This window comes from uncultured Shewanella sp. (assembly GCF_947495455.1).
Taxonomy (GTDB): Bacteria; Pseudomonadota; Gammaproteobacteria; order Enterobacterales; family Shewanellaceae; genus Shewanella.
Map to the genome: position 1 here is coordinate 1 of NZ_CANLZC010000020.1, position 57671 is coordinate 57671.

General features: G+C 40.2%; 56 protein-coding genes and 1 pseudogene (1 of these 57 running past the window's edge). 33 read left to right on the plus strand and 24 right to left on the minus strand.

The window, feature by feature from the left end:
- Positions 1 to 182: 182 nt before the first annotated feature.
- Entirely contained in the window at positions 183 to 2417 is a 2235-nt protein-coding gene (locus Q0791_RS07605) for a heavy metal translocating P-type ATPase (protein WP_299004384.1), read from the plus strand.
- Positions 2418 to 2737: 320 nt separating this feature from the next.
- Complete coding sequence (locus Q0791_RS07610; RefSeq protein WP_299004386.1) at positions 2738 to 4330, plus strand: ABC-F family ATPase; 1593 nt, start codon at positions 2738 to 2740, stop codon at positions 4328 to 4330.
- Positions 4331 to 4408: 78 nt separating this feature from the next.
- Here the strand turns inward: Q0791_RS07610 and Q0791_RS07615 are convergent, their stop codons facing one another.
- Positions 4409 to 5776, minus strand: a complete 1368-nt coding sequence (locus Q0791_RS07615) for a M17 family metallopeptidase (protein ID WP_299004517.1) — start codon at positions 5774 to 5776, stop codon at positions 4409 to 4411.
- A gap of 1441 nt (positions 5777 to 7217) precedes the next feature.
- On the opposite strand from Q0791_RS07615, the gene Q0791_RS07620 reads away from it, so the two are divergent.
- Positions 7218 to 7736 (plus strand): AAA family ATPase, encoded by a 519-nt coding sequence (locus tag Q0791_RS07620; protein ID WP_299004388.1) that lies wholly within the window; start codon positions 7218 to 7220, stop codon positions 7734 to 7736.
- Positions 7737 to 7920: 184 nt separating this feature from the next.
- On the opposite strand, the gene Q0791_RS07625 is transcribed toward Q0791_RS07620, so the two are convergent.
- Entirely contained in the window at positions 7921 to 8358 is a 438-nt protein-coding gene (locus tag Q0791_RS07625; RefSeq protein ID WP_299004390.1) for a helix-turn-helix domain-containing protein, read from the minus strand.
- 145 nt (positions 8359 to 8503) lie between these two features.
- Here Q0791_RS07625 and Q0791_RS07630 point away from each other — a divergent pair, with 145 nt between their 5' ends.
- The gene (locus Q0791_RS07630) at positions 8504 to 9094 is read left to right on the plus strand and encodes a bifunctional 2-polyprenyl-6-hydroxyphenol methylase/3-demethylubiquinol 3-O-methyltransferase UbiG (RefSeq protein WP_299004392.1); all 591 of its coding nucleotides are present in this window, start codon (positions 8504 to 8506) and stop codon (positions 9092 to 9094) included.
- An 83-nt stretch (positions 9095 to 9177) separates the two neighbouring features.
- Complete coding sequence (locus Q0791_RS07635) at positions 9178 to 9723, plus strand: nucleotidyltransferase family protein (protein ID WP_299004394.1); 546 nt, start codon at positions 9178 to 9180, stop codon at positions 9721 to 9723.
- 70 nt (positions 9724 to 9793) lie between these two features.
- Here the strand turns inward: Q0791_RS07635 and Q0791_RS07640 are convergent, their stop codons facing one another.
- On the minus strand, positions 9794 to 11506 hold the full coding sequence (locus tag Q0791_RS07640; RefSeq protein ID WP_299004396.1) for an FAD-binding protein: 1713 nt from the start codon (positions 11504 to 11506) through the stop codon (positions 9794 to 9796).
- Between the two features lie 170 nt (positions 11507 to 11676).
- Positions 11677 to 12294, minus strand: coding sequence for a TetR/AcrR family transcriptional regulator (locus Q0791_RS07645; RefSeq protein ID WP_299004398.1), 618 nt, complete (start codon positions 12292 to 12294; stop codon positions 11677 to 11679).
- A gap of 130 nt (positions 12295 to 12424) precedes the next feature.
- Between Q0791_RS07645 and Q0791_RS07650 the strand changes: the two genes are divergently transcribed.
- The 3 genes from Q0791_RS07650 (at position 12425) to Q0791_RS07660 (ending at position 15810) form a co-directional block, all read left to right on the plus strand.
- The gene (locus Q0791_RS07650) at positions 12425 to 13543 is read left to right on the plus strand and encodes an NADH-dependent flavin oxidoreductase (protein ID WP_299004400.1); all 1119 of its coding nucleotides are present in this window, start codon (positions 12425 to 12427) and stop codon (positions 13541 to 13543) included.
- 1067 nt (positions 13544 to 14610) lie between these two features.
- Positions 14611 to 15066 carry a hypothetical protein gene (locus Q0791_RS07655; RefSeq protein ID WP_299004402.1) on the plus strand — a complete coding sequence of 152 codons (456 nt, stop codon included), beginning with the start codon at positions 14611 to 14613 and terminating at the stop codon, positions 15064 to 15066.
- Between the two features lie 66 nt (positions 15067 to 15132).
- On the plus strand, positions 15133 to 15810 hold the full coding sequence (locus Q0791_RS07660) for a gamma-glutamylcyclotransferase (RefSeq protein ID WP_299004404.1): 678 nt from the start codon (positions 15133 to 15135) through the stop codon (positions 15808 to 15810).
- A 363-nt stretch (positions 15811 to 16173) separates the two neighbouring features.
- Here the strand turns inward: Q0791_RS07660 and Q0791_RS07665 are convergent, their stop codons facing one another.
- On the minus strand, positions 16174 to 16581 hold the full coding sequence (locus Q0791_RS07665; RefSeq protein WP_299004406.1) for an LETM1 domain-containing protein: 408 nt from the start codon (positions 16579 to 16581) through the stop codon (positions 16174 to 16176).
- 131 nt (positions 16582 to 16712) lie between these two features.
- Between Q0791_RS07665 and Q0791_RS07670 the strand changes: the two genes are divergently transcribed.
- The gene (locus Q0791_RS07670; RefSeq protein ID WP_299004408.1) at positions 16713 to 18209 is read left to right on the plus strand and encodes an aldehyde dehydrogenase family protein; all 1497 of its coding nucleotides are present in this window, start codon (positions 16713 to 16715) and stop codon (positions 18207 to 18209) included.
- A gap of 67 nt (positions 18210 to 18276) precedes the next feature.
- On the opposite strand, the gene Q0791_RS07675 is transcribed toward Q0791_RS07670, so the two are convergent.
- The 7 genes from Q0791_RS07675 to Q0791_RS07705 all read right to left on the minus strand — a co-directional run bounded on the left by Q0791_RS07675 (position 18277) and on the right by Q0791_RS07705 (position 24844).
- Positions 18277 to 18690: a cupin domain-containing protein gene (locus Q0791_RS07675; protein ID WP_299004410.1), complete on the minus strand. Its 414-nt coding sequence runs from the start codon at positions 18688 to 18690 to the stop codon at positions 18277 to 18279.
- A gap of 342 nt (positions 18691 to 19032) precedes the next feature.
- A complete protein-coding gene (locus Q0791_RS07680; protein ID WP_299004412.1) occupies positions 19033 to 20028 on the minus strand; it encodes a zinc-dependent alcohol dehydrogenase family protein in 996 nt (331 codons plus the stop codon).
- A gap of 70 nt (positions 20029 to 20098) precedes the next feature.
- Complete coding sequence (locus Q0791_RS07685) at positions 20099 to 20719, minus strand: alpha/beta hydrolase (protein ID WP_299004414.1); 621 nt, start codon at positions 20717 to 20719, stop codon at positions 20099 to 20101.
- Between the two features lie 402 nt (positions 20720 to 21121).
- Positions 21122 to 21595, minus strand: coding sequence for a hypothetical protein (locus tag Q0791_RS07690; protein WP_299004416.1), 474 nt, complete (start codon positions 21593 to 21595; stop codon positions 21122 to 21124).
- A gap of 76 nt (positions 21596 to 21671) precedes the next feature.
- A complete protein-coding gene (locus tag Q0791_RS07695; protein ID WP_299004418.1) occupies positions 21672 to 22094 on the minus strand; it encodes a hypothetical protein in 423 nt (140 codons plus the stop codon).
- 499 nt (positions 22095 to 22593) lie between these two features.
- Positions 22594 to 23352 carry a ribonuclease H family protein gene (locus Q0791_RS07700; protein WP_299004521.1) on the minus strand — a complete coding sequence of 253 codons (759 nt, stop codon included), beginning with the start codon at positions 23350 to 23352 and terminating at the stop codon, positions 22594 to 22596.
- Positions 23353 to 23464: 112 nt separating this feature from the next.
- A complete protein-coding gene (locus Q0791_RS07705) occupies positions 23465 to 24844 on the minus strand; it encodes a PLP-dependent aminotransferase family protein (protein WP_299004420.1) in 1380 nt (459 codons plus the stop codon).
- A 213-nt stretch (positions 24845 to 25057) separates the two neighbouring features.
- Between Q0791_RS07705 and Q0791_RS07710 the strand changes: the two genes are divergently transcribed.
- On the plus strand, positions 25058 to 25936 hold the full coding sequence (locus tag Q0791_RS07710; RefSeq protein WP_299004422.1) for an NAD(P)-dependent oxidoreductase: 879 nt from the start codon (positions 25058 to 25060) through the stop codon (positions 25934 to 25936).
- A gap of 72 nt (positions 25937 to 26008) precedes the next feature.
- On the opposite strand, the pseudogene Q0791_RS07715 reads toward Q0791_RS07710, so the two are convergent.
- Positions 26009 to 27457, minus strand: a pseudogene (locus Q0791_RS07715) (carbon starvation protein A).
- A 527-nt stretch (positions 27458 to 27984) separates the two neighbouring features.
- On the opposite strand from Q0791_RS07715, the gene Q0791_RS07720 reads away from it, so the two are divergent.
- The 4 genes from Q0791_RS07720 to kdsA all read left to right on the plus strand — a co-directional run bounded on the left by Q0791_RS07720 (position 27985) and on the right by kdsA (position 31517).
- Entirely contained in the window at positions 27985 to 28380 is a 396-nt protein-coding gene (locus tag Q0791_RS07720; protein ID WP_299004425.1) for a SirB2 family protein, read from the plus strand.
- The gene (locus Q0791_RS07725) at positions 28380 to 29168 is read left to right on the plus strand and encodes a tetratricopeptide repeat protein (RefSeq protein ID WP_299004427.1); all 789 of its coding nucleotides are present in this window, start codon (positions 28380 to 28382) and stop codon (positions 29166 to 29168) included. Before Q0791_RS07720 ends, Q0791_RS07725 begins: the two co-directional genes overlap by 1 nt.
- Before the next feature lie 163 nt (positions 29169 to 29331).
- Positions 29332 to 30588 carry a DUF819 family protein gene (locus Q0791_RS07730; protein ID WP_299004430.1) on the plus strand — a complete coding sequence of 419 codons (1257 nt, stop codon included), beginning with the start codon at positions 29332 to 29334 and terminating at the stop codon, positions 30586 to 30588.
- Positions 30589 to 30668: 80 nt separating this feature from the next.
- The gene (kdsA, locus tag Q0791_RS07735; protein ID WP_299004524.1) at positions 30669 to 31517 is read left to right on the plus strand and encodes a 3-deoxy-8-phosphooctulonate synthase; all 849 of its coding nucleotides are present in this window, start codon (positions 30669 to 30671) and stop codon (positions 31515 to 31517) included.
- A gap of 74 nt (positions 31518 to 31591) precedes the next feature.
- Here the strand turns inward: kdsA and Q0791_RS07740 are convergent, their stop codons facing one another.
- Entirely contained in the window at positions 31592 to 31693 is a 102-nt protein-coding gene (locus tag Q0791_RS07740) for a MetS family NSS transporter small subunit (RefSeq protein ID WP_299004433.1), read from the minus strand.
- Positions 31690 to 33204, minus strand: a complete 1515-nt coding sequence (locus tag Q0791_RS07745; RefSeq protein ID WP_299004436.1) for a sodium-dependent transporter — start codon at positions 33202 to 33204, stop codon at positions 31690 to 31692. The genes Q0791_RS07740 and Q0791_RS07745 overlap by 4 nt, the downstream gene beginning before the upstream one ends.
- Before the next feature lie 297 nt (positions 33205 to 33501).
- Here Q0791_RS07745 and Q0791_RS07750 point away from each other — a divergent pair, with 297 nt between their 5' ends.
- Positions 33502 to 34104: a DUF6515 family protein gene (locus Q0791_RS07750; protein ID WP_299004438.1), complete on the plus strand. Its 603-nt coding sequence runs from the start codon at positions 33502 to 33504 to the stop codon at positions 34102 to 34104.
- Positions 34105 to 34446: 342 nt separating this feature from the next.
- Here Q0791_RS07750 and Q0791_RS07755 read toward each other — a convergent pair whose 3' ends face one another.
- Together Q0791_RS07755 and Q0791_RS07760 are read right to left on the minus strand one after the other, a co-directional pair.
- Positions 34447 to 35373: a 2-dehydropantoate 2-reductase gene (locus Q0791_RS07755; protein WP_299004441.1), complete on the minus strand. Its 927-nt coding sequence runs from the start codon at positions 35371 to 35373 to the stop codon at positions 34447 to 34449.
- A 51-nt stretch (positions 35374 to 35424) separates the two neighbouring features.
- Entirely contained in the window at positions 35425 to 35805 is a 381-nt protein-coding gene (locus Q0791_RS07760) for a VanZ family protein (RefSeq protein WP_299004444.1), read from the minus strand.
- A 150-nt stretch (positions 35806 to 35955) separates the two neighbouring features.
- On the opposite strand from Q0791_RS07760, the gene Q0791_RS07765 reads away from it, so the two are divergent.
- Positions 35956 to 36441, plus strand: a complete 486-nt coding sequence (locus Q0791_RS07765) for a YajQ family cyclic di-GMP-binding protein (RefSeq protein WP_299004447.1) — start codon at positions 35956 to 35958, stop codon at positions 36439 to 36441.
- A gap of 52 nt (positions 36442 to 36493) precedes the next feature.
- Here the strand turns inward: Q0791_RS07765 and Q0791_RS07770 are convergent, their stop codons facing one another.
- The 4 genes from Q0791_RS07770 to Q0791_RS07785 form a co-directional block, all read right to left on the minus strand.
- Positions 36494 to 37864 carry an MFS transporter gene (locus Q0791_RS07770; protein ID WP_299004450.1) on the minus strand — a complete coding sequence of 457 codons (1371 nt, stop codon included), beginning with the start codon at positions 37862 to 37864 and terminating at the stop codon, positions 36494 to 36496.
- Positions 37865 to 37990: 126 nt separating this feature from the next.
- Entirely contained in the window at positions 37991 to 38311 is a 321-nt protein-coding gene (locus Q0791_RS07775) for a hypothetical protein (protein ID WP_299004453.1), read from the minus strand.
- Positions 38312 to 38459: 148 nt separating this feature from the next.
- Positions 38460 to 39047, minus strand: a complete 588-nt coding sequence (locus Q0791_RS07780; RefSeq protein ID WP_299004455.1) for a peptidylprolyl isomerase — start codon at positions 39045 to 39047, stop codon at positions 38460 to 38462.
- A gap of 10 nt (positions 39048 to 39057) precedes the next feature.
- Positions 39058 to 39663, minus strand: a complete 606-nt coding sequence (locus Q0791_RS07785; protein WP_299004457.1) for a YajG family lipoprotein — start codon at positions 39661 to 39663, stop codon at positions 39058 to 39060.
- A gap of 476 nt (positions 39664 to 40139) precedes the next feature.
- Here Q0791_RS07785 and Q0791_RS07790 point away from each other — a divergent pair, with 476 nt between their 5' ends.
- Complete coding sequence (locus Q0791_RS07790; RefSeq protein WP_299004459.1) at positions 40140 to 41606, plus strand: sodium:alanine symporter family protein; 1467 nt, start codon at positions 40140 to 40142, stop codon at positions 41604 to 41606.
- Here the strand turns inward: Q0791_RS07790 and Q0791_RS07795 are convergent.
- Positions 41601 to 42179, minus strand: coding sequence for a hypothetical protein (locus Q0791_RS07795; protein ID WP_299004462.1), 579 nt, complete (start codon positions 42177 to 42179; stop codon positions 41601 to 41603). The genes Q0791_RS07790 and Q0791_RS07795 overlap by 6 nt on opposite strands.
- Positions 42180 to 42474: 295 nt before the next feature.
- Between Q0791_RS07795 and Q0791_RS07800 the strand changes: the two genes are divergently transcribed.
- Complete coding sequence (locus Q0791_RS07800) at positions 42475 to 43338, plus strand: alpha/beta hydrolase (protein ID WP_299004464.1); 864 nt, start codon at positions 42475 to 42477, stop codon at positions 43336 to 43338.
- 174 nt (positions 43339 to 43512) lie between these two features.
- Positions 43513 to 43905 carry a hypothetical protein gene (locus tag Q0791_RS07805; RefSeq protein ID WP_299004467.1) on the plus strand — a complete coding sequence of 131 codons (393 nt, stop codon included), beginning with the start codon at positions 43513 to 43515 and terminating at the stop codon, positions 43903 to 43905.
- 59 nt (positions 43906 to 43964) lie between these two features.
- Here Q0791_RS07805 and Q0791_RS07810 read toward each other — a convergent pair whose 3' ends face one another.
- Entirely contained in the window at positions 43965 to 45143 is a 1179-nt protein-coding gene (locus Q0791_RS07810) for a methyltransferase (RefSeq protein ID WP_299004470.1), read from the minus strand.
- Positions 45144 to 45279: 136 nt separating this feature from the next.
- On the opposite strand from Q0791_RS07810, the gene Q0791_RS07815 reads away from it, so the two are divergent.
- The 14 genes from Q0791_RS07815 to Q0791_RS07880 all read left to right on the plus strand — a co-directional run bounded on the left by Q0791_RS07815 (position 45280) and on the right by Q0791_RS07880 (position 56487).
- The gene (locus Q0791_RS07815) at positions 45280 to 45879 is read left to right on the plus strand and encodes an alpha-ketoglutarate-dependent dioxygenase AlkB (RefSeq protein WP_299004526.1); all 600 of its coding nucleotides are present in this window, start codon (positions 45280 to 45282) and stop codon (positions 45877 to 45879) included.
- 88 nt (positions 45880 to 45967) lie between these two features.
- Positions 45968 to 46267, plus strand: a complete 300-nt coding sequence (locus Q0791_RS07820) for a BolA family transcriptional regulator (RefSeq protein ID WP_299004473.1) — start codon at positions 45968 to 45970, stop codon at positions 46265 to 46267.
- 108 nt (positions 46268 to 46375) lie between these two features.
- Entirely contained in the window at positions 46376 to 46885 is a 510-nt protein-coding gene (luxS, locus tag Q0791_RS07825; protein WP_299004476.1) for an S-ribosylhomocysteine lyase, read from the plus strand.
- Positions 46886 to 47470: 585 nt separating this feature from the next.
- Positions 47471 to 48805 carry a Na(+)-translocating NADH-quinone reductase subunit A gene (locus tag Q0791_RS07830; RefSeq protein WP_299004479.1) on the plus strand — a complete coding sequence of 445 codons (1335 nt, stop codon included), beginning with the start codon at positions 47471 to 47473 and terminating at the stop codon, positions 48803 to 48805.
- Positions 48805 to 50004, plus strand: a complete 1200-nt coding sequence (locus Q0791_RS07835) for an NADH:ubiquinone reductase (Na(+)-transporting) subunit B (RefSeq protein WP_299004482.1) — start codon at positions 48805 to 48807, stop codon at positions 50002 to 50004. Before Q0791_RS07830 ends, Q0791_RS07835 begins: the two co-directional genes overlap by 1 nt.
- Positions 49997 to 50794 (plus strand): Na(+)-translocating NADH-quinone reductase subunit C, encoded by a 798-nt coding sequence (locus Q0791_RS07840; protein ID WP_299004485.1) that lies wholly within the window; start codon positions 49997 to 49999, stop codon positions 50792 to 50794. Before Q0791_RS07835 ends, Q0791_RS07840 begins: the two co-directional genes overlap by 8 nt.
- Positions 50794 to 51426 (plus strand): NADH:ubiquinone reductase (Na(+)-transporting) subunit D, encoded by a 633-nt coding sequence (locus Q0791_RS07845; protein ID WP_299004488.1) that lies wholly within the window; start codon positions 50794 to 50796, stop codon positions 51424 to 51426. Before Q0791_RS07840 ends, Q0791_RS07845 begins: the two co-directional genes overlap by 1 nt.
- Positions 51427 to 51431: 5 nt before the next feature.
- Positions 51432 to 52040 carry an NADH:ubiquinone reductase (Na(+)-transporting) subunit E gene (nqrE, locus tag Q0791_RS07850; RefSeq protein ID WP_298770350.1) on the plus strand — a complete coding sequence of 203 codons (609 nt, stop codon included), beginning with the start codon at positions 51432 to 51434 and terminating at the stop codon, positions 52038 to 52040.
- A 46-nt stretch (positions 52041 to 52086) separates the two neighbouring features.
- Complete coding sequence (gene nqrF, locus Q0791_RS07855; protein ID WP_299004491.1) at positions 52087 to 53334, plus strand: NADH:ubiquinone reductase (Na(+)-transporting) subunit F; 1248 nt, start codon at positions 52087 to 52089, stop codon at positions 53332 to 53334.
- Between the two features lie 122 nt (positions 53335 to 53456).
- Complete coding sequence (locus Q0791_RS07860) at positions 53457 to 54479, plus strand: FAD:protein FMN transferase (RefSeq protein WP_299004528.1); 1023 nt, start codon at positions 53457 to 53459, stop codon at positions 54477 to 54479.
- A 9-nt stretch (positions 54480 to 54488) separates the two neighbouring features.
- Complete coding sequence (gene nqrM / locus Q0791_RS07865) at positions 54489 to 54713, plus strand: (Na+)-NQR maturation NqrM (protein ID WP_299004494.1); 225 nt, start codon at positions 54489 to 54491, stop codon at positions 54711 to 54713.
- Positions 54714 to 55081: 368 nt separating this feature from the next.
- The gene (gene bfr / locus Q0791_RS07870) at positions 55082 to 55549 is read left to right on the plus strand and encodes a bacterioferritin (protein ID WP_299004497.1); all 468 of its coding nucleotides are present in this window, start codon (positions 55082 to 55084) and stop codon (positions 55547 to 55549) included.
- Positions 55550 to 55566: 17 nt separating this feature from the next.
- Positions 55567 to 56034 (plus strand): bacterioferritin, encoded by a 468-nt coding sequence (bfr, locus tag Q0791_RS07875; protein ID WP_299004500.1) that lies wholly within the window; start codon positions 55567 to 55569, stop codon positions 56032 to 56034.
- Positions 56035 to 56310: 276 nt separating this feature from the next.
- Positions 56311 to 56487 (plus strand): hypothetical protein, encoded by a 177-nt coding sequence (locus Q0791_RS07880; protein ID WP_299004503.1) that lies wholly within the window; start codon positions 56311 to 56313, stop codon positions 56485 to 56487.
- Positions 56488 to 56537: 50 nt separating this feature from the next.
- Here Q0791_RS07880 and Q0791_RS07885 read toward each other — a convergent pair whose 3' ends face one another.
- On the minus strand, positions 56538 to 57671 hold the 3' portion of the coding sequence (locus tag Q0791_RS07885; RefSeq protein WP_299004505.1) for an MFS transporter. It continues 78 nt past the right edge of the window; 1134 of the gene's 1212 nt are visible here — the last part of the coding sequence; its start codon lies beyond the right edge, outside the window; its stop codon occupies positions 56538 to 56540.

Consider the following 57671-nt stretch of genomic DNA (forward strand, 5'->3'; position numbering starts at 1 on the left):
CAATGCCATGAAAGTTCCCAAATAAAATCAACTTCCTGGGAATCACCTGTGAGTAAAAAAACTGGGGATTCATCAGTCACGGGTATATAATAAAAAAGCGTTGACTCTCCCATTAGGGGAGGCAATACACTGATGATATCGTAAAACAGAGATTGAGTGTTATTCACCATTCAGGAGGCCACATGTCAGCCACTATATTGTCAGTACCAAATATGAGTTGTACTAGCTGCGTCGCTAAAATAGAAAATGCTTTTCAAGCACAAGCTGGGTTGAGTGTGAGAGTAAATTTAGCCGATAAGCAAGTGATCATTAATGATGAGATTGATATTGAAAAAGCCAAATCCATTATACAAAGTGTGGGCTATGCCAGTGAGTCAGTATTGGATCAGAAAAAAGCCGCTAAAGAGCAAGCGGCAATAGAAGAGAAGCATTATCGAAAACAATTGTGGCAAGCTCTTATCGGTCTAGGGGTTGGGATCCCGTTAATGTTATGGGGGCTATTGGGAGGTGAAATGCAAGTCAGTACCCCTCAAGATCAACTTATTTGGGGAGCCGTGGGCGGATTAACCCTGTTATTAATGATCACAACAGGTGCACATTTTTATCAAGGCATGTGGCGAGCGTTGAAAGCCAAAAGTGCCAATATGGACAGTTTAATTGCCTTAGGAACTGGGGCTGCGTGGATTTATTCTATGCTGGTGGTATTCATGCCTCAATGGTTTCCAATGAATACGCGTCATGTTTATTTTGAAGCCAGTGTCATGATTTTAGGTTTAATTAATTTAGGTCATGCCTTAGAACTAAGAGCAAGAGGGAAAACCAGTGAAGCGGTGCAAAGTTTATTAGGGCTACAAGCATCGACAGCAATCCGTTTGACGGATAAGGGCGATGAAGAAGTCGACATTGGTGAATTAGCACTGGGTGATCGCATTCGATTAAAGCCCGGTGGGCGGGTGGCATTAGATGGGGAAGTGATTGAAGGTCAATCATTACTGAATGAATCCATGCTGACAGGGGAGCCTGTGCCAGTCAATAAAACAGTGGGGGATACTCTTAGCGCAGGAACGGTGAATGGTAATGGCAGTTTGATTTATCGTGTGACCTCTGCTGTGGAAGAGACACGATTAGCAAAAATCATCGCCTTGGTACAAGAAGCGCAAACCTCAAAAATGCCCATAGGTCGATTAACCGATCAAATATCAGCTTACTTTGTGCCTGTTGTGATCCTAATCGCCCTATTGAGCGCCAGTATTTGGTATTTTGCAGGACCAGCACCGGCTTTATCTCATGCATTAGTGGTATTAACCAGTGTGTTGATCATTGCCTGCCCTTGTGCCTTAGGATTGGCGACGCCTATGTCAATTATGGTGTCAGTGGGCCGCGCGGCCAAAATGGGAGTGCTCATTCGAAATGGGGAGGCGATGCAAACGGCCAGTAAGGTGAGTTGTGTGGTGTTAGATAAAACAGGCACTATTACTCAAGGTAAACCGACAGTGACAGACTTGACTTTGCTAAACGGAGAAGATGAGTCAACTTTACTTTCACATATCGCCAGTCTTGAACAAGCCTCGGAGCATCCGCTTGCGAGTGCTATCATTGACAAAGCAAAAGTGGAAAAATTGGATTTAATTGAACCTGATGTGTTTACGAATTATCAGGGAATGGGCATTGTGGGTGGTTTTACCTGTGAGCATGAAGGGGCGGTGGAATATGCGATAGGTAATCTTGCCTTGATGGACAAACTCAATATCAAAGGGGTCGATACACAAGTGCCCTTAACAACAGCTTGGGCAGATGAGGCTAAAACACCTATTTATGTGGCGAAATCGGGGGAGTTAGTGGCCTTGCTTGCCATTAGCGATCCCTTGCATGCAGGGGTTAAAGAAGCGGTTGGTGCCTTAAAGGCCGATGGTATGCGTGTCGTGCTTCTTAGTGGCGATAACGAAAAAACCGTTAATGCGGTAGCAAAAGAGGTGGGGATAAATGAGGTGGTGGCACAAGTGTTACCAGAAGAAAAACAAGCCCATGTGAAGCGATTACAAGCCGCCGGAGAAGTGGTTGCCATGGTGGGGGATGGGATTAATGATGCGCCAGCACTTGTCAGTGCGAATGTCGGCATAGCAATAGGAAGTGGGACTGAAATCGCCATTGAGAGCGCGGATTTAACTTTGCTGTCTCATCAGCTCATGGCTTTAGCCAATACTTTTAAGTTAGCGAAAGCCGGTATGCGTAATATTAAACAAAACTTATTTGGTGCTTTTATTTATAATGCATTAGGGATCCCTTTAGCAGCAGGGCTGCTTTTTCCCTTAACGGGTATGTTATTAAGTCCTGTGATAGCTGGGGGGGCGATGGCATTGTCTTCATTGACTGTTGTCACTAATGCGAATCGCTTACGTCATAAAAAATTGGATTGATACTGAGACCAAAAGAGTGATGGTGAACTTGGGCGTATGAAAGCGTTAACAAAGCGACTATGCAGTGTGATTGTTATTAACATACCCAAGCATACTGGGTCGCTTTTCATTGATTATTTAGCCCTAATTACGCTATAGTACCGCGCTTAAAAATTCAGGCGCGGTGAAGGTTTTTTGTTGTTTACCTCGTTTACTCCTATTGCAACTCAAGCCGTATTTTGGTTAGCTTGAGTGTGGTTTTTGGTGTGTTATGTGTGCTTAAACCATTGCTGATGGGAATTTTTGTTTTATTCAATTTATTATAATTTTGGAATGTCACTTTGATCACTACAGCAAATATTACCATGCAGTTTGGCACTAAGCCGCTGTTTGAAAACATCTCAGTCAAGTTTGGCGGTGGAAACCGTTACGGTTTAATTGGCGCTAACGGTTGTGGTAAATCAACCTTCATGAAAATTTTAGCCGGCGATCTGGATCCGACTTCAGGCAATGTCTCTTTGGATGTCAATGAACGTTTGGGTAAATTGAGTCAGAATCAGTTCGGCTATGAAGAGTTTAATGTTGTTGATACTGTGATCATGGGCTACCCAGAGCTCTGGGCGGTAAAGCAAGAGCGTGATCGTATTTATTCTTTGCCTGAAATGACGGAAGAAGAAGGCATTAAAGTTGCCGATTTAGAGATGGAATTTGCTGAAATGGATGGTTACACCGCTGAATCTCGAGCGGGTGAACTGTTAATGGGTGTGGGTATTCCAGTTGAACAGCATTTTGGCTTAATGAGTGAAATTGCACCGGGCTTTAAGTTGCGAGTATTGTTAGCGCAAGCGCTATTTTCGGATCCAGATGTGTTATTGCTTGATGAGCCTACTAACAACTTGGACATAGATACCATACGTTGGTTACAAGAAATGTTGAATCAGCGTAATAGTACTATGATTATTATCTCCCATGATAGGTACTTCTTAAACTCGGTATGTACTCATATGGCCGACTTGGATTACGGTGAGCTGCGTGTATTCCCGGGTAATTATGATGAATACATGACAGCGGCTAGCCAAGCACGTGAACGTTTGATGGCCGACAATGCCAAGAAAAAGGCGCAAATATCTGAACTTCAAGGCTTCGTTGCACGTTTCTCTGCGAATGCGTCTAAAGCAAAGCAGGCGACTTCTCGTGCTAAGTTAATCGATAAGATTAAACTGGAAGAGGTCAAAGCCTCAAGTCGTGTCAATCCTTTTATTCGTTTTGAGCAAGAAAAGAAGTTATTCCGTAATGCTCTGGTTACAGAAGGCCTCACTAAAGGATTTGATGAAATTCTATTTAAAAACTTAGATCTTATGGTTGAAGTGGGTGAGCGAGTGGCGATTTTGGGCGATAACGGTGTGGGTAAAACAACCTTATTGCGTACATTAGTACACGATTTACCTCAAGATAGCGGGACTATTCAATGGTCAGAAAATTCAGCCATTGGCTATTATGCACAAGATCATGAAAGTGACTTTGAAAATGACATGACCTTGTTTGAATGGATGAGCCAATGGCGTAAACCAAATGATGACGATCAAACTGTTCGTGGTATTTTAGGCCGTATGTTATTTGGATCCGACGACATTAAAAAATCGGTGAAGGTATTATCCGGTGGTGAAAAAGGTCGCATGTTGTTTGGTAAACTGATTATGCAGAAGCCCAATATTTTGCTACTTGATGAGCCAACCAACCATATGGACATGGAATCCATTGAATCATTAAATAATGCCCTTGAAATGTATGAAGGTACGCTGTTATTTGTCAGTCACGATAGAGCATTTGTATCATCATTGGCGACGCGTATTCTTGAAGTGACCCCATCAGGTGTGAATGACTTTAAAGGTACTTACGATGAGTTTTTAAGAAGTAAAGGGGTGGAAGTTTAATCGTCCCTATTTAAAGTTAAAGCGTAAAGCACAAAAAAGCTCGAATTTATTCGAGCTTTTTTGTGCTTGTTAGGTCGATTATTGATATTTTCGTTGTAAATAATCAAACACAGCACGAATACCAAAGGCCTCACCGCCTACAGGCCGGCCGGGGAGTTTGCGATTATTCCAAGCCATGACATCGAAATGTGCCCAAGGGATGTCTTTATCGACAAAGGCTTGTAAATATAAAGCCGCGGTAATGGCGCCGCCAAATGGGCTAGTGGCGCAATTGGATAAATCGGCGACTTCACTTTTAAGTAAATCCTCATAGGCTTGATGAAGCGGCATACGCCATACAGGATCTTCTCGATCTAATCCCGATTGGGTGATCTCGTTGGCCAGTGTATCATCATTACTAAAAAAACCCGGTAACTCAGTGCCTAAAGCAACGCGCATTGCGCCTGTTAAGGTGGCAAAATCGATGATCATGTCAGGGTGATCATGGTTGGCCTCCGACAGTGCATCACACAGGACTAATCGCCCTTCAGCATCGGTGTTATCTATCTCAACGCTAATGCCGTGACGTGTGGTGATCACATCACCGGGTCTAAATGCATTTGCCGAGACAGCATTTTCAACGGCAGGAACGAGAACATGTAGACGAATTGGGAGTTCATGGGCCATGATGAGTTGCGCGAGTCCTATGACATGTGCAGCGCCGCCCATGTCTTTTTTCATTAAGCGCATGCCTGCACCGGGTTTTAAATCCAGCCCGCCAGAATCAAAACAGACGCCTTTACCCACAAGGGTGACTTTAGGCGCATTTTCATCGCCCCAAGTAAAATCAAGTAATCTCGGTGCATGGGCACTGGCACGGCCCACCATATGAATTGTGGGGTAGTTTTTTTCAAGCAGTTTATCACCAATAACTTGATTGAGTTGACCACCAAATTCATCTGCCATTTGGCTTAAGGTGTGTGCTAAATGCTGCGGCATCATGTCGCCAGCTGGCGTATTAATTAAGTCTCGAGTGAGAGAAGTGGCGCGAATAAAACGGTTAACTTTGAGGGCTATTTCCTCGCTTGGCACCACCAATTGTGGAAGGGGATTATGACTTTTCTTGTATCGCTCAAAACGATACCCGCCTAGGCCCCAACTGAAAGCGGCCTTTTCAATTTGGTCTTGATTTCCTTGAATGGCATATTGTCCCTGAGGCAATTGGTTGACTAGCTCACCGCATGCCCAAAAACTGTCTGCTTGTTCAGTCACGTATATGGCTAAGTGTATTTGACCTTCACTATTAGGGATCAGGCAGTGGCCTTGTTTGTCAATATGATGTTGTGAAACCCACGTTTGGGTGAGTACAGGCTGCTCTTTTATCCAGATAGCAAAGCTGTTGGGAGAGAAGAGCATTAATGGAATAGAAGCAGTACTTGTGGGCCCAATGACTAAAGGTTGAGTCATGTGAGCAACCGATTGCGTGGAGGAAGTGTTCATTTTAAGCTCTTAAATTAAAACCATGATAGGTATTAGAGTAACAGGCATAGGTGAGTTGGGAAAGAATTGGGTTACATTCATGTGAATCTATACCCGTGATACTTCAAGATGCCTGTTTTCAGAGTGCGTAAAAGTGCCTAATTCAAGGCGTATTATTGCCGAAATGCTTATTGCCTTTTAAGATGATACAACGTAGAAGTCGGTGCTTTTACACACTCCCAAAGGGCTGGTTTAAAAGACTTTTATACTGTGTTATTAAACACCGGCTTAGAATAACTAGGCTCGATGTTCAATGCCTTGTCTAAAAGGCTTTTAATTCCAGCTGAATCCTGCATCTTGAAGTATCACGGGTATAGTGTGAGCAGTGAATGGTTATTCACTATTGATATAATACCAACCTAAGTAAATAAGTGGTCATTCAGCGAGAATTAAAAATGCGGTAGGCAAGGTCGTTAATCGCTCTTGCATTAACAGGCTGTCCCACCATCCGCGGTGGTCGCAGCTATTTGAAGCTAATAGTGACTCTCGGCTTAGTTTTAAACGTCGATCTACTTCCTCCATCCATGCAGTCGTATATCGAAAATAGATAACGTAGCATAACGCGTTTTTAAACTTGCACAGGGTGAGCCACTCAGGCATTCCATTTTTGTGTTGCATTCATTTAAAAGGGAGCACCATTACTTCATAAATGCGTCTTGAATCATTGTTTCTTTTAATTTTTCATACATGATCCCATTAACTCATTATTAGCATAATTTTTATTAGTTGTTAAAAAATAAAATAGTAATAAAGTATGAGGTTTTTTGAATTTATATCATGCTGTATAGGTGATCTTTCATACTTGAGGTTGATGTTTAGATTCGATGAATACTTGATAATAGTTTCGATATTTTTGAGTTGTTTAAGTCGTTTAGCAGATGAATTAACCTACTTATAATACCGACATTATTTAAAAAATGACTTAGCCAATGTTAGGGAAGATGTTGGCTGTTTTTATTCATTTAGAAAAATAGGTATATCAAGCCGAGTAGAGGCAATCGCTTGGGCGTAAGCAAACTTATTACAGGAGGCAAGCCAATGAACCTGTGGTAAGGCTTAGGTCTGATTAGCAAGTTTTCACGTTAGGCACATGAAATGTCATACGACTCAAGTTTCATGTTTGATAGCTCTGTGAATGCTTACCGTATTGACACACAATGACTTTACGATCATTATAAAATGATGAAGACTTAGAATATAAGCAATATGATCACATTAGACTTGCGACTAGTACACTCATTAGTTGCCCATGAGCGAATTATCATCATTCCATAGGAATGGCGGTTCTTTGTGTGTGTAAAATATGTCAAACCCGCCCATAAGGCGGGTTTTTCTGTCTTATGGCGTTGATTCAACGAAAGGAGGCAGTATGAAAAGAATAATGATATTAGGTAAGCCTGGCAGTGGAAAGTCCACTTTAAGTCGACGCTTGGCGCGTGAAACCCAGATCCCATTACATGCATTGGATATTATTGAATATAAAAAAAGTGGTGAGAGGATTGATCAGGCTTCATACCTTGAAATACATGAAAATATCATTGCAGAAGAGTCTTGGATTATCGAAGGCTTGGGCTTGATGGAGTCATTTTTCCAACGTCTGGAGGTTGCTGATACTGTGATTTATATTGATGTACCTTATTTACTGAGTTATTGGTGGGTAACGAAACGTTTTTTAAAAGGATTGTTCATTCACCCCCAAGGCTGGCCACAAGGTTGCTCTGTGGTAAAAGGCACTTGGCGAAGCTACAAAGTACTCAGGCTTTGCCCACAATTTTGGAATCGTGAGTTCATGGAAAAGCTGCAGGGGTTATCCACATGTAAATCGGTTTATATTATTCGTTCAGCTCATGAGTTAAACCATTTTGTGGAAAAAGAGGTTGCTTGTTAGAGACATTCTCGATGACGCTCACTTGTCAAAATAACCTTGTTATTGAATGGATGAATAAGGTTATTTTTTCATTGAAACGGGCATCTTGAAGTATCACGGGTATAGACAGTGATTTCACCTTTTCATAATACTGCAAAGGTAATGATGAAATGTTCATGCGCAGGAAACTTGCCTTAGGGTAGCACTATGATTTATTTAATTTACTACTGGGATTCGACCAACGTTTACTGGCAATATTAAGAATACGAAGAAATTTAGGGCAGTCTAAATGATGTTTTGCAGGGCAAGCTGCGGCATGACGCAGTCCGTCTCGTATAGCCTTCATTTCATTGATTTTAATATCGAGTGCATTTGCTTTATCCAGTAATACTTGCCTATCAATATTGAGTTGATTTGTGGTGAGCGGAGTGTTGTTAGCATGGAGTAACATGCTTGCGATTTCATTCAGTGATAGGCCAGCTTTACGGCCTAAGGTGATAAGTGACAACCTTAGTATAATATCATCGCCATAGACTCGTCTTAAGCCATTGCGTCCAATGGAGGTGATCAAGCCTTTTTCTTCATAATAGCGTAATGTCGAAGTGGGTAATTTAGCTATTTTTGATACTTCTCCAATATCCATTTTCTGTTCCATGTTTGTCTGTATTTAAAAAAGCATGTCCATAGACTTGACCTAAAGTTGACTTTAAGTAGTAGCATTGATTGATGATGAAAACAAGTCAGGTGAAAGGGAGCAAATGCGACTCTTCATAAACCTTAAGGAGTCAATGATGTGGGACGAAAGATATGATAGAAAAGATTATGTTTATGGAACAAAGCCTAATACTTTTTTGAAAGCGCATTTAGGCAAGCTTTTTAAAGGTAAAGTGTTAAGCCTCGCAGAAGGTGAAGGACGAAATGCGGTTTATATGGCACAACAAGGTTATCAGGTGACCGCAGTTGATGGATCCATTGTCGGCATTGATAAAGCAAGGCGACTTGCGGCAAAACAAGGGGTTCACGTGGAGTTTATTCATGCCGATCTTGCTCATTTTGATATTGCATATGAGCAATGGGATGCCATAGTTTCTATCTTTTGTCCTCTCCCCGCTTTGATAAGGCGGGCCTTATATAAAAAAGTTGAAAGTGGTTTGAAACATCAAGGTGTGTTTATGTTAGAAGCCTATCGGCCTGAGCAATTACAATACGGTACAGGTGGAGGAAATGTGTCAGAGGTGATGCAGAGTGCTGAAACCTTAAGGGCTGAATTACCGAATTTGGCATTCACACATTTAAGTGAATTGGAGCGTGAAGTGAGAGAAGGCGTTTTTCATACGGGAAAAGGGGCGGTCGTGCAGGCGATAGCGATTAAGCTATAGCGAATACGAAAAGGCTATGCGAATACGAAAAGGTGCTAGAGTATCATTGATGGCATGCACTGAATAAAAAATAAAGGAATAGGATGTTAGTAGAGCGTATTATTAAATTGATAGAGCAAGATCGCCTGAGAAAGAAAGCACTTGAGTGTGTTGTGAGTCTTAATTTACCTCAGGGATACATAGCGGCTGGTTTTGTTCGTAATTTAGTTTGGGATGATCTACATCAAAACAAGCGGCCAACACCCTTAAATGATATCGATGTGATTTATTTTGACAGTGAAGCGCGTAATATTGATAAAGATAAAATGTATGAAATGAAACTGCGTCAAATAATGCCAGAAATTAACTGGCAAGTAAAAAACCAGGCGCTAATGCATATTCGAAATGGCGATAGGCCTTACTTAAATATTGTTGATGCCATGAGTTTTTGGCCTGAAAAAGAAACCGCCGTGGCGATTCGCCGTGTGAATAATGGCCGTTATGAATGCCTTTCAGCTTTTGGGTTTGATTCTCTTTTTCAGTTATTAGTGACCCATAACCCTAAACGTTCAAAAGCCATATTTGATGAAAGAGTCAGTGCTAAACAATGGCTGAACTTATGGCCTCAATTAACTATTCTAAGTGATTGATTTAGCTATAGGAGCAATGGCGTGTTTCAATGACGCCATTGCAAACGGGCTTTGACTTTATATGTTCAACTTAACATGCTTTGCTGACCGTCAATAAAGCAGGATCTTGTGGGTTATAGCGTCCACGACTGATGATATTATGAGGATCTAACACAGACTTGAGTTGGTTAACGACCTGCCAAAACGGGGTCTGGCCATTCAGTAACCACTTTTGCTGGTCGATATTTAATCGATAGGGGACAAAACCGAATTTAAGCCCTTCTTTGACTAATTCATTGAGACAGTTATGGGCGTCACTGACTGCTTTGGGGTTTGTTAAATCAAATACAATGGGTATGGTGCTGTCGATACAATCATATCGTAAATTAGTGAATGTAATAAAAGGTTCTATATTGTGTTTAGGACAAATATGTCTAATAAAGTCGACATATTTTCGCATAGCAATAGCATTCATAGGGACTAAGGGGGCATACCATAAGAGACCACAGCCATCTTTTGCCGGTGATAAATAAGGCTCAGCATTGGATGTCTGTGTGGCTATGGCATTTTTATTTCGCCAATAGGCGAGTCTGAGTGCCACTCGATTAGGCCTTCCGAGCATGATCTCTTTGCCTTTGTTAAAGGAGTCAATTTGCGCTTTAGCAAGGGATAAGCGATGGGATGTTTTGATCAAAAAGCGGGGTAACTTGTTGATGACACTATTGCCTATTTTGATGAGAAAACTATCTGAAAAAAGCATTTTACAATGTGTGTGTTTAAATAATTGAGTAATTTCTTTTTTTGCAACCTTAACAATAGCCTCGGTACCATATAAACTGCCAACGAGTGTCCATGCTGGTGTATCGAGGTGCTCAGTGGCGACCCTAATGTTTTCATTCGATAAGGTGATATGGGCGTCTGGCCCATTGGGGTTATCGGCAAACATGGAAATTACACGGCGTTTATCCATCAGGTTAATGGAGCCCACAATTCCTTCGTAATCCCTTAAAGTTTGATGGATGAGAGGAGTGAGTATTTCAAGTTGTTCGTCATTTTTGGCTTGAATGAAAAAAGAGATAAACCCTTTGCGGCGATAGGCCAGTCGCAATGTCATTTCTGTCACTATGCCAAAATTGGATTGGGTAAAGAGTCCATCCATATAAGGACCGACTCCCCATTTAAAGGTTTTATCAACCTTATCTTCGCCAGAGCGATCAAGTTCACTGACAGCGGATTGGTAAGGGCTGCCGTTTCCCCAAATCCCTTTTAATGCTGTGACCGCGCTAAAGTGTTCTTGATGTGGAGTGATACCATATCCTCTCTCAAGGGCATTACTCATGATGGCGCAATCAGGTCCGGCTCCTGTCACGGGAACCATGAATTCGTCGCCATCATTAATTAAAAACTCACTGAGCTGGGCTTGAGTCACTCCAGGTTCAATGGTCACTAATCCCAGTGACTTATTGAGTCTAATATGATTGAGTTTTGATAAGTCTAGAATGATAGCATGGGAAATAATCGCAGCAGGTTGGCTAGTGCTATAGCCCCAATTGCGGCCACTGCAAATGGGATATAAGACAAAACTTGGCTTGTTTTCACGTGAGAGATCATTGGCTAACTTGACGATATCATGAATGACATTTGTGTTGTTTGGCTGAATGACGGCAAATAACTGGCGTTTTTTATTGTATAATTGATCGAAACCCTCAGTCCCCCTGAGATAGGGGGCTAATGCTTCGTCACTTGATAATACGCTTGCTGCATTTCCTACTGTTTTAATAATGTTTTCTAATAGTGGATCCATACTATTATCCCAAGTTTTGTTCAACAAGATCTGTTCAAATAGCATTCTAAAATGAAAAGTATTCCAATGTCGTGATAAATTTTATCTTATTTTTAACATTCTTTATGTTCGATTAAGGCATAGTGTTTTCCTTCACGATATAGAGAAAAGATATATCGACATTCATTCAGTTAAATAGGTTTTTTAAGCAGTTGTACGGCGTATTCGGCATGTTGGAGCAATATGGATTTTGGCTGACCCACTCTGGCTTGAACGGCCATACCATCCATTAAGGTGCTATAAATTGTTGTTATTTCTTTTATATTTAAACTAGCATCCAACTGCTTATCAGCAATTCCTTTGGCTAAACGTGTTTCAAAACCTAATGTGTTTTGCGCTCTCATATTGGTGATTAGATGTTGGATAGTATCATCACTGGGCATAGCGGCAGAGACTTGTACTACAAGGCAACCTTTGGCTTGTGGGTGCTTGAGTAAATTATCCACTGCATTTTCAAAAAAATGGCGGATCCCAGTAAAAATGTCGGGCTCGTTATCTAATGCCTTCCAGGTGGGTTGCCAATATTGTTCTCGATAAAAGTTAAGTGCTTCAGTAAATAAGTTTGCTTTATTTCCAAAGGCTGAATACAAGCTTGGCGGATTAATTTTCAGTACTTTACAAAGCTCAGCAATAGACACTTGTTCATAACTTTTTTGCCAAAATAACTCGAGTGCTAATTGTAGGGCTTTTTCTCTATTGAAGACGCGAGGTCGGCCGCGGCCTTGTGTGGAAGGGGGAGTATTAACCATAAATTAAAAATCAGTTGACAATATTTGTAGTGATCACTATATTATAATTTAAATTATGTGGCAATCACTATAAAAATGGTTTTACGCCATTTTAAGCTGTTGAAGAAGTGGATAACTGAGGAATAGTGAAATGAGTCATCTTTTAAAGCCTGTTAAATTGACCGATGCGTTAACTCTTCGTAATAAAGTGGTTATGGCACCAATGACGACGTGGTCAGCCGATCCGGCGGGCAATGTGTCAACACAAGAACTGGATTTTTATCAAAAACGCAGTAATGGTGTCGGAATGGTGATCACTGGAACGACCTATGTCAGCCAAAATGGTATTGGCTTTGAAAACCAGTTTGGAGGTTGGGATGATAAGTTTATTCCCAGTCTCACCCGGCTCGCAGAGGCGGCAAAAAGTGGAGGTGCACCTGCTATTTTGCAAATTTTCCATGCAGGTGATAAGGCGATTGCTGAATTGACCCCTAATGAAGAGATTGTCAGTGCCAGTGCCGTCCAGTTAGAACAAACATCATCAAATGGCTTACCTATTACGACTCGAGCGTTAAATGATGATGAAGTCTGGCAAATGGTGAAAGATTTTGGCCAAGGGGTTCGCCGCGCGATTATGGCAGGTTTTGATGGTGTAGAGCTTCATGGTGCCCACGGTTTTCTTATTCAGAACTTCTTTTCTCCTCTTTATAATCAACGCCATGACTATTGGGGAGGCTCCTTAGAAAAACGCATGAACTTCCCGTTAGAAGTGGTTAAAGAAGCAAAACGTATCATAGCAAAATATGCGACTAAACCTTTTGCCCTAGGTTACCGAATTTCATTAGAAGAGGCTGAAAGTCATGGTCTTAGAATCGATGATAGTTTGCAGCTCATTGATGCGCTAATCGCACAAGACATTAGCTATTTACATGTCTCTTTAGGGGATTTATTAGGCTATAAACCTATTGATAAACAGGTTTCAACAACATCCATTGAACTGGTGAGTCAGCACGTTAATAAGCGTATTCCTGTTATTGCGGCAGGCTCCATTAAATTACCTTCTCAGGCAGAGCAAGCCTTGCAACTGGGTGTTGATTTTGTGGCTGTGGGTCAAGGATTAGTTATCAATCCTAATTGGGTTGAATTGGCACAATCGGGTCAATCAGGGTTAATTGAGCAGTCAATCGATTTGAGCAATACACCTTTACCCGATGGTTTAGTCCATTATATTCGCAGTTGGACAGGCTGGTTTAATATAAAAACGGCATAAATGTGTCTTGAATTGAAACCCCTGAGGGATGCTGAATTGAGCATTGATTGAGTGAGATTGGTTTAAAAGACGAGAATCGACTTCTCGTCTTTATTTATTGGTAGTCTCACTCATAAATTTAACCTATTTGGGTCATTGTTTTTTTATCCTTTCCTTATAGATTTAAAGATTGTGCCTTTATTTTTGGCTATTTCTGTGAGAAAAAGGATAATACCAATTCCATTATATAAGTGATCTTTCAGCGGGAATTCAACATGCTGTAGGCAAGGTCGTTAATTGCTCCTGCATTAACAGACAGTCCCACCATCCATGGTGGTCGCAGATGATTGAAGCTAATAGTCATTCTATATCGAAAGCAGCTAACGTAGCATAAAGTATGTTGAAACCCGCACAAAGTGAGCTGCTCAGACATTCCACTTCTGCGTTGCATTCATTTGAAAGGGAATCACCATTACAGCATAAATGCGCCTTGAATTGAAAAGCCTGAGAAGCTCTGAATTGATTATCTATATAATGGAATTGGTATAAACACTGTCTCAAATCGACTCAAGGAGCAAAGCATGGGAGAGGTATTTTTGACGACATTGATTTCGATGGGGGTGATGAAATTGATGTGGATTGGTTTACTTTTGTCACTGGTGTGGCTGCCATCAGCGATTTATTGCCTTCGGCTTGGAAGGCAAAAGGGGAGGCCCATTTTTAGTTTCATTAACGGCTTGTTTCTGGGGCCATTGGGAGTCTTGCTAATGCTGCAAGTGAAGAAAAATAAACTAAGTTGATTGCTTTTTCTTAGCGCTATTGCAGTATCGTTGTCAGCGCTTTTATGCCATTTCATATATGGCTTTCCTTACTCTTCTTTTTTATTATTAATTCATTTTTATTGTTTATTCATTATGTGAGTTTTTACACAGCATTATCTGCTGTCATTTTACCTGCGGTAGCGTTTATTGTGAAAGTGACAGCCTTTCAATCTTGTTGGCATTTCTTTTGAAAGGGGTTGGTTATTTTAGTAGGCTTTGAAAACTAAGGTGTATACTCAATAGATACCCATATGAAATGGAGCTAGAATGCGAAGCCTATTTTCGGTGAAAATACCATTATTGCTAATGAGTTTGTTGTGTATATTGCCTTTATTTGCTCAAGCGGATGATGACGTCATTTGGACGGCAGTATTTTCTGATTTTACTCCCATTAACGACAAAGTTGATATTGATTATTGTCAATCACACACGCCAAGTGTCATAGTCACTACGATTAAACAAATTACTAGTTCAAAAGGAGTGACTGGGCTTAATGGAGTGAATATTCGCTATTTATCTTATAAAACGGAGGAAAAAGATAATTTGTATTTCAATTTAGTGCATGCCATTGTCAGTGGCAAGGGAACGAACGGAAAATCTTGGTCGGAGAAAATGACCTTATATGAACAAACATTAGACACTGTTGGCGTGACTTACACCGTTTGGAGCACGCCTCATTGTAAAGGAACGTTTCTTGGCACACCGACAAGAGTGAGTCAATAACATAATGATGTGATTAGCAATATTAGGCTGTGTTTGTATGGAAGCGGATGACCAAGGAGAGGTGATATGACGAAAAAAGAGCGGTGGACATTAACTCGAGAGAAGCTAGCGTCTCAGACATTGCCTGAGTGGCTTCAAGAGAGAGTCGATTCGGGTGAGTTGAATTTATTAGATGATGCAGCAAGGCAAACCTTATTAAAGCAAACCCTATCTTCTTATTTGAAAGATAAACCTTTGTGGATTTTTGCTTACGGCTCTTTGATGTGGAATCCAACTTTTCATTTTGAACATGTCGAGCCTTGTATATTGAAAGGCTACCACAGACAATTTTGCATTCGAGATGTCATTGCCAGAGGAACCAGTGCACAGCCTGCATTGATGCTAGGAATTGAACAAGGTGGTGAGTGCCAAGGTCTCGGCTATCAAATTTCGCCTAAGAAGGTGAATAAAGAACTTGAAATCCTCTGGAATAGAGAGATGTTAACTGGAGTATATGTACCCACTTGGGTTGACATTGTGTTGTCGTCAAAGGAGAAGGTTTCCGCGCTAACATTTACGATGAATCCAACCCATCCTAATTATTTACCGGGACTTTCCTTGGAACAAGTGGACCAATTTGTTGCAACCGCATCGGGTCCTCTAGGCAGGAATTGTGATTACCTTTTTCAATTAGTTGAACGCTTACAAGAGCTTGATCTTGAAGATGAGGCCATGAGTCAATTAAAGCAATCGCTAACGAAATAGGCTTAGTGTTAGCATTAAGATTGGCATAAATGCCAAACGTTGGTGCTGAGGCGTCCATTACATCACTACAAAACACAGGAATTCATACCCTAGGGAAATTGATGACAGTCACAACTATTAAAAATATCAGTTAATTTATATTGTTTCCAGCGCTCAATAGCTCAATAAAAGAAATGGGTGAAGTGCCAATATGCCTTTATTGAACGAAAGTCAGATCTTATCCCTGATTTCTTTGTCTACTATAGGTAACGAAAATAGGTAACGAAAATAGGTAACGAAAATAGGTAACGAAAAAGCCCATTGAAATACTATCGTATTTTCCTGTTTGAGTGATTTAAGCTTGTTCTATTCATCCTATTCATCCTATTCATCTTTTACCCTAGTTCGGGCGTTGAGCCTTTGTTTCTTTTTGGGCCTTCTATCGGAGAGGTTATTAAAGGAGCTCGGCAGTACTTCAACACCTACCCATTTACCCAGTTTAACGATTAATGGGATCGTAAGTGGCGCAAAAGGCAGTATGGCAAACACGCCTAAACCTAAACTCTTGAGTAAATCGGCAAATTGTTTATTGGCTTTAGCAACTTCTTCATGAGTAGCTTGTTTTTGAGTATATCGCTTATAAATGATAAGCATGTCTTTTGTTTCTTGTTTTTCTTGAGACAAGGCTTCTTTAATTAACAACATATCACGCTTCAAACGCATCCAAGCTCGGCGTCGCCCAATACGAATAACGCGTATCGGGGCTTTGTGTATATAAGCATAAATTTTCATTTTTAGATTGTCTCATAGCTAAGCCATTAAGGCTATTAAAAATAAGCTCATTTAGTGGAAACAATTCTGTTCAAAAGTATGACTAAGTATCATACTTAAGTGAACACTAAGGTGATGAATAAGGTGAAACCATGTCCAAAAGTAAAGAACCTGTTTTGGCAAGCGTTGCGGCCTTTTTGAGCAAGTCTCATGGCTTTTATATTGATGGTAAACATGTAGAGGCTCAAAATGAAAATCGTCTTAATATATATAACCCAGCTGATGCCAGTGTCATTGCATCTTGTGGTGATGCGACTAAAGAGGAGGTCGATAGTGCTGTGTCTAGTGCATGGCAAGTTTTTACGCAAAAGACGTGGGTGAATTGCTTACCTGTAGCCAAAGAGAAAGTGTTACTTAAATTTGCCGATCTCGTCGAAGCATACGCTCATGAATTGGCGCAGTTGTTGACATTAGAGCAAGGTAAGTCTGTTAGTATGGCACGAGATTTAGAAGTGAGTTGCGCAGTGCAATGGATGCGATATACAGCGGGGCTTGTGACAAAACATAATGGTCAATACTTGAATGTATCGCTCCCTTTTCCTAAGGGGGCACAATATCAAGCATGGACGACAAAAAATCCTATTGGAGTCGTTGCTGGAATCGTGCCTTCTAATTTTCCACTGTTAATCGGAATATGGAAAGTATTGCCTGCGTTGGCAGCTGGTTGCTCTGTTGTGATAAAACCTGCTGAAACTACGCCATTAAGTATGCTTAGACTGGCGGAGTTAGCCACTGAAGCGGGGATCCCTAATGGCGTTTTTAATGTCATCACAGGTAAAGGTCAAGCGGCTGGAGAGTGGCTTGTGACTCACCCTTTAATCAATAAAGTGAGCTTTACAGGATCGACAGTAACAGGTAAAAAAATAGCCTGTTTAGCGGCAACAGATTTAAAGCAAGTGGTGTTAGAATTAGGGGGGAATAATCCTGCTATTGTCCTTAAAGATAGTGATCCGAGTCTGGTTGTACCCGGATTATTGACTTCTAGTTTTTTAAACCAAGGTCAAGTTTGTGCGGCGAGTTCGCGTATTTACATTGAAGCGCCTTTATTTGACCAGATAGTAGCGCAGTTTGAGCAAGCAATCCAATCTATGTCCATAGGTTGTGGTTTAGATCATCAGGCGCAAATCAACCCCTTGAGTACAGCTAATCAACAGAGCGTGGTTCAAAATCACCTGACTCAAGTGCGCAAGCAAGGTGTTGAAGTGATCACAGGGCCAAATACGCCAAGTGAGGGTTTTTATGTGTCCCCTGCTTTAATCATTAACCCAGATTATCATCATTTACTGAATAAAGAGGAAGTGTTTGGTCCTGTTGTTAATTTGATACCAGTGGCGAATGAAAGCGAAGCACTTCTGCTCGCCAATGACAGTGATTATGGGCTCTGTGCAAGTGTTTGGACGAATCAACTGGATAAAGCCATAACTTATTCTAATGCGCTTCAGGTAGGCACAGTGTGGGTCAATAGCCATGGGTTTATCGATCCTAATATGCCATTTGGCGGCGTGAAAATGTCTGGCATTGGCCAAGAGTTTGGAGCAAATTGGTTAGATGCCTATAGCGATACAAAGTCGGTTTGCATTAAATATTAGTGTGAAGTGCAAGAATGCAGAGTGCATCTTGATATCTGATAATGATTAGTTCCAGTCTTTAACGAATTCATGTATCTAGGCTCAGTACTAAACCTGTGACGTCCTCTTTTCCTCGTGGGCCGATTTTATGGCCTTGTCCCTGTGTATCTTTGAACAGAGCGAGTTCCCCAGCCAATAGTACTAGTGTATCCCCCGTGGAGACTTCAACGAGAACTTGGCCCTTTAAGATCACTAATATCACATCTTGAGGAGGGTTTCGCCAAGTATGGGAAAGATTGGCTGGAAATTGCCAAAAATCCATGCGGGTAACAGGCCAAGGCTCAGAAAAGGGGATAGGGTGAAGTGGATCGCCATAAGGAAAACGGTTGTTTGAAGTGGCTTTATCTTGAGTGTCGGCTTGAGTGTCAGTCCACATGTTAATGTCAGTGCTGCTCAGATAAGAGGAACCATCAGCAGCTGTCAATATGGTTGGAATACGCATAACCCTTGACCTTTCTTTTTGCTAAGGTAAAAATTCAGTGAAAGTCAGATAAAAGTATAGCGCGATATTGTCTGGCTCGCCGAGTAAGACTGACTTTTCGGTGAGCAGGTATGCCATCGAAAAGATACTAGGAAGCAGATACTTGGGGACAGATATTAGGGATTAGGGTGGAATAACCTTGTGACGTCAGTAGGCCAGTATTCTTTGCTGAATTGTCTTTAAGGACATGTATTTAATTGCGGAGTTTGAATGATGTTTCTTGTTTCTTGTTTCTTGTTTCTTGTTTCTTAGTTGTTCGTTCATTAATGATGACACCGCCTTTAAAAAAGGCGGCGAGGGAGATTAAATCTTAACGACGATTTTACCTATCTGTTCACTGGCCTCCATATATCTATGTGCAGATTGAATATCTTCAAAAGCAAAAATTTTATCAACCTTAGGAAAGAGCTTTTTCTGTTCAAGACCTTGATAAATAAATTGCTTCGCTCTTTCCAATCTCACTGGATCTTGAGTCAGTTCAAATAACGTATAGCCGACAATGGTTAATGCTTTTTCCAAAGCTTTAAAGAGCGGATAAATACTGGGGTTAGGATCTAAGGCGCCGTATTCGATAATGATACCCGCTTGAGCAGCGGCATCGCCTAATTCATTTAATAAAGGCCCACCAATAGGGTCAAAAATGAGATTTGCACCTTGACCTTCAGTGATTAGATTCACAGATTGGCTTATGGATTCAGAATCACTTTCTATCACATAATGGGCGCCAGCTTGTTTCAAGCTCGTGACTTTTTCTGGGCCGCGAGTGGTTGCTATCACAGTTGCACCTATCCAATTGGCGATTTGAATGGCGGCAATACCGACACTTGAGCTGGCAGCTGTGATCAAAATTGTTTGATCGCTCGTGAGTTTTCCCACTTCACAAAGTGCGCCGTAGGCTGTGACATATTGCATCCAAATGGCTGTACCTTCAGCAGGTGATAAATGGGTGGGGTACTTAGCCACGGCAAAAGCGGGGACAATGGGGTGCTTACCATAGACGCCATATTCTCCCATGGTAAATGCAGGTATAGTACTGACAATATCTCCACATTTTAGATCAGTCACCCCTTCACCCACAGCATCAATGACTCCAGAGACTTCATAGCCGATTTTCGAAGGATAACTGGGCTGCTCTATATATGCTCCATTTCTAAACATCACCTCCGCACGGTTTAAACCAATTGCAGCTGCTTTAATTCTGACTTCTCCCACGCCTGGCTTAGGCATGTCCAATGTATCGATTTGTAATACTGAAGCATCGCCAGCTTGATGAAAGCGTACAGTTTGGGTTGTTTTCATTACTATAACCTTTTGAATGATAATGATTGTTACATTTGTTGAATTTAGCCTTTGCTTATTGGTTTATCAATTAACTTTTTATTATTTGTAATAATTTTTCGTTATCATGGTAAACATGATGAGGTTGTTTTTCTTCTCTTGTATACTTTTCTTTGATCCATTGCTTAACAGGAACAATCCATTCCGGTAGCGGTGTATAAAAAGCACCATGTTCTTTACCCGTAGAAATCGCAATCTCTTTAAATGATTTAAGGTTATCACTTCTATTTTTAAGCTTTTGACATGTACTCGCATCATCACTGGTTTCATAAACGGACAACACATCGCCATTGAGCTTAATGTCAGCATATTTCTTTGAAACAATACGCCCGCAACCCGCTAAAAGAATCGCATTAACAGGTGTTTCTTTCAGATAATGAGAAGTTAAACTGGTAATAAAAGCGCCACGGGAAAAACCCATAATGGTGATGTGATCAGCATCGACTCCATATTTGATTAACTCTTCCACATTATTGGCTAATGCTTTTGCATGCTTAAAGGGATCGCTGCCTTTTGCTCTGTGATAGGCGATCAAATGATATTCCTCATCTGACAATGCCGCTTTTATCGCAGGAAACTCATAAACTCCCCACCGTTCGTTTTTTGGAGTCGGGTTGTTGCCTTCTACAATAAAGCCATGGGAATAAAACACATATTTGTCATTGGCATTAATGTGCTCTGGGAATTTATCGTAAACATTCCCCGCAAAAGAGTATGATGAAAACAGCAGACTGATTAATATCGAAAATTTGATAGTGACTCTCCTTAGTCGTTAACGCCCCTGAGTAGTTAAAGCCCCAAACAGAGGCAAGGCTTTGATCTATTAAAGGGCTTTTTATAAGGTACTTTCAAAGTGTTGACTGATTGAATGTAAAGGGCTAAAACCACCAAATAGGTTTTGTGGAAATGATTTCTTTGTTGCGATTTTGATGTACATAGAATATAAAATAGTTTTCTCAATTTTAGTAAACCATTCGGCACTTAACGCTTTATTAGACTCGGATAATCCCTCTGCAGATAAATACTTAATCAAGTCTTCATATTGAGGAATATCTCAAATAACGGAGGCGCCTATACGATTATCGCCTTTTTTAAGAGGTAGCGCATAACTAATTAAATTGGTGCATCCTTCAGGTATTTTTATGCCCTCTACACAAGAAATCCCAACCCAATTTTGCTTCATTTCTAATTCATGAGCGGAGATTACTGCTTTTCCATACACAAGTTCATTCGACCAAGTATATTCACCAAAACTAATAGTCCCTCGTAAAGGTATTGATTCTTTGACACAGGTATTTAATAAGTCTCGACTAGCGTTTACAACCTGAATTAAATCAGAGTCACTCTCACCTACACCAATGAATAAGGTGTCGCTTATAAGCTGATAGTTTTCAATATCATGAGATTTACATATATCTCTTACTATACCAATCCACTTATCGATTTTAAGGCGTAAATCATCTTCAGACAGATTTTCAATCATTTGACTAAAGCCTAAAATGTCTAAAATTAAAAAATATCCTTTCATTTAATTCTTACCCTATAATGCTGCCCTATGCGGAAAATTTAAGCATGACAAGAAGTTGTTCGACAGTCTTGACTTGTTATGACTTTATACCAAAAAGGGCCTCTGAAATCATTTTTAGAGATATGCTACTTTTACCTGTTAGATCAAGGCGCATCGCCATAACCATATCACTAAATGCTATGTAATTATCGTGAGATTTGAGAGAAACGTGTTCGTTAAAAAAGTAGTGGAGTTTTTCGACAACCAGATCACTGCCAACAACTATAGCTCTGGATTTGGCCTTAGTAAGATCTTGCAATTGCTCGATTCCTCTTTGTTCTGAAAATTGAGCTGTTCCAGCAAGATTTGATACTGCATTTATTAAGTCTAGGTATGCAGTTGAACGTATTTCTATGTGTTTCTTTGTTTTTTCACTTAATTTTCCAAAATAGTACTGAATTAGCCCACCTGCAAATACACCCAATAGACCGACTAAAGCAGCAATTAATTTTACATCCATAAATTATCCTTTTAGTTATAACTTTCCATCGCGCGCATGTTTGATTAGACCAATTATTATTGAATTAAGGCATTAGTAAAAATACATATAAAACCTATACTAATATACTGTTTTAAATATAAATAATTTATAACCTTACCAGACTTTAGTCGAGTAAACCAGTAAATCACTGAACCTTAATTCGAAGAAACACACTGCTTTAATGCTTTTCAAGTCAGTGTGAATGCATCTGTATGCCTTCGACTTCAAGGATGAAGTCGCAGAGCGCCCATGGACGGGTTTACAGCGTGCTACAGAAGCATTTGCACAAGAGCCTGCCGCAGGCAATTTATATCAGTAAAGTTTAAAGTTAAAAATTAGCCTATTGACGACTGCCATGGCTAGATGCGGCATTTTTTAAATATTAATAGACGAAAGCTGAATAATTAATTTCAATAGGACAATACTGTTGAAGATGAAAATAAAAAATGTTTTCGCCTTCATTAGAAGGCGATGAAAATCACCCTGCGCGCAAACTCAACAATTGCGCAATATCCAGCGGTTTATCATAACGGCAAAATTGCGGATTTTTTTGTTCAATGGCATAAATAGACATGCGATCGGCCAGTTCATTGCCTTCGATGCCAATGTGAGCAGCGACGTGTTTAATGCTAATGTCATGTTTGAGTTCGCAATACAAGGCATAGGCTTGCTGAATGATCTCAAGATTTTTAATATCACCCGCTGTTTGTCGTTTCCAGCCTTTGGCTTGCCAGCCAGCAGCCCATTGAGTAATGCAGTTTATGGAATATTGTGAATCACTCAATATTTGTACCGATTGCTTAGCGGCCATGGCTTCTTTTGCTAGCAGCAGTGCTTGGTGAAGGGCGTTGAGCTCGGCGGAGTTATTGGTGCCATTGGCATGATATAAACCGTAATAAAGGGCCGATAACTCTGTTTTATGGTAAAGCGCGACGCCTGAGCCTGCTTCGCCAGGATTGGGCTCACAACCCCCATCGGTATACAAGGTGACATCAAATGCTTGATGGCTTTCTTGAATTGCGCTAGGGGTGGTTTTTATTTTTGATTCCTTTGTGACTTTTTTATGAAGACGGCTTTGACTGCTGCCTTGAGAAAAAGCGGCTTGGGCTTCGGCCTGAGTTTTAAAGGATTTGTATTTCGCCCCCGGAAAATGTTCCACTTGTTTTTTGGCTTCATCCCACTGAGTAAAAATACCTGTTTGTCTGCCTTTCCATACCACGTAATACTTTTTTGTCATCATGTTCTCTGTTAATTAATCTGTGGGATCAATATGAATAATATTCTGATCCGCAATTTACCCATCTTGTTAAGCGTCTTGCTGTTAAATGTTTCGCTGTTATCTATTTAAGCTAAGTCAGCGGGGTTAAGGCATGCTTAGGGTCGTCGTTTAGTAATTCGGCCAGTTGTAAAATACCTTGCTGAAAATGGCTTTCGTCATCGATGGCCATCAATGACAAGCGAATGTATTCACCATGGGAATTTGCGGGTGAGTTTTGTGATGTTAAGGAGCAAGATGTAAAAAAACGGCCATGGCTGATCAGTATTTGTCTGTCTTGGGTTTCCATCATTAAGGTGTCGCCACGCCATTTATCGGGTAAGGCAATCCAAATATGGTAACTGGTATCATGGCTATAATGGGTTAAAAAAGACAAGGCCTTTTTGGTAAATGCTTGGCGTTTTCGTGCGATGTTTTTTTGCGTGTTCACCAGAGTGAATGCCTCCCCAGACTCGATGAGGCATTGGGCCAGATTAAAGGTTAATGGAGAAGCGAGCCAGATGGATGCGCGAATACGGGCGGTCAATTTTCGAATTTCATTGCGAGGGGCCTTTAAATAGGCGCATCGCAGAGCGGGACTGATGGCTTTAGACAGTCCGCTAATGTGAAAGCTTTGCTCGGGAATGAAATTTGTGATGGCGGGGATCACCTCATCATTTAAAAAGCCATATAAGTCATCTTCTATTAACCAAGTCGAATGGGCTGCTATCATCTTTGCAATGGCTTTTCGACGTGCTAATGGCATGGTAATGGTAGTGGGATTTTGATGAGAGGGCAAAATGACCACTAACTTTATATCATGATCTTTCAAGGCTTGGTTGAGCGCATCGACTTTCATACCTTGTTCGTCCATGGGAATACTGACAAGGGTTAAGCCGTGGAGCTGTGCAATGGATAAAATGCCAGGATAAGTATATTGCTCAACGGCAATGACATCACCGGGTTGCGTGTAGGTGTGAATGAGAATTTCTAGGGCATTTTGTGCGCCATTGGTGAGCAGAATTTCTTGGGCATGCTGTACGTTTAATCCAAAGTTACGTGCCCATTTTGCTCCAGCTTCTTTATGGGCCATGTGGCCACTATGATCGGCATAGCCCAACATGTCTAGGCTTAAATCTTGTGCACTTTGTCGAAAGGCGTTTTGTAAGGTACTTTGGTTGTAGATTAAGCAAGGTTGAAGAATAGAAAAATTATATTCTCGCTCAATATCAGTTGCTTGTATGGCATTTTCAAGCATGGAGTTAGCACAGACAAAGGTGCCTTTACCCACAAAAGAGACGACTTTTTGTTGCTCAGCCAATAATGAATAGGCTTTTGCTACAGTGCTGGGGGTTGTGCCTAATTCACTCGCTAACACCCTATGAGGAGGCAGCTTAGTGTTAGCAGGGTATAAACCTTCTAAAATACGGTTGTCGATAGTTTGGGCTATGTGCCTAAACTTATTATTACTCATGAAGAGCAGTCCTTGAAATTAACGAAAAGTGGAAGCTGGTGTCAGTGTAAGGAGAAAAGTGCAGTAAGTAAACCTATGTCAAATTGTTGAACAAATAAAATTGACATAGGTCAATATGGCAGGGTAGACTCAGTCAATATTAATCATCTGACGCTACATACTCTATTTTGCTTGAGTATGCTAAAGCGTACACAATTTAATAGGTAGGGGCGTATGAAATCAGTGAAAGTCGCATTTATTGGTCTAGGCGTGATGGGGTTTCCAATGGCGGGCCATCTGCAGCGGATAGGTTATTCAACCACAGTGTTTAATCGAAACAGTGAAAAAGCAAGCAACTGGACGCAAGAGTACCAAGGATTGAGTGCGGACACGCCTAAAGCGGCGGCGATGGACGCCGATATTGTCTTTGTGTGTGTGGGCAACGATGATGATGTTCGAAGCGTGGTTTATGGTGAAAATGGCATTGTTGCAGGTATGAAGCCTGATTCGATTTTAGTGGATCATACCACCACTTCGGCCACATTGGCGGTAGAGCTAAGGGAGTATTGTCAACGCCAAGGTGTGCATTTTATTGATGCGCCAGTGTCTGGTGGTCAAGCGGGTGCAGAAAAGGGAGCGTTAACTGTGATGTGTGGCGGCGAGCCTGAAATTTTTGAACGGGTGCAGCCTGTGATGGACGCGTATGCGAAACAAAGCACCTTGTTAGGGGAAAATGGGCAAGGTCAGCGCTGTAAAATGGTGAATCAAATTTGTATTTCAGGGGTGTTACGTGGTTTGAGTGAGGCATTAACCTTAGCCGAGAAAGCGAATTTGAATATTGAAGATGTTGTTAATACGCTAAAGCATGGCGCGGCAGGTTCTTGGCAAATGGAAAATCGAGCGGTGACTATGGCTCAGGATAAGTTTGATTTTGGTTTTGCCATTGATTGGATGATAAAAGATTTAGGGATTTGTTTAGATGAAGCTAAGCAATATGGATTAACGCTACCACTCACTCAGTCGGTGAATAATGATTATCAAGCATTATCTGATCAAGGGTTAGGGCGTATGGATACCTCCATTTTAATTAAGGCGTCATCTTTGAAAAAATAGCCTCACTCATTGTGAGATTGCGTCATAAACAGCTGCTATTTTGCACCTGTTTATGACGCTTTAGTGATGCGTTTATTCTTCCACTGGCACTTTAATACTCGCTTCTTCAATAGCTTTTTGCTTATTTTTCGTGATGATGAGTCGCATTATTCCTAGACTGATCACTATGCCTGTGAAAGTGGATATCATCATCGATAGCCCAGCACCTAAAGTGTCTGAATTGAGTAAAAAGCTAATCACCACAGTTGTCATGAATAAGGCGGGCAAGGTGGTTATCCAATGTAACTTTTGATGACGCAATAAATAAGCTGAGCTGGTCCAAAGCATGATGACTGCAGTCGCCTGATTGGCGACGCCGAAATAGCGCCAAAGGACGGCGAAATCCACTTACGTTAGAATGCCACCGGCAATGAACAAGGGAATGGCAAAGAGTAATCGTTTGGGTAGGGCTTTTTGTGGCGTATTAAACATTTCTGAAAGAATGAGTCTTGCCGAACGAAAGGCAGTATCACCTGAGGTAATGGGCAAAATAATGACGCCTAAAATGGCCAGTCCACCGCCAAGTGTTCCCAGTAGTACGTTGGAGGCATCGTAAACCAGGTTGGCTGGATTACTTTTCATGGCAATATTAAGACCGTTAACGCCGTCATAAAAAGATAAGGCAATGGCACACCAAATTAACGCTATGATCCCTTCACCGATCATAGCGCCAAAAAAGACGAAACGGCCATTAGCCTCGTTTTCAACGCAGCGTGCCATGAGGGGAGATTGTGTGGCGTGAAAGCCTGATACTGCGCCGCATGCAATAGTAATAAACAGCGCTGGCCATAAAGGCATATCATTAGGGTTTAAATTACTAAACACATCTTTGATGCTATAGCTGGCCAATAATTGATGATCATTTGATATGATCAAAGCAATAGTCAGCCCTGCGGACATAAATAATAACAGTGCGCCAAAAAAGGGGTAAAGTTTACCAATAATTTTATCTATAGGCACTAAGGTTGCGAGCAGATAATAACTAAAAATAAGGATGACAAAGAGGCTCATGTGCCATCCGGTTAATTTACTGAGCAGTCCAGCAGGGGCAGAAATAAACACCACTCCCACTAATAACAGCAATATAATGGCAAAGAGGTTAGTAAAGTGTTGGGCGGGCTTGCCTAAGTATTTTCCGGCTAAATTGGGAATGGATTGCCCTTGATTGCGAACGGATAACATACCCGAAAAATAATCATGTACAGCACCGGCAAAAATACAGCCTAGGACAATCCACAGCATAGCAGCAGGCCCATAAAGCGCGCCCAATATTGGACCAAAAATGGGGCCAACCCCTGCAATATTGAGTAGCTGTATTAAATAGGCTTTACGCTTGGAAATAGGAATAAAATCGACCCCGTCATTGTGTTTATAGGCAGGGGTTTGACTGTGTGTATTAATACCAAATATTTTTTCAACAAAGGCGCCATAAATGACATAGCCAAGGATCAGTAACCCAACGCAGAGTAGAAACCACAGCATATTTTTCCCTCAAGATAAGATTATTTTTTAGTTTGTTATTTAATGTCAGCTAGTTATGTTAAATATTTAAATCTTGTTATTGTCTTTTTTGAGCTAATACCAATTTCATTATAAAAGTGATCTTTCAGCGGGAATTCAACATGCTGTAGGCAAGGTCGTTAATTGCTCCTGCATTAACAGACAGTCCCACCATCCATGGCGGTCGCAGATGATTGAAGCTAATAGTCATTCTATATCGAAAGCAGCTAACGTAGCATAAAGTATGTTGAAACCCGCACAAAGTGAGCTTCTCAGACATTTCACTTCTGCGTTGCATTCATTTGAAAGGGAATCACCATTACAGCATAAATGCGCCTTGAATTGAAAAGCCTGAGAAGCTCTGAATTGATCATCTATATAATGGAATTGGTATAAGTAAATTGCGATTAAAAAGTGAGCAAGATTTGTGTTTTTATTTTGGGATTGGTGATGCGAGAAGGGATCGGGTACACTAATGCCTTTCTTAGCCACTAGATAGATACTTTAACATGGAATTTTTAACGGGTTTATATCCTGGCATTAAGCACTTACATCTTACACTGGTTGCGACAAGTGTATTGTTTTTTGTTTTTCGATTTGTGCTGCATTTACGCGATTCAGCTTTGTTGGAGAAAAAGTGGCTGAAGATATCGCCTCATGTCATAGATACATTCTTGCTTCTCTCTGGATTGGTTTTATGTGTCGTTATTCAACAATTTCCTTTTGTTGATCCTTGGCTGACAGAAAAATTAGGTGCTGTTGTTGCTTATATCGTACTGGCAACTATAGCGTTAAAAGCAAACAGAGGTAAGCTTTTTAAAGTGTTTGCTGCATTTGGAGCATTAGGTTGGGTTGTGTACGCCGCAAAAATAGCGGTTTTTAAACAGGCAATATTAGTAAGTTAATGACAAAATTCATTCTGAGTGATGCGATAAAATTACCTGAAATCGCATTTGAAATTACAGAGCATCTTGGCTTTTCAAAAGTGCAAAGCACACAATGGGCTTGGTATGCCTTAGCGGGATCAGTATTAAGCCATTATGTGGTTGATAGACATGCTCGTCTACAAGCGCTGCTTCATTGGTTTTATCAAGAGAAAGGCTTTTGTGCTAGAGAAGATTATTTTAGTGTTGAAGCGGCTGATTTGGGGTGCTGTTTAGTCACGCGTCAAGGCAATAGCACTACATTAGCGACGCTTTTGATGTTACTTGCGAAACAGCTTGATTTGCAGGTGGCGTTAATTTTATTACCCGGTTTTACCGCATTGTGCTGTCGTATTGATAATGATGTTTATTATATTGACCCCTTAACGGGAAGGCGCATGACTAAACATGAATTGCATGTGGTTGTGCGAGGAGAGCTAGGCAATGCGGCAAAATTAAAACCGAGTTATTTAAAGCCTGTGACGCCAAAGCGCATTGTGTCTAGAATGATCCATGAAATAAAGGCAGGTTGTATTATTTCTCGTCAATTTGAGCCTGCTATGGAATGCAGCAATTTATTACTGCAATGGCATAGTGATGATCTTAACCTTAATCGAGAACGTGCATTCATCGCTCAGCAACTGGGTTGTTTAAGTTTAGCTTCGGCGGATTTAGAGCACTTTATTGATAATAGTCCTAATGATCCTTTGATTGAGTTGGTTAAAATACAGCTTAAAGAGCTTCAAAGTGAAGTGGAAGTTTTTCACTAACCTTGAAAGTGATAGCTTTTAGGCAATCTCAGTAACAGCGCCCTTATTAAAGGGCGCTGTTTTACATCTAAAAATAGGTATTTGACAGTGAGTTAGGTATATTCAACTTTTTAAATGGAAAAATAATAATAAAAGCAGCGACGACTGCAAAGGAGAAGTATTGATGAATGAAACAGCTTTGGTGACTAATGATGCGATTGCGTTAGGCTTGCTAACCACTATTTTAGGGGGGGTCTTTTACACTAGTACCAGTTCTCATCCATTTTGGAAAAAGTTCTATCGCTTTATTCCTGCATTGCTCTTGTGCTATTTTTTACCTTCATTGTTAAACACTTTTGGCATTGTCGATGGCGATACCTCTAAACTTTATTTTGTGGCCTCACGTTATTTATTGCCTGCTTGTTTGGTGTTGTTGATTTTAAGTGTCGATTTAAAGGCGATTTTTTCTTTAGGCCCTAAAGCATTAATTATGTTTTTAACGGGCACGGTGGGCATTGTCATTGGTGGTCCCATTGCACTATTGATTATTTCTGTTTTTCATCCTGATGTCATTGGAGGGCACGGGCCTGATGCCGTTTGGCGAGGAATGACCACCTTAGCGGGGAGTTGGATCGGCGGCGGTGCGAATCAGGCCGCGATGAAAGAAATTTATGGCGCTGGTGGCAATATTTTTTCCATTATGGTGACAGTCGATATTATTGTTGCCAATCTATGGATGTTAGTTTTGCTCTTTATGGCATCGAAAGCGGCTCAAATTGATGCGAAAAGCGGCGCAGATACCTCGGCAATAGAAGCGCTTAAGTTAAAATTGGAAACCTATCAAGCAGAAAAGTCACGTATTCCCAGTTTACGTGATTTGATTTTGATTGTGGCCATTGCCTTTGGTGCGGCTGGATTATCGCATTTAGGAGCCGACTTTTTAGGGCCCTATTTTCAGACGAATTATCCTTGGACTCAGACTTATAGTTTAACCTCAACGTTTTTTTGGTTAATTATTTTAGCCACAAGTTTTGGTTTATTGCTTTCCTTTACGCCTGCGCGTCATATGGAGGCGGCAGGAGCCTCTAAAGTAGGCTCGGTCTTTGTGTATATTTTAGTGGCGACTATTGGCTTGCACATGGATATTGCTCAACTAGCGAATAAAGCGAACCTTTGGTACTTTGCTATTGGGATCATCTGGATGGCAATCCATGCGGTGTTAATGTTGTTGGTGGCTAAATTGATTAAAGCGCCTGTGTTTTATATGGCGGTAGGCAGTAAAGCCAATGTCGGAGGGGCTGCTTCTGCACCGGTATTGGCGGCGGCCTTTCACCCTTCACTAGCGCCTGTTGGTGTTTTTTTAGCGGTATTAGGGTATGTATTGGGAACCTATATGGCATGGTTTTGTGGGCAATTGTTGCAGCTGGTTGCAGTATCGTGATAGTAGGTTTAACGGCATAGTACGACGTAATCAGCTAACCAGATACTTAACAATTGAATGATTTTGATAGAGAGATAATGATGAGTAATAAAGTAATTAAGTTAGGTGAAATAGATATTGCCAATGACAAGCCTTTTGTTTTATTTGGTGGTATGAATGTGCTTGAATCTCGTGATTTAGCCATGAGCATTGCAGAAACCTATGCAGAAGTGACACAAAAGTTAGGGATCCCTTATGTGTTTAAAGCATCTTTTGATAAGGCCAATCGCTCGTCGGTCAATTCTTATCGCGGTCCAGGTATGGAAGCGGGATTGAAAATTTTTGAAGAAATCAAATGCACGTTCAATTTACCGATTATTACCGATGTACACGAAGTGCATCAATGTGTCCCTGTTGCTGAGGTTGTTGATATTATTCAATTACCGGCTTTTTTGGCCCGTCAAACAGATTTAGTGGTCGCGATGGCAAAAACAGGGTCGATCATTAATGTTAAAAAACCACAGTTTTTAGCACCTCACGAAATGCGTCACATTATTACTAAGTTTAATGAGGCGGGGAATGATGAGATCATCTTATGTGAGCGTGGAAGCAGCTTTGGGTATAATAACCTTGTGGTTGATATGCTAGGGATGGATGAGATGAAGCAATCGGGTTATCCAGTCATTTTTGATGCGACTCACGCTCTGCAGCGACCTGGAGGTCGAACGGACTCAGCCGGAGGCCGTCGAGCTCAAGCGACAGAGTTGGCTCGCAGCGGCATGGCATTAGGTTTGGCGGGATTATTTATTGAGGCTCATCCTGATCCTGAACAAGCGAAATGTGACGGCCCATGTGCTTTGCCTTTGCATCAATTAGAGAATTACTTAACGCAAATGAAGGCTGTTGACAATCTGGTTAAATCCTTTGCTCCTATTGATACCAGTAAATAATCGCCTGTTTCAACATGTTGCTTAATTAAGTAATAAAAAACCGCTAAAAGGATTATTAGCGGTTTTTTATTGATTTAGCTATCCCGTTTACGAATGGCAATGCTGATGCAAATAGCGGCACCTCCCCAAGTGAGTCCTAAACCAATACACATCATAATCATTGCTGCAGTTGTCATAATGGGTTCTCATCGGTTATTGAAGGGGAGGGTTTAATGGGTTTAGAACACAAAGCGATAATGAGCGAAATCAATAGCATTAAGGAGATTAATCCCCATCCAAGAATAAGTTGTTCTATTAAAGCGTATTCTCCATATCCTTGAGTGAGGGTATTAAATAGGTTTCTGATCAGAATAACCAGTAATAGTGCAGGGCTAATAAAACGTAAGCATAAGTCTAGCCATTTTCCTAAGCTAAAGTCTGACAGTTGATTGGCATAAAATCGTATTGTCGTTGCTTTAATAAACCAAGCGATCAGAGTGACTTCCATAAGACAGCTAAAGAGTAAGGCGAGATTATTAATGAAGTAATCAACTAAGTCTAGTAATAATATTCCTCCGTTTGTAGCAAAGAATAGCGATATGACAACGCCTATTGCGCATACCAGTGTGGCGACTTTTTTTCTTGGATACTTTGTTTTATCTATAATGGCGGAAATTACTGCTTCCATAATAGAGATATGAGAGCTGAGTCCTGCAACTATTAAGGTGAAAAAAAATAACGGCCCAAGAATGTAAGGGATAGGTAAGTGAGTAATGGCTTCTGGTATGGTAACAAATGCCAGTCCTACACCAGATGAAATAACATTAGTGACAGGTTGTGCTTGCTGATCGGCCATATGACCTAAGACACTAAAAATGAGAATGCCTGCTAGAATAGAGAATCCACAATTGACAAGCACAGTGATAATCGCATTATTGTTGATATCAGATTTTGTCGGTAAATAGCTGGAATAGGCAAACATGATGGCAAAACCGACACTTAAGGTGAAAAATATTTGACCGTATGCTGCTGACCACACTTTAGGGTTAAAGAGTTGACTAAAGTCAGGTTGAAAGAGGTAGTTGAGTCCATCTTGGGCGCCGGGTAAAAATGCGGTTTGGGAGATCAAAAATAACACCATAATTAATAAAAGCGGCATCAAGAGCTTATTGGCTTTTTCTATGCCGCCTTTGATGCCTGTATAAACCGCGAAAAAGGTGATACTCCATGCAATTAACATCGGAATAGCAATGTGCAATAACAGCTCTCCTAATTGTGAAGGTGAATGGTCATTGAGTTGTAAATATTGACTGAAAAAAAACTGATTGGTGTCATTCCCCCAATTTTGAGTAAAGGAAAGGCCAAAATAAGAAATTGACCAGCCTATAATAGCGACGTAATAAATGCCGATAACAGCGGCGATCATGACTTGAAACCAGCCTAACCATTGCAAGCGAGTGTTTAAGCTTATACCCAGTTGTTCAAAGATGCCTGGAGCCGCCTGACGTAACTTGTGACCCAAACTGAATTCCATAATCATAAAAGGGATCCCAGCAGACAACATAGCGAATAAGTAAGGGATTAAAAAAGCCCCGCCGCCATTTTCATAAGTGATATAAGGAAAACGCCAGATGTTTCCTAAGCCTATGGCAGAGCCCACAGCCGCTAATATAAAGCCCGTTCTCGTGTTCCATTGCTCCCTTTTCATACTTGTCCTTTAATGGGGATTATTATTCGTATTAATAAAAGTTTAGTTACATTTCTTTCTCTTTGTTGAATGAATAAATATTAAATTTGATATTCTTTTAGCGTCAGATATAAGATGAAACTGATAAGTAAAGTATGATTGAGTATGGTGTGGTTTGTAGTTATAACTCAACGATGGTGCAAATATTTTTTTGATTATTGACTCTACTTTTAATTAAATTGATTAAGCTGGACATTCATTTACTTTATGGCGATATAAACTTTTTTATTTTCTAGGGTTAACCCTTTTGAGGTCATCATGAAACTTTTAAGTCGATACAGTTTGCTGCTATTAATTCCTTCAATCTTGTTTAGCCCTTTAAGCTTGGGGAACCCCCATGGGCACGGCGACAGGCACGGACCTAAAAGAAAAGACAAAGTGGTGGTTGTGGTGCAAGCGCCCAAACATAAAGTCGGTTATAAGAGGAAGCATATGCCTAAAGGGGCGACACGGATCGCGGTGAAGAAGAATAATTATTATTTTTACAATGGCTTTTACTATCGTTCAATCAGAGGTGAATATCAAGTGGTTGCGAGTCCTCGTGGCGCACGTATTAAGGCATTACCGGCAGGCTATAGAAGGATAGTGATTGGCGCCATACCTTATTTCGTGTTTGAAGGGACGTTTTATCGATATCAAGAAAGTACGAGAGATTACATGGTTGTCGATGAGCCTCACTCAAATGATGAGGTGATTCAAGTGTCGGGTCAATACATTGCGGGTGAAGTGTACTCTCAATTACCTGAGCATACAGAACCAGTTAAAAAGAATGGTATGCAATACTTCAAGTATGGCTCACTTTATTTCTTGCCCCAAGTGACCAATGGCAGTGTGGTTTATCTCGCGGTCAAATTTAACTGATATTCATATTGCAGAAAATGCCCTCTGGTTTGAATGGCTAAGATTGTCCTTTCAAACCAGAGTGTAATACCAATTCCATTATATAGATGATCAATTCAGAGCTTCTCAGGCTTTTCAATTCAAGGCGCATTTATGCAGTAATGGTGATTCCCTTTCAAATGAATGCAACGCTGAAGTGGAATGTCTGAGGAGCTCACTTTGTGCGGGTTTCAACATACTTTATGCTACGTTAGCTGCTTTCGATATAGAATAACTATTTACTTCAATCATCTGCCTTGCCTACAGCATGTTGAATTCCCGCTGAAAGATCACTTATATAATGGAATTGGTATAATTAAATGATTATTCATTGATTTCAATTTGTTTTATTCGTCGATAAAGTTTGATGTTTTCAGGCACGGCTATTTGGTGTTTTTTGGCTTGCTGAATAATATAGCCGTTGATATTGTCAATTTCACTTTGCCTACGATGTTTAATATCTTGATACATAGAAGAGAAATTATTCTGTGTGAGTGTGATAACATCAAAAATACGCTTAAGTAAGTTCGCTTTATTTAATTGAATACCATCATGTTGCGCTACTAATATCACTTCATCGGTGATCGTTTCAATTGACGCAGGGTATTGGGTGTTATTGAGCTCTCCATTTTTGCACTGATGAATGGCAGTAAGGGGGTTAATCGCTGCATTGACTGCGAGTTTTTGCCATAACATAGGAATAATGGCGTCGCAGTATTCAATATTGTGAATACTGTTAAGCAGTGTTTGCTTCAAACTGTCGCTTAATACAGGGCCGAAGTAATGGCCAAATTGTGTCAGCCCTGTTCCAGTTTGCTCTATATGCCATCTATCATGTTTGATTGCCCCTTGAGATGTGGTTCCTAAACTGAGTCCTAAATTGGGATAGGAGTGACGTAATGTTTCTTCAATAATCAGGTGTGGCCCCATGCCATTATGGAGTAATAAGATATGGCATTGAGGATCGAGCTTATCGAGCAGGGGGAGTAATGCATCAGTGACTTGATAAGACTTAACGCAAACAATGAGTAATTGAATTTTTTGGAGAGTGTGACTTTCGTGTTGCGCACTAATGCAATTTGCTACGTAGCTTATTTTGCTGCCTGTTAATGAAGTGAAATTAACTTCTTGGCAACGTGTTTCATGACGATCGATGAAGTAAAATATATCTTGATTTTTATTGAGCTGACTTAATTGAAAATGTTTGAGTTGACCAATGGCGCCAGCGCCTAATATTCCGATATGATTCATATTAAAGGGCCTACTGCTTGATGGTGAAGAGGCATTATACTTAAAAAGAGATTAATTTTCGGCTTTTTCTCCATTGATATACGGCTTTTTACGTTTATCAAGTAAATAAAGCAAATAAAACAAATAAAAACAGAATATTCCGATAAAGTCTGCTATGAGATCGATAAAAGAAGCGGTTCGATAAGGAAGAGTGGCTTGAATGATTTCTATGATACTGGCGTAGGCCATTAAAAAGGTAATGATAAGATAATGATTTGGCTTAAAAGCATAATATGTTAACAAGGATAATATAAAAAAAATGCCAGCATGTGCGATCTTGTCGAAATGCGGGATCCAAGTGGGGCTATAGCTTGGCCTTGAAAATACTAAGTAACTGATAAGTAATAAGCTGACGAAAAGCACTATTTTGAATATTGACGGTTTTGTACTCACAAGTGGCGACATCGTATTTTAGTTTGGTTTCATCATAGGCGATATGCACCAATAAAGTCACCTATTAAGATCATTTTATCTTTAAAACCTTCAACTTTGAGTGTTCCGTGGGTAGACTAGATCTTTTTATGGAAAATAGGACTGTAAATTATGCCTTCTATGGATATCGTCTCTGAGGTTGATGAAGTTGAATTACGTAATGCCGTTGATAATTCTCGACGTGAGCTGAGTAATCGTTTTGATTTTAGAGGCAAAGAAGCCAGTATTGAATATAAAGATCATGTGGTGACCTTATCTGCTGAAGATGATTTTCAATGTCAACAGTTGGTTGATATCTTACGTATGCAGTTAAGTAAAAGAAATGTCGATCCAGCAGCAATGGATGTGGATGATAAAGCTATTCACAGTGGGAAAACCTTTTCTTTAAAAGTGAATTTTAAGCAAGGCATTGAAACGCTTACAGCAAAAAAACTGGTTAAGTTAATAAAAGACAGTAAGCTTAAAGTACAATCATCTATTCAAGGTGACTCTGTTAGGGTCACGGGAAAAAAGCGCGATGATCTTCAGGCGGTCATGGCATTAGCAAGAGAGTCAGATTTAGGCCAACCTTTCCAGTTTAATAACTTTAGAGATTAATAAGTATTGTTTTTGAGCCCTCATGACTCACGAATTGAGGGCTTTATTCTTTTTATTCGGGATGGGGGGCATATTTATTGACGAGATAAATAAGTCCTAATACGGGAAGCCCGATAGCGCTTGTTCCAATGAAGAAGCTTACATAGTTAAAGTGGTCGATGTACATGCCAGAAAAGCCAGCGATAAATTTAGGAAAGAGTAACATTATCGATGACAATAAGGCATATTGGGTAGCGCTGAACCCACTGCTCGTGAGGCTAGATAAATAAGCGATAAAGGCTGAAGTGGCAATCCCTGAGCAAAAATTATCGACAGAGATTATACCGGTAAGCAGTGTGACATCGTATCCAATTATCGCTTGGTAGGCGAATAAAATATTAGTGACGGAAGCCAAAAGCGCGCCTAAAAATAAAATCTTTATCGTGCCATATCGCGCAATTAAAAGACCACCGAATCCCGCTCCGACTAAGGTCATGATTAATCCATAGACTTTTGTAATTGTGGCGATTTCAGCTTTAGAAAACCCCATATCAACATAAAAGACATTAGCCATGATCCCCATGACAATATCCGATATTCGATAACAAGATACCAGTAATAATATTAAAATAGCACTGCGCCCATAGCGCTTAAAAAAGTCGATGAAGGGTAAGGCTGATGCGGTATATACCCAAGCAAGTAGCCCTGCGATTCGAGTAGGATACCGACGAGATAACTGCTGCTTTAATTGTGCTTCTTGTTCATCAGCTTCTTTCGTTTCAACATCCGGTTCACGGCAAAAGAGGGTTGTTAATAGCCCTACCATCATAAACCCCGCCATGACCAAATAAGCCGTTTGCCAGGCTTGTAAGTTATAGACTTGGCTATCGGGTTCTACCCATGCGGCAATGGAGAGTGCACCAGCAGTAGAGATGATCATCGCACCGCGATAGCCGACTTGATAAGCGGCGGCCAGTGCTGCTTGCATTTTTTGAGGAGCCGACTCAATACGAAAGGCATCAATAACAATATCTTGTGTCGCAGAAGAAAAAGCAATTAAAAAGGCAAATACGGCTAAGCTTTTAAGGTTTTCTAGTGGGTTGCTTTGACTCATTGCTATAATCGCTAAAATGACCATGCTCTGTGCAAGAAGCATCCATGCCCGCCTTCGGCCTAGTAAGGAAGTGAGTATAGGTAATGAGAGCCTATCGACTAAAGGAGACCAAACCCACTTAAACCCGTAAGTGAGTGCTATCCAACTGAAATAGCCTATGGCACTGCGATCAATCCCTGCTTCTCTCAGCCAAAACGACAGTGTTGAAAAGACTAGCATCAGTGGTAGGCCTGATGAAAAACCTAAAAAAAGCAAAACGAGGACGCGCTTATGGCGGTAAATGGAAAAAGCTTGTTGGATCCGTTGCAAACGCGTGCTGGCAATAGTCATAAAATTACTACTTGAAGTAAGATAAGGCTAGCTTAAGCGGGAGTGGAACAAGGTTCAAGATTAATCTAATGAAAAAGCCCAGATTGAAAGGTCCTAGGCTTTTGGTGTGGGTGAATTGATATTAGGTTAAGGTCTGATCCCTATGCAGCCTTGGGGCATAGTGCCGCCAATGCTTAAATAATCGCAACAATCATTGATTTGTTGCCTTAAGAAATGATTACCACGGATCATCCAATCAGGCCATCGATCAAAGGCGTGAAGCAGGTGCCAGAACACTTTCTCTATATCGGTTTGCGCATCCCCTTGATGGTTGTACATTTGCCATTCTTCTAAGGTGTCCCATAAATATAATTGAATTTCGCTGAATTCTAATTGTTCACCTAAAAATGCTTTTCCATACATTGCCAGCTGGGGTGCTTTATCATCAATGAACTCATTAGGTGTCATTGAGTTGCCTCCTTTTTTGCTGTGCGTCTTGAGTATAGAAGTAAAATTAGTGACTTGAAATAAAAATGAACGAAAATGACATTTTTGTGACACGAATCACTTTTTTATTGTTAATCTTATTTTATCAGATTATATTAATAAGTTAGCTTTATTTGGGTAATAACTCGGCTTTTATCAAAATGACATTCTCAATGGGGAAATCAGGCCAATTTAATGTTTGATCTATGTGTGTTGCTACAGAAGACATTTTTTGTAGCACTTCTTCTCCCTGAATGATCTCACCAAAAACGGCATAGCCCCAACGGCGAGAAGAGGGATCGAGCCCTGTATTATCAGCAATATTAAAATAAAATTGACTGGTTGCTGTATGAGGTTCACTGTCTCTGGCCATAGCAATGGTGCCCATGGCATTGGATAATCCATTTCCAGATTCATTGGCTATGGAAGGCAATGTTGTTTTTTCATTTTTTTGTAAATCGAGTCCTCCCCCTTGTACAACAAATTCTGGAATAATTCGGTGAAAGAGTGTGTTGTCGTAATGTCCATCCACCACATAAGTCAAAAAATTGTCGACGGTTAGCGGGGCTCTACTTCGGTCTAGTTCAACAATAATGTTCCCCATACTTGTTGTCAGTTTGACTTTAGGAAATAAAGTATTGGGCTGAATATCGTTAGCAAAAGTGAATAGGCTAATAAAATATAATAAGCCAATACAAATTTGGTTATATACTTTCATTGTTTTCATTTTATCCTTGAATGAATTGATTAAATTCACTATCGGTCATTATTTCTTGTGTCAATTTGGCAAGTTGTTGGTTAATTTCTAGTTCAAGGGTTGCAAAGTCAGGTGTGAGTGGTTTTTTAAGCATAGCCTTGATACGAAAGCGTTTATTTAATGTGTTTGTTTCAGTTTGTGTTGTGCCGTTTGAAACCATATTCCGTTGTTTTTTGACGATAGCATTAATAATAATTTCAGTATTTGCGGTAAATCCGAAGATCCCTTCATCGACATTAGTTTGTAATTTTTCAATATTAAATGTCACAGTGGGAAAGGTATTGGATGTGAGTTGGTACCCCGCTTTTTCTAAGCTCTTGCGTAATACAGTGTCCATTTGCTCAACCAGTGGTTCGCCAGTTGTCACTTGACGGGTGACTTGACCATTATCAATGAAGCGAACGACATAGGGAGATGATCTGATATCGAATGTATCAATGGATATTTCATCATGCTGGGCAGTTTGTACATTGATCGAGGGGACTTGCGGGTTTAATGCAATAAAGCGTGGTGAATAACTCGTACAAGCCGATAGTGCTATTGAGAGTAAGAGTAAACAGAAATGCCTCATTTTCATCGAATAAATTCTCTGTAATAACAATTTTGCTTAAGAATACCAGAATTGATTGCTGATACCAGAAGATTACTGCTTGAGAAGCTTGAATGTCATTGTTAAGTCTTTATTTTCGTCATACAGTCATTGAGCGATACTTCTTTGTTGCATTATCGCAAAAGGGGCCTAGGTTATATCGCTCATCATAGGGTTGAACTTGGCCGCAGGTGTGCATGAGACTGACTATACTCAGGTATAGTCTATTTAGAAATGGCTAAATATACTGAGTTAACGTTTTGAAAGGAGGCAATAATGCGCTTAATGTTAAGGTTCACTATTGCAGTTGGAAGAGGTAATTAGTTTAAATGACCTAATGAAAGGATTGGAATAACTGACAAAGATTGAGTTTTTTCTCTTTCATATACTGCTGAAATTATTTGTAAACCTGTCAATAAATGCTTTCATTCTCCATAGGTGATAGAAGATAACAAGGATTAAAAATGGTATTAATAGATTCAGTATTAAATACATTATTTTCATCATTTTCAGGCTATTTGTTGATTTTCTTGTTATTTACTATCGGTCTTTTTTTTAGTTTTCAGATTAATTTTACTCAAGTTAAAAAACTGAAGCACATGCTGTTGCTATTGTTAGAACAAGCAGGAATTGGCAAGAGTAAACAGGAACGTATTTCTTCTTTTTCTACATTTTGTATTCCCTTAGCATCAAGAATTGGGGCGGGTAATTTTGCAGGAGTGGGTATTGCGATTAGCTTAGGTGGGGCGGGCGCCGTTTTTTGGATGTGGGTGATTGCCATTATTGGGGCTGCATCGTGTCTTATTGAGAATACCTTAGCTCAGGCCTATAAGCGAAAATTAAGAGACGGTAGTTTTATGGGAGGGCCGGCCGTTTATATTGCATTTGGCGTGAAATCGAGAAAGATGGCCTTGTTATTTTCGATTCTCATGGTGGTCAGTTATGGGCTTATTTTTAATTTGGCTCAATCCAATACGATTGCAGGGGTGATGGAAGTGGCTTTTTCTATGTCACCTTTATCTGTTGGGATCAATTTAGCCGTTTTTACCGGCGTTATCATCTTTGGCAGCTTGTCAGGCGTACTCAAAATTACTCAAATATTGTTTCCCATAGCTTCTTGTGTTTATTTATTGATTGCCATCATTGTTTTAGTGATGAATTATCAACAAATTATTCCTATGTTAGCTCAAATAATAAAGGAGGCTTTAGGTTTTTCTCAGGCCTCAGCTGGGGCTTTTGGCATGATGGTCATTCAGGGAATTAAGCGTAGTGTTTTTTCAAATGAGGCGGGAATGGGATCGACGCCAAATGCGGGAGCAATGGCTTATGTCTCTCACCCTGTTAAGCAAGGATTCATTCAAGCCTTAGGGGTACTCACAACCACCTTAATTTTATCAACAGCAACCGCTTTTATTATTTTGGTGTCTCAAGTTAATTATATTTCTCCTGAATTGACGGGGATAGATTTAATTTACTCCGCGATGGATAGAAATTTTGAAGAAAGTGGTGGCAATATCATTGCGATTTTAATTTTTACTTTTGTGTATAGTACTGTCGTTGTTAATTACTTTTATGGAGAGACAAATATAAAGTATATCACTCATGCACCTTGGGCCCTGCAAGTTTTTCGATTAAGTGTATTGTTGATGGTGATTTTGGGGGCTATTTTGCCATTAGGATTAGTATGGAAAGCGGTTGATTTTTTTGTTGCGATATTAGCTTTTATTAATATTTGGGCATTGGTTTTACTGCGTAAAGTCGCACTGAAGCTGTTTAAGCATTATATGCAGCAGCTAATGCGTGGTGAAGATCCCATTTTTCATAAAAAGGCGATTGCAGAATTACATGATGTTGAGTGTTGGGGGGATGAGGATTTTAAGGTGTTTCAAGCTGAATTAAAAAAAAGGAAACACCTTAAAAGTGAGTTATAGCGGGCAATAATGATGTTTAACTTGATAATCGGTGAGCGCTTTTCTATGGAATTGACCATTGTCATTTTCGGCTAATTCAAACAGGGTTACACCGCATGTCTCTCGGCCTTCATCGGTTGTGATGTAATCATATACGGCTTCGTAGTTTCTATTTTTTTCGGGGATAAAGCTGACTAGCTTTCGGCACCAAGAGTATAAAATGCCTTCCTGAGTCGATGTTTTCCCAGGATCAATACCTGTAATACCTACGCCATTAAATTGGAATGTGAATTCTCGACCTGCAGGAATGTAGACTTCATTTTGATGTGAGTCACTAATCTCATGATTATACAGTGGCATATCGATACGACTTAGACGACGAACCAAGTTTGCCTTTAGCCCTAAAGTGGCAAGCGAAGCGGCATGTTGTTCATCAATACACTCGTTATTGTTAGGTGTAGTGACAAAATTATTGTTACTGGGGATTGATACTAGACGTAATTGAGCGTTGTCAATATTGGGTCTAGGTACAGAATAACGATTAGCACAGCCTGATGTGATTAATACAACTAAAATTAATACAACACTTCTCATTGGGTTAAATCATCCTAATATAAAATTCGAATAAGTGGAATTTGGAAAAACAAGATAGAATTAACTCGTGCTTCTCTACAAACATTCTGACCGTTAATTTACATATGTTGCTTTCTTGGGCGAATTGTAATGAAAGAGGGGGAGTAAAATCAAGCGATGATAGGTAAAGATCCATTGAGCTAAACTATTAGCTCAAATCTTACTCATGCATTTTAATACTAGGGATAATGTATGCGTTTATACTTGGTAGAAGGGCGCTTATATTTGAAGTGATCACTGCAATAGGTGAGTATTGATGAAGATAATGAGAAAAGATCATCGTTATTTTAACACCAGTGATGATGTTCGATTACATTATATTGATAAAGGTACTGGTCAAGTTTTGTTGATTGTGCCTGGTTTTGCACAAAGTGTGGCGCAATATGAACGTCAAATCTTAGGCTTATGTGATCGATATCGAATTCTGGCCATTGATATGAGAGGTCATGGGGATTCCGAAAAGGTGCACTATGGCTATAAAGTGGCGAGATTTAGCAAAGATCTGCATGAGTTTATCACTTTTCTTCATTTGAATAGGGTTGTTTTATTAGGGCACTCTATTGGCACAGCTGTGATTTGGACTTATCTTGAGCTTTTTGGTTTTAATCAGGTGGCGAAGCTGATTTTTATGAGTAATCCAGCGGTCATGGTTTCTAATCCCCTTTGGTCAAGTGTTGAAGTCGAACACTACGGCCCTTTAGCTTCTTCTACCTCATTAATGGATGTGATTAATAGTTTTACTCATGGACAGGGTGATGAGTATAGTCAAATTATGTTGAATCGAATGCTATCTGATAATATTTCATCTTTAGATAAACAATGGCTATTAAACTCCAGTTTAAAGCTACCGAGAGAGCAAGCATCAGCGCTGATGTATAATTGTTTTCACATGGACTGGCGAGATTTATTGCCTAGGATCAAAATTCCAACATTGATTATTGTGGGTAGAGCGGGCTTAATTTCAGCTTCTTCCCAAATTTGGTTACATGAACAAATTCCTCAGTCAAAAATGGTTATGTTTGAAGAAAATGAGGGCGGAAAACATTTTATGTTCTATGAAAATCCTGACAAATTTAATCATGTGGTAGATGAGTTTATTCAAGAAATCGTTACATTATAGGTTTAGCTGCTTGATATCATTATCGAGTCAATGAATATTTGTCGTCTCTTTTCGTTTTTTGCACAAAAATTAGGTAGTATTTATTAAATTGATCTTGGCATTGAAGGGGTCTTCATTGTCAGATTGTTGGTGTCGCTCTTTATTGAAGCGGTGTATAAGTGGATGGAGTAATTAATGAAGCGAGTATTAGTATTATTTGGGGCGGGTTGTATTGGAGCATTGCTTGCGAGCTTACTATTTTGGTTATTAACTTATTTAGGTTTAGGGCATTATGTGAAGTTCCCATATTTTCCAGTTTTAAGCGCTGGCTGGCTTTACCCTAAAGTATTATGGGGTGGCGTCTATGGATTATTATTGCTCATTCCTATCTTAGAATCAAAGCTTTGGTTAAAAGTCATATTACTCAGTATTCTTATCACATTAGTGCATTTATTCATTGCATTGCCTTTTAGTGTTTATAGAGGTGCTGCGGGCCTTAATATTGGCTTATATGCTTTCTTATTTGCTTTGTTGTTCAATTTCCTATGGGCGAGTATTACGGCGCTAACCGTTAAATTTGCTAAATAAAGTGTTTCGGTCATAGTGATACGCAATAGATATCGCTATGACTTAAGCTTTTGGAGGTATTAGCGTTTTTGTGCTTGCAAAATCACAAATTTCCCATTGGATGCGACGGTTGTGCAATTTTTAAAAATGCGTTTTAATTTTACATGATAAGCTAAGTGACGATTACCGACGACATGTAATATGCCATTTTTCGCTAAACGCTGTCTGGCTTCGATGAACATTTGCCAAGCGATATGATCGGTTATGGCTTCTCCTTGATGAAAGGGCGGATTGCAGAGGATCAGCTCTGGTGCGATTTCATTGGGTAATTCACTTAAACAGTCACTCCAATAAAAATGCCCCTGTTTTGAGGGAAAGTTATTCCCTTGCCAGTTTTGTTTTGCAGAAGTGGTCGCCATATTTGAATCATCGATAAAATGAATATGTGCGTGAGGAAAAAGCTGAGCGGCTCTTAGTCCCAAAACACCATTACCACAACCTAGATCAACGATATGGTTAAACTGTCCTTTTGGCATGTTTTCAAGCATGCATCTTGCGCCAATATCCAGTTTGGTAGCCGAAAAGACATTACTTAAATTATTTAGAGTCAATTGATACTCAGGTACTGTCCAAGTGTTTGATGGCATAGAAGAACGAACATTCCCATCACTCATACAAGTGATAATGCGAGTTTTTTTGTACGCTAAGCTGGCACTGGCTGGCCCCAAGTTATTGGTGATGTTGTTTAATAATGCGGCATTAATAGTTTTTGCTTTAGCGGCAATAAAAACAGGCGTGTTAGCGGGTAGTGTACGGGAAAGTCTTTGTAATTGCTCCGTAAAATAGTTTAGATTTTTGGGTAGTTTAATGAAAATGGCGTCCAGATCATTGGGAAGCATTGCATTACTGGTGATCCAATGAATGTGATCTAAGGAGAGCTGATTATTTTGTAAGTTTGATTGAATGCCTTGTACACTGGTTTTGGCATCGGACTCGATCCAAATACAAAGGGGATGTGCTAATTGGCTAGCATGTGCACTCAGGCCACAAGTTAATCCGCCAAAGGCATCATTGATGATGGCGATGTGTTTAAATGAAGTCAATTTGTACGATGAAGTAATGCTGCTGACATCGTTTTCAATTAGGGATAGTATTAAGTGCTCATCTGCCGCGTCCCAAGCTTGTAAATTAGCGTTCTGTTGGCGGGGAAAACGATAGAGTTCAAGACTGAGATCCGCAACTGAAAATTGTGTGGCCATAAAATAAAATAATGCTAAAGAAATAGGGCTGCAGATTATCGCAGATTTATGTCTTCAGGTATACGATGTGAATAGAGCGGGTGATAAGGTGAAACAAGTGAGCCTATTTGGTGAAATCCAAGGTGATGAGTTTGCGATGGATACAGTCGAGACGAATAAAATAGGTGTTTTGCAGCCTCCTATCACTTCGGTCAAAAATTACCTCAATGCTGAGCAAGTTCAAGTATTGATTGATGAAGCACAATATTACCCTTTTGAAAAACCAATTATCACTGTGTATGGCAAGCAATATCCGATCCCTAGACAACAAGTTTGGTTTGCTAATGAGGGTTGTGATTACCGATTTTCATCTCTTTTTATTAAGGCGAAGCCTTGGCCTAAATATGCCCATAAATTGCAGAAAAAGTTGCAACGAGATTTTGATATTAAGAGTAATGGAGTGCTAGTTAATCGATATGCTAATGGTGATGACTCCATGGGGTGGCACAGTGATGATGAGCCTGAGATTAAAGCTTATAGTGATATTATTTCCGTGAGTGTGGGAGCTTGTCGAGATTTTATTATGCGTCATAAAGGAACTCAATCTCAATATAAGGTGAGGTTAAACAGTGGTGATCTGCTTATTATGCATTGGCCAATGCAAAAGGATTGGGAACATGCTTTACCCAAAAGAAAGCGAGTCAAGGATCTCAGGCTTAATTTTACTTTTCGCTGTTTGATCCCATACTTTCATTAGGAATAAAGTAAGGGGTTTGATTTTTTAATAGCTTAGCAGTAATCTGCTGCTTAATTTTCGATGACATTGACATCAATAAGGAGATCTCATGTCGTTAGAGCAAGAGATTATTGATAACTTAACTCAAGCATTAACCCCTACTCATTTACAAGTCATTAATGAAAGTCATAATCACAATGTGCCAGCTAATTCTGAGACACATTTTAAGGTGATTATTGCCAGTGAGCGTTTTGAGGGTAAAAGGTTATTGGCAAGGCATAGGCTGGTCAATGAGACCTTAAGTGACGCTTTTAATAAAGGCTTACATGCATTATCGATTCATACCTTTAGTCTAAATGAGTGGAATGATGAAATGAAAGTTCCTGACTCGCCAGATTGTAAAGGCTAAGAATGATTCACTTTTTAACTTAAATGGGTTATTTATTATTGTCATTGTGAGGGGTATGATTCGTAATGGGAATGGTATCGAAACTGAGTTATCAATGAGGAGAGAAAAATGCCGTTACTTGATAGTGCTAAAGTTGATCAAACTCGAATGAATGTTCCCTCGGTTAGAAAAGCTAAGTCGATGACAACCCCTAAAGGCGATACGATTTGTGTCTATGATTTGCGTTTTTGTATTCCAAATAAAGAACGTTTGAACGAAGAAGGGATGCATACATTAGAGCATCTGTTTGAAGGTTTCATGCATTCCCATCTTGATACAAAGACAGTAAGTGTGATCAATGTGTCGCCTATGAGCAGCCGTACTGGTTTTTATATGAGTGTTGTTGGTATCCCTTTAGAGTTTGATGTGGCAGATGCTTGGCTGGCTTCTATGGAGAATGTATTGAATATTAATGCATTATCTGAGGTGCCAGAGTTAAATCAATATCAATGTGGTGCACAAGATTTGCATTCACTTGATGAGGCTAAGCATATTGCTCGTAACATTATTGCTGCTGGTATTAATGTGGATCATAACCATGACTTGTGTCTTAGCGAAGAGCAATTAAAAGTTCTCTAGCGAAGAGTGAGCATCATCAGTGGTGATAAAAAATGTAGCTGATATGTTATTTTTTTGTGAGAATGCTTTTTATTGCGAACCCTAAGGAGGGGGTCATTATCGGTAGAGCATAAGCTGCGAAAACTCGGCTAATGCTAGTGTCGAGTGAGAGATTAGTTAAAGAAATTTAACCTTCATTTTTGTTTCTTTTTGTTCTTCATTGCTGCTGATATGAAAAAATTATCATGTAATAATGTGATTGAAAAACGTTTAATGTTGCGCTGTAAGTTGGCTTATTTGCAGATAATAACAGACAAATATCAGGTAAAATCACTCATAGACAAGTGCTTGGAGCCTTGGCTTGAATGAGCTTAGCAATTGACTTGAGTTTATCCTTTGACTTTTAATTTCCCATTAGCTTTTTTTCATCTATATTTTTCATGGCGATACTCTCCCATATAGGGTAAAATGCGCGCGACCAGCGTGATAGCGATCGCATATCAGTGATAAACCTGCGCTAGCTCAACATAACAAATATTTTTAATCTTGTGTGTTTAGCAGGAACGCGGCGCATTGTCTTTCCTTAAAAACGTAGTGCTTGTGGATATGATTACAATTAAAAATGGCTTGAACCTACCCTTAGCTGGTGGGCCTGAGCAAGTTGTCCATAATGGCCCAGCCATTAGACATGTAGCTACATTAGGTGAAGAGTATATTGGCTTACGTCCAACGATGAAAATTAAAGTGGGCGATAAAGTGGTTAAGGGTCAGGTGATTTTTGAAGACAAAAAGAACCCTGGCGTTAAGTATACAGCTTCAGCTAGTGGAACAATTTCAGAAATTAACCGGGGTGCACAACGTGTGTTGCAGTCTGTTGTGATAGATGTACAAGGTAACGAAAGTGTTACTTTTGCAAAATATGACGCAGCGACATTAGCGACACTTTCTACGGAGCAAGTTCGTGAGAATCTGATTGAATCAGGTTTATGGACTGCTTTACGTACCCGTCCCTTTAGCCGTGTACCAGCTGTCGATGCTGAAACCGTCGGCATTTTCGTTACCGCAATAGACACCCAGCCTCATGCAGCAGATCCTGTTGTTGTGATCAAAGAACATAAACAAGATTTTGTTAATGGATTGACATTATTGTCAACCTTAACCTCAGGTCAAGTTTACCTTTGTAAAGCTCCGGGTGCAGATATTCCTGCGGCAAATGCACAAGTTGAAGAGTTTGCAGGTAAACATCCAGCAGGCCTAGTCGGTACGCATATGCATTTTGTGCTACCAGCATCGGCTAATCGTTCGCTTTGGCACATTAATTATCAAGATGTGATTGCCATTGGGCAGTTATTTACCACTGGTGAGCTTAATACTCAACGTGTTGTGTCGGTAGCCGGTCCTAAGGCTAAAAAGCCGAGATTGGTTCGCACTCAACTGGGTGCATCTATGGCTGAGTTAGTCAAAGGTGAAGTTGAAACTGGCGATGTACGTGTCATTTCAGGCTCTGTACTCAATGGTCGTGATGCTAAAGGGCCTCATGCTTATTTAGGTCGCTATCATCATCAAGTGAGTTTACTTGAAGAAGGGACGCATCAAGAATTTTTTGGTTGGGCAATGCCTGGTGCGCAAAAGTTTTCAATAACACGTGCGTTTTTAGGCCACTTATCACCTTCTCGTTTATTTAATATGACCACCAGCACAGGCGGTTCAGATCGGGCTATGGTGCCCATTGGCAATTACGAACGTGTGATGCCGTTAGATATTTTACCCACCATGTTATTACGTGATCTCGTATCGGGTGATTATGATGGCGCGGCTAATTTGGGTGCACTTGAATTAGATGAAGAAGATTTGGCATTGTGTACTTTTGTCTGTCCTGGTAAGTACGACTATGCATCGTATCTGCGTGACTGTTTAGATACGATTGTGAGGGAAGGCTAATGGGTTTAAAGCAGTTTTTCGATCGTATTGAACCGCATTTTGAAAAAGGCGGTAAATACGAGAAATTTTATGCGCTTTTTGAAGCGGTATATACTGGTTTTTATACGCCGGGTCATGTGAACAAGGGGCGTACCCATGTTCGTGATAATCTTGATCTAAAACGTATGATGATCACTGTGTGGGCTTGTGCATTTCCTGCCATGTTTGTGGGTATGTACAACGTAGGTCTGCAAGCACAAGATGCATTAGCGGCAGGTTTTGCTTCGCCTGATACTTGGCAAGTCAGTTTGTTTAGCTTGTTTGGTGCACAATTGGGAACCGATTCAGGGGTAGCGACGCTACTTTGGTATGGTGCCTGTTTCTTCTTACCTATTTATGCTGTCACTTTTGTTGTGGGCGGTATTTGGGAAGTTTTATTTGCTGCCGTACGTGGTCATGAAGTCAACGAAGGCTTCTTCGTCACTTCCATTCTATTCGCATTGACATTACCGGCAACCATTCCGTTATGGATGGTCGCATTAGGGATTACCTTTGGTGTAGTGGTTGCTAAAGAAATCTTTGGTGGTACTGGGCGTAACTTCCTTAACCCAGCGTTAGCGGGCCGTGCTTTCTTATTCTTTGCTTATCCATTGAATATGTCAGGCGATACTTCTTGGGTGGTTGCCGATGGTTTCTCTGGGGCGACGGCGTTAAGCCAAGCAGCACAAGGCACGCTTGACTATAGCTTTAACCAGAATTGGTGGGATGCTTTCTTTGGATTCATTCCTGGTTCTGTGGGTGAAGTCTCGACCTTGGCCATTTTATTAGGTGGTTTAGTAATCATTTACACTCGTATTGCGTCTTGGCGTATCGTGGGTGGTGTCATGGCAGGTATGATTGCTGTGTCATTGTTACTGAATATGATTGGCAGTGATACCAACCCTATGTTTGCTATGCCTTGGTATTGGCACTTAGTCCTAGGCGGTTTTGCTTTTGGTATGATGTTCATGGCAACGGATCCAGTTTCCGCCTCTTTCACGAATAAAGGAAAATGGGCTTACGGTATTTTGATTGGTGGTATGGCCGTATTTATTCGTGTCCTTAACCCAGCGTTCCCTGAAGGTATGATGTTAGCGATTTTGTTTGCAAATTTATTTGCACCGCTATTCGACCATTTTGTGGTTCAAGCAAACATCAAGCGGAGGATTGCTCGTGGCTAGTAATAAAGATTCATTCGGCAGAACCCTATTTATTGTTGTGGGTTTATGTTTTGTTTGCTCCATTTTTGTGTCTGCAGCGGCGGTTTTTTTAAGGCCGACTCAAGAGCAAAATAAATTACTGGATAAGCAGAAGTACATTCTCGAAGCAGCTGGCTTGCTTAATACGAGCAATGGAAGTGTTGACAAAGACACAGTTTTAAAGACCTACGATAAGTATGTTGAAGCGAAAGTGGTTGATTTAGCAACGGGTGACTTTGTTAACGGCGTTGATGCTAATACCTTTGATACTAAATCTGAAGCCCGTAACCCTAAGACTTCTTTTGTGCCTAAAAATGATATTGCTTCAGTTAAGCGTGTAGCTAAAGAGCAAGTGGTATACTTAGTCCATAATGAAACAGGTGAACTTAAAACGGTTATTTTACCTATTCAAGGTTATGGCCTTTGGTCTACTATGTACGCTTTTTTAGCGGTATCACCTGACTTAAACACAGTTCAAAGTCTAATTTATTATGACTTTACGGGGGCTGGTGAAACACCAGGCCTAGGTGGTGAAGTTCAAAATCCAAAGTGGATAGCGAAATGGAAAGGCAAGAAATTGTTTGATGATCAAGGTCACCTAGCTATTCAGGTCACCAAAAATCCGGCAATTGCTTCTTCACAATATGGTGTCGATGCCTTATCCGGTGCAACACTAACCAGTAATGGTGTGCAGCATTCATTGACTTTCTGGTTAGGTAACGAAGGTTTTGCTCGCTTTATTGAAAAGGCGCGCAATGGAGGGCTTAGCTAATGGCTAACGCTAAAGAACTTAAACAGGTTCTGACTGGACCTATCATTAGCAATAATCCTATTGCATTGCAGATCCTTGGTGTATGTAGTGCACTTGCTGTGACCAGTAAGATGGAAACGGCTTTGGTGATGACGATTGCTTTAACGGCCGTGACGGCGTTTTCGAACTTGTTCATTTCAATGATCCGTAACCACATTCCAAGCAGTGTACGTATTATTGTTCAAATGACGATCATTGCTTCATTGGTGATCGTGGTGGATCAAGTACTGCAAGCTTATGCTTATGATGTGGCGAAACAATTATCTGTTTTTGTCGGCTTGATTATTACTAACTGTATTGTGATGGGGCGCGCTGAAGCCTACGCAATGAAGACACCGCCAATGATGAGTTTTATGGACGGTATCGGTAATGGTTTAGGCTATGGTGCTATTTTAATGTCAGTCGGTTTTATTCGTGAACTATTTGGTAATGGCTCACTGTTTGGTATTGAAATTTTGAAGAAAGTCTCTGAAGGTGGATGGTATCAACCAAATGGGTTGTTGCTATTACCACCAAGTGCATTCTTCTTGATTGGTGCGTTGATCTGGATCATTCGTACCATTAAGCCTGAACAAGTCGAAGCGAAAGGATAAAGGCGATGGAACATTATATTAGTTTATTAATTCGCTCTGTTTTTATCGAAAACATGGCACTGTCTTTCTTCTTGGGAATGTGTACTTTCTTAGCGGTTTCAAAGAAAGTGACCACTGCGATGGGATTGGGTGTGGCGGTAATCGTGGTATTAGCGATTTCTGTGCCTGTTAACCAAATCATTTATCAAGGGATCCTCGCCCCTGGTGCTTTAGCTTGGGCTGGCGCGCCAACAGCAGATTTGAGTTTTCTAAAGTTTATTACCTTCATTGGGGTGATTGCTGCTTTAGTACAAATTCTTGAAATGACGTTAGATAGATACTTTCCACCACTTTATAATGCGTTAGGTATTTTCCTACCTTTGATCACGGTAAACTGTGCTATTTTCGGTGCCGTTTCTTTCATGGTTGAACGTGATTATACCTTAACTGAAAGTGTGGTATTTGGCGTAGGTTCGGGTATCGGTTGGGCATTAGCGATTGTCTTGCTAGCGGGTATTCGTGAGAAGCTGAAATATGCTGACGTGCCAGGTGGGCTGCGTGGCTTAGGGATAACCTTTGTGACTGCAGGTCTTATGGCGTTAGGTTTCATGTCGTTTTCAGGTGTGTCTCTGTAAAGAGACACATTAACGGCTTCTTTTTAGAACCTTTAAGGATAAGTTAATGGATATGCTTAAATCTACTCCACTTGAGGTTTACTTAGGTGTGGGTATGTTTACCGCCATTGTACTGGTATTGGTCTTAGTGATTTTGTTCGCTAAATCAAAATTAGTGCCAAGCGGAGATATAACGATTAGCATCAACGATGATGCTGATAAAGCGATTAAAACTGGTGCGGGTAGCAAGTTATTAGGTGCATTAGCCGATAACGGTATCTTCGTATCGAGTGCGTGTGGTGGTGGTGGCTCATGTGGTCAATGTCGTGTTGTCGTCAAATCTGGCGGTGGAGACATTTTACCTACTGAGCTTGATCATATCACTAAAGGCGAGGCCCGTGGAGGCTGTCGTCTGTCGTGTCAGGTGAACGTGAAATCTGACATGGAAATTGAGCTTGAAGAAGAAATCTTTGGTATTAAAAAGTGGGAATGTGAAGTTATCTCTAATGATAATAAAGCCACTTTCATTAAAGAGTTAAAGCTTGGTATTCCTGATGGTGAATCTGTGCCTTTCCGCGCCGGTGGTTATATTCAAATTGAAGCGCCTGCCCATCATGTGAAATATGCTGATTTTGATGTACCAGCAGAATACCGTGGTGATTGGGAGCATTTTGGCTTCTTTAAGTTAGAATCAAAAGTGGACGATGAAACCATTCGTGCGTACTCCATGGCGAACTATCCTGAAGAGGAAGGGATCATCATGTTAAATGTGCGTATTGCGACGCCGCCGCCACGTAACCTAACCTTGCCTTGTGGTAAAATGTCATCGTACATTTGGAGCTTAAAGGCCGGTGATAAGGTGACCATTTCAGGGCCATTTGGTGAGTTCTTCGCTAAAGAAACCGATGCCGAAATGGTGTTCGTCGGTGGTGGTGCTGGTATGGCGCCAATGCGTTCACACATTTTCGATCAACTTAAGCGTCTTAACAGTAAGCGTAAGATGAGTTTCTGGTATGGTGCGCGCTCGAAACGTGAAATGTTCTATGTTGAAGATTTTGACGGCTTGGCTGCAAGCAATGAAAACTTCCAATGGCATGTGGCACTTTCCGATCCTCAACCAGAGGATAATTGGGACGGTTACACAGGTTTCATTCATAATGTGCTTTATGAGAACTATTTGAAAGATCATGAAGCCCCTGAAGATTGTGAGTTCTACATGTGTGGCCCGCCAATGATGAATGCGGCTGTGATTGGTATGTTAAAAGATCTGGGTGTAGAAGATGAAAACATTCTACTGGATGATTTTGGTGGTTAACAATCGTACCTAAAATGAAAACTGCAGAGCTAAGGCTCTGCAGTTTTGTTTTAAGGGTTTATAGCTAAATGACTTGAATGATTAGGTCAATTAGGTATGAATATCTAGACAAGGTTTGAATGATGAAAATGAGAGTACTTACAAATTGGTTTGTTCTGGTGGTTTTTGCTTTTTTGCTCTCCGCTTGCAGCCAAGAGAGTAAAGTGATTGCTTTATCGGGCAATACTATGGGAACCACTTACCATATAAAAATCATGCCGGGTAAAAAAGCCATCGATGGAAAGGCATTGCAGGTTCGCATCGATAAAGCCTTAGAAGCAGTGAACGACCAAATGTCGACTTATCGACCCGATTCTGAGTTGTCTCGTTTTAATCAAATGAGCAGCCATAACACGATTAATGTATCGCCGGATACAGTTAAAGTCATTAATGAAGCCATTAAACTTTATAAAATTACCGATGGTGCATTGGATATTACCGTAGGACCTTTAGTGAATTTATGGGGATTTGGTCCTGATAAACGTCCTGTCACAGAGCCGACTCAGGCTGAAATTGACAAACAAAAAGCAAGAACGGGGATCCAATATATTCAGATTGATGGTACTCGCTTAGGTAAGACTCATGATGATTTGTATGTGGATTTATCATCAATTGCGAAAGGTTTTGGCGTGGATAAAGTCGCGGCTTTGTTAGATGAATACCAACCTCAAGGGTATTTAGTTGAAGTAGGGGGAGAAATTCGTCTCAAAGGCACAAAAGATGATCATCAAGCTTGGCGTATTGCGGTAGAGCAACCTTCTGAAGAGGGAGTGGCAGTACAGCAAGTCATCACTCCTGGTGATATGTCCATGGCTACATCTGGTGATTATCGTAATTATTATGAAGAAGATGGCCAACAATTTTCACATCTTATCGATCCTAGAACTGGGTATCCGATTAAGCATAGATTAGCCTCTGTGACTGTGCTCAATAAAGATTGCATGGTAGCAGATGGTTACGCGACAGCCATGATGGTATTGGGCACGAAAGCAGCACTCGCCCTTGCTAAACGTGAAAATCTTGCGATAATGTTGATAGAGAAGAGAGATGATGGCTTTAAGGTGTTTTACAGTGATGCTTTTAAACCTTATGTGTCAGTCAAGTAGAGGTTATTTATGAGCAGTTTTATTGCGGCATTCGTGGTGTTACTCGCCTTTTTCTTTTTAATGTCGATAGGTTACCTATTAAAACAAAAAGCCGTTGCGGGTAGCTGTGGCGGTTTGGGGAGTTTAGGCATTGAAAAAGCCTGTGATTGTGATGATCCTTGTGATAAGCGTAAAGCTAAAATGGAAAATGAAGCTTCTCGTAAAGAGAAATTAACGAAAAATCGTATTATTTAATGTCTAAATAAACAATAGATAGTGCTTAAAGGCTACCGCGAAGGTAGCCTTTTTTATATTTTTTTATTACATCTTTCTTTATTAATAGTGCTATTTCATATTAACTTTTTAATATAAAACCGCGATTTTTTACTTTTATTCTGCCTTATTTTAAGCAAGCCTTTGGTTTTTCAGTTGTTGCTAAGTGAGACTTTAGTTAGGAATCATAGTCTAAATGAGAATGATTAATGTTTGGTAACGTGCTGAAATTATTAATTAATTTGATTTGAGTTTCAATTGATCTATTATTCTAATATTGATCACTTTACTTATTACCATTTCTATATTCATATTTTGAGACATTAATCGATCAATTAAGGGAGCTAATTATGAAAGGTCAAGCGAATGTGCTGGCTCAGCTAAACAAGATATTGACTTGTGAGCTAACGGCAATCAACCAATATTTTTTGCATGCACGTATGTTTAAAAACTGGGGTCTAAATGAGTTAGATGAAAAGGAATATAAAAAATCGATTCAAGACATGAAACACGCCGATAAGCTTATCGAACGTATCTTGTTTCTCGAAGGCTTGCCTAATTTACAGCAATTGGACAAATTGCGTATTGGTGAAAATGCGAAGGAAATGATCGAATGTGACAAAGTGATGTTGGAAGAACAATTGATCATTTTACGACAAGCAATTGACGTTTGTGAGAGTTCGCAAGATTATGTCTCAAGAGATTTATTGGAAGATTTATTAGAAGATGAAGAAGAGCATCTTGATTGGATTGAGGCGCAGCAGGATTTGATTGCAATGACAGGTGTTAAGAATTATTTGCAATCTAAAATGGATTAGAGGCGGAGGACGCTATTATGAAAGGCAAGAGTGAAATTATTGATTTGCTGAATAGTTTACTTGCAGGCGAATTATCGGCGATGGACCAGTATTTTGTGCATGGTTTGATGTACGAAGATTGGGGATTAAATCAATTACATGAGCAAATTTCTCATGAGTCTGAGGATGAGAGAGGCCATGCTCGTCAATTAATACAACGTATTTTGTTCCTTGAAGGTACGCCTAATGTTGTTAAGCGAGAAGCATTGACCATAGGTAAAAACCCAAAAGAAATGTTAGAAAATGATTTGCAATATGAATATATGATAGCGGAACATTTACGTCAAGGGATTAAGCTTTGTGAAGAAAAGCAAGATTTCCAAACCCGTGAAATTTTAGAAGTTCTGTTAGAAGACACTGAGTCAGATCATATGTATTGGCTTGAAAAACAGCTGGGATTGATCGAAAAAGTGGGCTTGGACAATTACTTGCAATCTAAAATGTAAGGTTAACTCCTTGGATGATCAGCTTTTATTGTGGCTTAGTGGGTTATATTAGGCCTAATAAATGACTTTTTTGTGATAATTGTAAAATAAATGTTAATTTTGGCTTGAATTTAATCGTCAAATGAGGTTATCTATAGTTAAGTCTACAAGCTAAAGGGGTTCTGGTGGACTCGTATAATGCGAGCTTGCTTCAGATGTGTATTAGCTTTTTTATTCTTTATGAGATAGACACTTATGAGATAGACACCTTTTTCACAATAGATTAAAGAGGCTATAATGAGTCATATCGAAGAGTTATCACAGAGTAACAGCGAACTGAGAAATGCAGTATGTTTATTGCTGTTACGCATAGGCTCACTTGAAGAAGCGCTCAATCAAAAAACGGCTCCAGCCCCCACCAGCTCAACAATATTATCAGAAGATGAAATGGCAATGCTGAATCAGTTATTTTAATCATTTTACAAGATGCAGTGCGTTATAATTGTGAGTTTATTTGGCTTAGTTCAAATAGAAAGATAAGCCAATAACCCCATTAGACAGATATAATATGCAGGTGCCATTAATAAATTCTGATTAATAAAGAATGCCGCTATCATAGGGGCTGTACCGCCAACAATGGCAATGGCGAGGCTGTAAATTGAGCTATTACCTGTACAGCGAAAGTCTAGAGGCAGTGCGTCAAACATATATTTAAAAATGGTTGCTGAGATCCCTGCATCGCCAATGACATATAAGATTAATCCTAATAGGATTAGATGATGATCCTGTAAACTTGCTGCCTTGAATAGCAGTAATGACATTAGGCAAATCAAAGGGATCATACTTTTTAAAACACGATGTAAGCCAAGATGTTCAGATGTCATTGCTATCAACGGGATCAGTAAGGTGGTACAGGCTTGTACTAGCATCATATAGTAGCTTGCAGTACTCATTGAATAGTTTAATTTAGTGATCATATAGCTCATGAAATAAACATTACAAGTATAAATATACAGACACATGAAAGCAGCAATCAGACCGATTTTTAGTAGCCCGCGCTTATGTTTTAGCGTTTGTTGATATAGCGATAGAGATTGAATTTTTAGCTTTTGCTTAACAAATTGAGGTGACTCGGTAAGATAACTTCGAAATATCATAATAATTAATGAAATAATGCCTGTGATAATAAATGCTAATCGCCAGTTACCCATAGAAGCCGATTGACTCAACACAAAGGCAATGAGGCAGCCTGTAAACATGCCTGCTGTTGCTGCCGTTCCAACCCAACTGCCTGCTAATATTTTATGTTTTTTCGCATGTTCAATTAAGTAAATAGACGCATTATTGAATTCTCCTGCAACGGCAATACTTTGCACTAATCGGCACAACAATAACAACAGGGGAGCTATTACGCCCAACTGTTGATAGCTAGGGATCAGCCCAATGCTGATGGTCGAGATACCGATTAAAAATGAACTGATGATAAGTGGTAAGCGTCTGCCATGTTTATCAGCAAAATAGCCAAAAATAAAACCACCGCAAGGTCTGCCAAGGTAAGAAATCGCAAAGATGCCATAAGTGAATAATAGTGCGTTATCCCCTAATGCTGTTGGAAAAAAGTATTGGCTGATCACAGTACCAAGATAGAGGTAAAGTGA

Bases quoted from the DNA above. Each gene is read 5' to 3' on its own strand.
- Q0791_RS07605 (WP_299004384.1), top strand. From the start codon at position 183: ATGTCAGCCACTATATTGTCAGTACCAAATATGAGTTGTACTAGCTGC.
- Q0791_RS07615 (WP_299004517.1), bottom strand. From the start codon at position 5,776: ATGACTCAACCTTTAGTCATTGGGCCCACAAGTACTGCTTCTATTCCA.
- Q0791_RS07620 (WP_299004388.1), top strand. From the start codon at position 7,218: ATGAAAAGAATAATGATATTAGGTAAGCCTGGCAGTGGAAAGTCCACT.
- Q0791_RS07625 (WP_299004390.1), bottom strand. From the start codon at position 8,358: ATGGATATTGGAGAAGTATCAAAAATAGCTAAATTACCCACTTCGACA.
- Q0791_RS07630 (WP_299004392.1), top strand. From the start codon at position 8,504: ATGATGTGGGACGAAAGATATGATAGAAAAGATTATGTTTATGGAACA.
- Q0791_RS07635 (WP_299004394.1), top strand. From the start codon at position 9,178: ATGTTAGTAGAGCGTATTATTAAATTGATAGAGCAAGATCGCCTGAGA.
- Q0791_RS07640 (WP_299004396.1), bottom strand. From the start codon at position 11,506: ATGGATCCACTATTAGAAAACATTATTAAAACAGTAGGAAATGCAGCA.
- Q0791_RS07645 (WP_299004398.1), bottom strand. From the start codon at position 12,294: ATGGTTAATACTCCCCCTTCCACACAAGGCCGCGGCCGACCTCGCGTC.
- Q0791_RS07650 (WP_299004400.1), top strand. From the start codon at position 12,425: ATGAGTCATCTTTTAAAGCCTGTTAAATTGACCGATGCGTTAACTCTT.
- Q0791_RS07655 (WP_299004402.1), top strand. From the start codon at position 14,611: ATGCGAAGCCTATTTTCGGTGAAAATACCATTATTGCTAATGAGTTTG.
- Q0791_RS07660 (WP_299004404.1), top strand. From the start codon at position 15,133: ATGACGAAAAAAGAGCGGTGGACATTAACTCGAGAGAAGCTAGCGTCT.
- Q0791_RS07665 (WP_299004406.1), bottom strand. From the start codon at position 16,581: ATGAAAATTTATGCTTATATACACAAAGCCCCGATACGCGTTATTCGT.
- Q0791_RS07670 (WP_299004408.1), top strand. From the start codon at position 16,713: ATGTCCAAAAGTAAAGAACCTGTTTTGGCAAGCGTTGCGGCCTTTTTG.
- Q0791_RS07675 (WP_299004410.1), bottom strand. From the start codon at position 18,690: ATGCGTATTCCAACCATATTGACAGCTGCTGATGGTTCCTCTTATCTG.
- Q0791_RS07680 (WP_299004412.1), bottom strand. From the start codon at position 20,028: ATGAAAACAACCCAAACTGTACGCTTTCATCAAGCTGGCGATGCTTCA.
- Q0791_RS07690 (WP_299004416.1), bottom strand. From the start codon at position 21,595: ATGAAAGGATATTTTTTAATTTTAGACATTTTAGGCTTTAGTCAAATG.
- Q0791_RS07695 (WP_299004418.1), bottom strand. From the start codon at position 22,094: ATGGATGTAAAATTAATTGCTGCTTTAGTCGGTCTATTGGGTGTATTT.
- Q0791_RS07700 (WP_299004521.1), bottom strand. From the start codon at position 23,352: ATGACAAAAAAGTATTACGTGGTATGGAAAGGCAGACAAACAGGTATT.
- Q0791_RS07705 (WP_299004420.1), bottom strand. From the start codon at position 24,844: ATGAGTAATAATAAGTTTAGGCACATAGCCCAAACTATCGACAACCGT.
- Q0791_RS07710 (WP_299004422.1), top strand. From the start codon at position 25,058: ATGAAATCAGTGAAAGTCGCATTTATTGGTCTAGGCGTGATGGGGTTT.
- Q0791_RS07720 (WP_299004425.1), top strand. From the start codon at position 27,985: ATGGAATTTTTAACGGGTTTATATCCTGGCATTAAGCACTTACATCTT.
- Q0791_RS07725 (WP_299004427.1), top strand. From the start codon at position 28,380: ATGACAAAATTCATTCTGAGTGATGCGATAAAATTACCTGAAATCGCA.
- Q0791_RS07730 (WP_299004430.1), top strand. From the start codon at position 29,332: ATGAATGAAACAGCTTTGGTGACTAATGATGCGATTGCGTTAGGCTTG.
- kdsA (WP_299004524.1), top strand. From the start codon at position 30,669: ATGAGTAATAAAGTAATTAAGTTAGGTGAAATAGATATTGCCAATGAC.
- Q0791_RS07740 (WP_299004433.1), bottom strand. From the start codon at position 31,693: ATGACAACTGCAGCAATGATTATGATGTGTATTGGTTTAGGACTCACT.
- Q0791_RS07745 (WP_299004436.1), bottom strand. From the start codon at position 33,204: ATGAAAAGGGAGCAATGGAACACGAGAACGGGCTTTATATTAGCGGCT.
- Q0791_RS07750 (WP_299004438.1), top strand. From the start codon at position 33,502: ATGAAACTTTTAAGTCGATACAGTTTGCTGCTATTAATTCCTTCAATC.
- Q0791_RS07755 (WP_299004441.1), bottom strand. From the start codon at position 35,373: ATGAATCATATCGGAATATTAGGCGCTGGCGCCATTGGTCAACTCAAA.
- Q0791_RS07765 (WP_299004447.1), top strand. From the start codon at position 35,956: ATGCCTTCTATGGATATCGTCTCTGAGGTTGATGAAGTTGAATTACGT.
- Q0791_RS07770 (WP_299004450.1), bottom strand. From the start codon at position 37,864: ATGACTATTGCCAGCACGCGTTTGCAACGGATCCAACAAGCTTTTTCC.
- Q0791_RS07775 (WP_299004453.1), bottom strand. From the start codon at position 38,311: ATGACACCTAATGAGTTCATTGATGATAAAGCACCCCAGCTGGCAATG.
- Q0791_RS07780 (WP_299004455.1), bottom strand. From the start codon at position 39,047: ATGAAAGTATATAACCAAATTTGTATTGGCTTATTATATTTTATTAGC.
- Q0791_RS07785 (WP_299004457.1), bottom strand. From the start codon at position 39,663: ATGAAAATGAGGCATTTCTGTTTACTCTTACTCTCAATAGCACTATCG.
- Q0791_RS07790 (WP_299004459.1), top strand. From the start codon at position 40,140: ATGGTATTAATAGATTCAGTATTAAATACATTATTTTCATCATTTTCA.
- Q0791_RS07795 (WP_299004462.1), bottom strand. From the start codon at position 42,179: ATGAGAAGTGTTGTATTAATTTTAGTTGTATTAATCACATCAGGCTGT.
- Q0791_RS07800 (WP_299004464.1), top strand. From the start codon at position 42,475: ATGAAGATAATGAGAAAAGATCATCGTTATTTTAACACCAGTGATGAT.
- Q0791_RS07805 (WP_299004467.1), top strand. From the start codon at position 43,513: ATGAAGCGAGTATTAGTATTATTTGGGGCGGGTTGTATTGGAGCATTG.
- Q0791_RS07810 (WP_299004470.1), bottom strand. From the start codon at position 45,143: ATGGCCACACAATTTTCAGTTGCGGATCTCAGTCTTGAACTCTATCGT.
- Q0791_RS07815 (WP_299004526.1), top strand. From the start codon at position 45,280: ATGGATACAGTCGAGACGAATAAAATAGGTGTTTTGCAGCCTCCTATC.
- Q0791_RS07820 (WP_299004473.1), top strand. From the start codon at position 45,968: ATGTCGTTAGAGCAAGAGATTATTGATAACTTAACTCAAGCATTAACC.
- luxS (WP_299004476.1), top strand. From the start codon at position 46,376: ATGCCGTTACTTGATAGTGCTAAAGTTGATCAAACTCGAATGAATGTT.
- Q0791_RS07830 (WP_299004479.1), top strand. From the start codon at position 47,471: ATGATTACAATTAAAAATGGCTTGAACCTACCCTTAGCTGGTGGGCCT.
- Q0791_RS07835 (WP_299004482.1), top strand. From the start codon at position 48,805: ATGGGTTTAAAGCAGTTTTTCGATCGTATTGAACCGCATTTTGAAAAA.
- Q0791_RS07845 (WP_299004488.1), top strand. From the start codon at position 50,794: ATGGCTAACGCTAAAGAACTTAAACAGGTTCTGACTGGACCTATCATT.
- nqrE (WP_298770350.1), top strand. From the start codon at position 51,432: ATGGAACATTATATTAGTTTATTAATTCGCTCTGTTTTTATCGAAAAC.
- nqrF (WP_299004491.1), top strand. From the start codon at position 52,087: ATGGATATGCTTAAATCTACTCCACTTGAGGTTTACTTAGGTGTGGGT.
- Q0791_RS07860 (WP_299004528.1), top strand. From the start codon at position 53,457: ATGAAAATGAGAGTACTTACAAATTGGTTTGTTCTGGTGGTTTTTGCT.
- nqrM (WP_299004494.1), top strand. From the start codon at position 54,489: ATGAGCAGTTTTATTGCGGCATTCGTGGTGTTACTCGCCTTTTTCTTT.
- bfr (WP_299004497.1), top strand. From the start codon at position 55,082: ATGAAAGGTCAAGCGAATGTGCTGGCTCAGCTAAACAAGATATTGACT.
- bfr (WP_299004500.1), top strand. From the start codon at position 55,567: ATGAAAGGCAAGAGTGAAATTATTGATTTGCTGAATAGTTTACTTGCA.
- Q0791_RS07880 (WP_299004503.1), top strand. From the start codon at position 56,311: ATGAGTCATATCGAAGAGTTATCACAGAGTAACAGCGAACTGAGAAAT.